This is a genomic window from Streptomyces sp. NPDC041796 (assembly GCF_055590785.1).
On the sequence record NZ_JBVJAH010000007.1, the window covers coordinates 103609 to 145130 of the forward strand.

Genomic DNA, 41522 nt, shown 5'->3' on the forward strand with positions numbered 1-41522 from the left:
CCCCACCACAACAACACCCCCACCCCTTCTTGGAGGGGGGGCGCCCCTCTCCCCCCCCCCCCCCCCCCCCCCCCCCTCCACCCCCCCCCCCCCCCCCCCCCCCCCCCCCCCCCCCGCCGCTTCTCCGGCCGGCCGGACGAGCGGATGGGCTCCGGTCCGCCCGGGCCGGGCGCCGGTCAGCCGGGCCAGGTGCCGGTCAGCCGCCGGACCCCGACCGCCCCGGAGCGGTCCACCGCCGCCTTGACGACCGCGAAGATCGCGCCCTGCACGGCGGCGGCCAGCAGGATCTCCTTCCACTCCCGGTCCTCGTCCATGGCGTCCGGGGCGTCTCCGCTGCCGATCGCGGCCCACGCCTTGGCGAACAGCGTGCTGGCGACGGCGCCGCTCGCCATGCCGAGGAGGATGCCGACGGGCCGGTAGAGCAGCTTCTGCTTGCGCTTCTTCTTGTTCTTCCGCTGCTTGTTCTGCTGCCCGTTCTTCTCCTGCTTCGCCATCCCCGTTCTCACCCCCACTTCCCGGTACGCCGCAGCTGCCACAGCACCACGCCTGCGACCATGACCGCGGCGACCGCCGCGAGAAGCGGACGTGAGTGTTCGCGTACCGGTTCCGGGGTCTTGTCGTGCATCAGGTGCGCGGCGCGGGCCTTCACGTCCGTCTTCGCCATGAGCTGGTCGATGGTCTCGCCCAGTTCTTGCCGTTTGCGTGCCGCCTGGAGGCGGAGTTCGTCAGGTCCGGGGCGGTGGTGCGTGTCCCGTGTCATCGGTGGACCCTCTCCTTGATCTCGTGGACGTCCGAACGCACACCGTCGATCGCTCGCTCCGGCTTGGGCGGCACCGCGCGTTTCAGCTGCGTGCGGCCCAGCAGCGCGAGCACACCGGCGACCACGAGGAACAGCGCGGTCGCGATGAGGACCGCGAGCCAGGCGTCGAGCACGATGTTCAGCGCGGCGGCCACGGTGGCCCACACTCCGATGAGCCCTACATAGCCGACGGCCGCGGCGGCACCCAGCATTCCGCCGCCCTTGCCCGCTCGTTTCCCCTTCTCCATCATCTCGGCCTGCGCGGTGCGCATCTCGGTTTTCACCAGGTCGGAGAGCTGTTCCGACGCCTGCTTGACCAGCTCGCCGACCGACGGTTCTCCGGCCACGCGGATCGCCTCCCATCTCGTACGGGAAGCTTCGGGTACCCCGCCGAGCCGCCCCGGAACCAGCCGATTCTTCAGCAAGGCCCACCCTTGACCCGTAGGAGAACTAAGTAGACCTACACCATCCTGGGCCGCAGACTGCGCTCATGACCCTCATCGCCCCGCCCCCTCGCCCCTTCGGCCGCGCGCTGTGCGCGATGGTCACGCCCTTCACCGCCGCCGGGGAGCTGGATCCGGACCGGGCGGGGAAGCTGGCCTGTGACCTGGTGGCCCAGGGGTGCGACGGTCTGGTGCTGAACGGCACCACCGGCGAGTCGCCGACCACCAGTGACGCGGAGAAGGCCGTGCTGGTGCGGGCGGTGCGGGCCGCGGTGGGCCCGGGCATCCCGCTCGTGGCGGGGGTCGGCACCGCGGACACGGCGCACACGGTTGAGCTGGCCCGCCAGGCCGAGCGGGCGGGCGCGGACGGCCTGCTGGTGATCCCTCCGTACTACAGCCGCCCGCCCCAGGCGGCCGTCGAGGCCCACTTCCGGCGGGTGGCGGACGCGACCGGGCTGCCCCTGGCGCTGTACGACATCCCCGGCCGCACCGGTACGCGTATCGAGCCGGAGACGGTGCTGCGGCTCGCCGAGCACCCGAGGATCGTGGCCGTCAAGGACTGCGCGTACGACCTGCTGGGCACGACGAAGGTCCTCGCCCGCACGTCACTGGGGTACTACTCGGGCTGCGAGGAGACGAACCTGCCGCTGTACGCGATCGGCGGCGCGGGTTTCATCAGTACGGTCGCCAATGTGGCGCCCCGCCAGATGCGGGCGGTACTGGACGCGTTCGACGCGGGCGACACACGGCTCGCCGCCCGGCTGAACCGGCGCACCATCGCGCTGGCGGAGCTGATGATGGCGTCCGGCCTGCCGGGCACGGTGACGGTGAAGGCGCTGCTGGACGCGGGCCCGGTGCGTGAACCACTGCAGCCCGCCGGCCGGGAGGCGGTCGACGGGCTGCGGGCGGCGTACGAGGAACTGGTTCAGGAACCGACGACCTTGTTGTGACCGAGGATGGCGACGTGCTCCAGCACGTCCTCCATGGGGTCGTCGATCTGGCCGATCGACACCAGCGACACGCGGTGGCCGTTGTCCGAACCACTGTGGGCCTCGTCGGCGTGGGCGGTGGCGGGCGCGAGCACCGCCGCCAGCGCGAGGACCCCCGGAATGATGAGCCTGCCGGTCTTCATATGAGCCGTCCCTCGCCTTGCCGATTCGTGTGACTGTGCGCAACCTGCCTATCCACCCGAGTGGCGTAAAGGTTACGCACCATCACACGAATCAGTTGTTGCTGTGGAGGATGTCGTTGAGGCCGCCCCACACCGCGTTGTTCGGCCGGGCCTCGACGGTGCCGGTGACCGAGTTGCGGCGGAAGAGGATGTTGGACGCGCCGGACAGCTCCCGGGCCTTGACGATCTGGCCGTCGGGCATCGTGATGCGCGTACCGGCGGTGATGTAGAGGCCGGCCTCGACGACGCACTCGTCGCCGAGCGCGATGCCGACGCCCGCCTCGGCGCCGATCAGGCAGCGCTCGCCGACGGAGATGATGACGTTGCCGCCGCCGGAGAGGGTGCCCATGGTGGAGGCGCCGCCGCCGATGTCGCTGCCGTCGCCGATGACGACGCCCGCCGAAATGCGGCCCTCGACCATCGAGGTGCCGAGCGTGCCCGCGTTGAAGTTCACGAAGCCCTCGTGCATGACGGTCGTCCCGGCTGCGAGGTGCGCGCCGAGCCGGACGCGGTCGGCGTCGGCGATGCGGACGCCCTTGGGCGCGACGTAGTCGGTCATGCGCGGGAACTTGTCGATGCTGGTGACCTGGAGGTGCAGGCCCTCGGCGCGGGCGTTCAGCCGGACCTTCTCGACGTCGTCGACGGCGACGGGGCCGAGGGAGGTCCAGGCGACGTTGGCGAGAAGCCCGAAGATGCCGTCCAGGTTCTGCCCGTGCGGCTTGACGAGCCGGTGGCTGAGCAGGTGCAGGCGCAGGTAGGCGTCGTGGGCGTCGAGCGGCTTCTCGTCGAGCGAGGCGATGACGGTGCGTACGGCGACGACCTCGACACCGCGTCGGGCGTCGAGGCCGAGGGCCTTGGCGGCGCCCTCGCCGAGGAGGTTCACGGCCTGGTCGGAGGTGAGCCGCTCGGTCCCCGCGGGCCCGGGCTCGGCGACGAGCTCGGGGGCCGGGAACCAGGTGTCGAGAACGGTGCCGTCGCCGGCGATGGTGGCGAGGCCGGCGGCAACGGCGCCGGTGGTACGAGGTGCAGAAGTCATGCCAGAAACCTAACCGGCGCCCCGCCGCCCGGGCGAACCGGTCTCACGTCCCGGTCGCCCGCCCCAGGCCCCGTGCCGGGGGCGGGCGACCGGAATCGGGTCAGGAGCGTGCGCCCCGGGTGTCGACGATCTTGGTGGCCACGCGCAGGCCGGTGGCCAGTACGGTGCCCTTGACCACGTACGGGTGACCGGATCCCTTGCCCCTGATGTGGTAGTTCATCCCCGCGATGAGCTGGAACCCCCTGAGCTCCTGCGTCTGCGGGTCCAGCAGCAGGCGGAAGGTGTTCCGCTCGAAGGAATAGTCCCGGTAGTTGCCCTCGACCCAGAGCGCCGTGAAGGTTTTCTTCGCTTCCGGCACGGCGGTGGCCGTCAGCCGTACCCCGTCCAGCTCCCTGGCAACCTGGAGCAGCAGCTTCCTCTTCTCCGGGGACACCGTGGTCGCCGTCGCCAGGACCTCCGCGATCTCCTCGAAGTCGCGCTGCGCCTGGGTCAGGCGCGGCGCGCTGGTCACCGCGCTCGGGATGGACCGCTTCCGGATCATGCGGAGGGCGGCGTCAGGGTCGTCCGGCAGGTCCTCGACCAGCGCGTCCGCCTGCCGGGGGGTCAGGATGTCGGTCCCGGCCCCGTTGCTCCTGGCACCGGTCGGGGTCTGCGGGGGAGGCGTCTGCTGAGCAGGAGTCCGCGAAGCCAGCCACTCGTTCCATCCGTCGTAGCGGCTCCACGCCTCGTCCGCGCGGACCGGCCCGGGCTTCAGGTCGCACGGCTCGCCCGGCATGGGTTCCAGCTTGATGGAGAGCATCTCCATGGTGAAGTCACCACCGCTCCCCACCGTGCCGCAGCGCACCAACCACCAGTCGGTCTTGCGGTAGACGAACTGGTCCGCCCGCGGCTTGACCGTGGGCGCCGCGGGCTTCGCCGGCTCCCGGCCGCCCGGCAGCAGCGTGGCGAGCGTCGCCACCGCGGTCACGGCCGCCGCCGCACCCGCCATCGCGAGCCACCACCCGCCCCGGACGCGTCGCGGGGGGCGGCCGGCCTCGTCGAGGAGGCGTTGGCGGCCGGGGGCGAGGCGGGCGCGGTCGGGTGTGGGCGCGTCCGCGCGGAAGTCCTGGAGCGTCCGCATCTCATCCATGGGTGACCTCCGTGGCGAAGTCGTGTACGAGGGTGGGGTCGCAGTCGCCGAGCGCGGCCCGTACCTTTTTCCGGGCCCGGTTGAGCCGGGAGCGGACGGTACCGACGGGGATGGAGAGCGCCTCGGCGACCTCCTGGTACGTCAGGTCCGCCCACGCCACCAGCAGCAGTACGTGCCGGTCGCCGCCCGACAGGGACGCGAGCGCGCCGGCCAGCGGGCCGTGGGCGGCCTGGGCGGTGACCCGGTCGTCGGCGTGGTCGACCCAGGACTCGGCGACGGGGTCGTGACCGGTGCGGGCCAGCGCGTTGAGGGCGCGGACCTCGGTGCGGCGCTGCTTGCCGATCAGGTTGGCGGCTATGCCGTAGAGCCAGGGGCGGGCGTTGGCGCGCCCCCTGTCGTAGCGGGTGCGGGCGCGGAACGCGGCGAGGAACGTGTCGGCCGTGATGTCGTCGGCGGCCGCGTCGCCGAGCCGCCGGGTGGCGTACCGGTGGATGTCGGCGGCGTACCGGTTGTACAGCTCGGCGAAGGCTTCGGGACGGTCAAGCGATTCGGCGATGACGGTCGAGTCGTCGCCCCCGCCTGTGGGGGCGGCGCTGCCTGGTCGGCCGGTCACCGGGTCTCCGTCTGTTACGGGTGTGGTCACACCCTCTGTTCCCCGCAGGCCCGGTTCGGGTTCACGCGAGCGGTCGCGCCGGCATCTCGGCCGCGTACTCCTCGTCGTGGAGCGCGTCGGTCAGCAGGACCGGGAGGCAGATCCCTTCCATCAGGGCGACCAGCGCCCGGGCGGTGGCCCGGTCCGTCCGGGCCGACAGGGCGGTCACCACGCCGTCCGTCCACTCGGCGGCCACCGGGGCAGCGCGGGTCGCCGGAGGGCGGCGCGCACCCATCGGGGGCGGTGGGCCTCTCAGCCCGTGAGCGACTTCTTCGGCCGCAGTACGCAGAACTCGTTGCCCTCGGGATCGGCGAGGACCACCCACGTCACGTCGTCGCCCTGCCCGACGTCCACCCGCCGGGCCCCGAGGGCGATGATCCGCTCCACCTCGGCGTCCTGGTCGTCGGGCGCCAGGTCCAGGTGCAGCCGGTTCTTGACGGTCTTCTCCTCCGGCACGGTGAGGAGGACGATACCCGGCATCGCGTTCTCGTCGGCGCCGATGACGATCTCGTCGGGGTCCTCGTACAAGACCTTCCAGTCGAGGACCTGGGTCCAGAACCGGGCGAGAGCCGGGGCGTCATGGGTGTCGATGGCGATCTGGTACAGCGAAACGGCCATGCCCGCCAGTCTGCCTGGCGGGCATGGCCGTCGCAGCCGAAAAGCCGAAGACGTCAGACGTTGAAGCCGAGCGCGCGGAGCTGCTCCCGGCCGTCGTCCGTGATCTTGTCCGGGCCCCACGGCGGCATCCAGACCCAGTTGATCTTCAGCTCGTTGACGATGCCGTCCGTCGCGGCCTTCGCCTGGTCCTCGATCACATCGGTCAGCGGGCAGGCCGCCGACGTGAGCGTCATGTCCAGGGTCGCGATGTTGGAGTCGTCGATGTGGATGCCGTAGATGAGGCCGAGGTTGACGACGTCGATGCCCAGCTCGGGGTCGACGACGTCGTACAGCGCCTCACGGACCTCTTCCTCGGACGCCGGCTTCAGCGCGACCGTCCCGCCCGCGGGCTCCGTTACGTCCGTCCCGCTCACCGTCTCCGGCTCGGCCGCGGCCGTCTCGCCGCCGGCGGCGAGCTTGCCGGCCGTGTCGTTCTCACTCATACGGTCTTCCTCTCCGCGTCGCCCATCGCCTGGGCGGTGGCGTCCTTCCAGGCCATCCAGCTCAGGAGGGCGCACTTCACCCGGGCCGGGTACTTGGAGACACCGGCGAACGCGACCGCGTCCTCCAGCACCTCCTCCATCGCGTCGTCGGGCTCGATCCTGCCCTTGGACTGCATCAGCTCCAGGAAGGTGGCCTGGATCTGCTGCGCCTCGGCGAGTTCCTTGCCGACGAGGAGTTCATTCAGGACCGAGGCGGACGCCTGGCTGATGGAGCAGCCCTGGCCCTCGTACGACACGTCGGCGATCCGCGACCCGTCGTACTTCACGCGCAGCGTGATCTCGTCGCCGCACGTCGGGTTGACGTGGTGCACCTCGGCGTCGCCGTCCCGCAAGCCCCGCCCGTGCGGATGCTTGTAGTGGTCCAGGATGACGTCCTGGTACATCGAATCCAGCTTCACACCCGCTCCTAGCCGAAGAAGTTCCGGACGTGCTCCAGACCCTCGACCAGGGCGTCGACCTCGGCCGGAGTGGAGTACAGATAGAACGACGCCCGCGTGGTCGCAGGAATTCCGTACCTCAGGCAGACGGGCCGCGCGCAGTGGTGGCCGACCCGGACGGCGATGCCCTGCTCGTCGAGGACCTGGCCCACGTCGTGCGGGTGGATGTCGCCCAGGACGAAGGAGATCGCCGCGCCGCGGTCCTCGGCCGTCACCGGGCCGATGATCCGCAGGCCCGGGACCTCCTGGAGGCGGCGGACCGCGTACTCGGTGATCGCGTGCTCGTGGCGCGCGATGTTCTCCATGCCGATCGAGGTGAGGTAGTCCACCGCCGCGCCGAGACCGACGGCCTGCGCGATCGGGGGCGTACCGGCCTCGAACTTGTGCGGCGCCGGGGCGTACGTCGACGAGCTCATCGACACGGTCTCGATCATCTCGCCGCCGCCGAGGAACGGCGGGAGGTCCTCCAGCAGCTCCTGGCGGCCCCACAGCACACCGATGCCGGTCGGGCCGCACATCTTGTGGCCGGTGAAGGCGACGAAGTCGGCCTGCAGGGCCTGCACGTCCAGCGGCATGTGCGGGGCGGCCTGCGAGGCGTCGATCAGGACCAGGGCGCCGACGTCCTGGGCGCGGCGCACTATCGCCTCGACCGGGTTGACGGTGCCCATGATGTTGGAGACCAGCGTGAAGGAGACGATCTTCGTCTTCTCGGTGATGATCTCGTCGATGTTCGACAGGTCGAGGCGGCCGTCGTCGGTCAGGCCGAACCACTTCAGCTTCGCGCCGGTGCGCTGCGAGAGCAGCTGCCACGGAACGATGTTGGAGTGGTGCTCCATCTCCGTGATGACGATCTCGGTCTCGCTGTCGACGCGGTAGGGCTCATCGGCCCAGCCCAGCATGTTGGCGACGAGGTTGAGCGACTCCGAGGCGTTCTTGGTGAAGATCACCTCGTCCCGGCTGGGCGCGTTGATGAAGGCGGCGACCTTGTCACGCGCCCCCTCGTACAGCGCCGTGGCCTCCTCGGCCAGCACGTGCACGCCGCGGTGCACATTGGCGTTGTGCCGCTCGTAGTACTCGCTGACGGCGTCGATGACCTGGCGCGGCGTCTGCGAGGTCGCCGCGTTGTCCAGGTAGACGAGCTTCTTGCCGTCGTGGAGCACCCGGTCGAGGATCGGGAAGTCCTTGCGGAGCGCCTCGGTGTCGAGGAGGCCCGGCAGCTGTGTCACGCGGATACGCCACCCTTCGTGTAGGACTCGTAGCCCTCGTTCTCGAGCTTGTCGGCGAGCTCGGGGCCACCCGACTCGACGATCCGGCCGGCGGAGAAGACGTGGACGAAGTCGGGCTTGATGTACCGCAGGATGCGCGTGTAGTGCGTGATCAGCAGGGTGCCGACCTCACCGGTCTCGCGGACCCGGTTGACGCCCTCGGAGACGATGCGCAGGGCGTCGACGTCGAGGCCGGAGTCGGTCTCGTCGAGGATGGCGACCTTCGGCTTGAGGAGCTCCAGCTGAAGGATCTCGTGGCGCTTCTTCTCACCGCCGGAGAAGCCCTCGTTGACGTTGCGCTCGGCGAAGGAGGGGTCCATGTTGAGGCGCTCCATGGCCTCCTTGACTTCCTTCACCCAGGTGCGCAGCTTGGGGGCCTCGCCGCGGACGGCGGTGGCGGAGGTGCGCAGGAAGTTGCTCACCGAGACGCCGGGGACCTCGACCGGGTACTGCATGGCGAGGAAGAGGCCGGCGCGGGCGCGCTCGTCGACGGACATCTCCAGGACGTCCTCGCCGTCGAGGGTGACGGTGCCGCCGGTGATCGTGTACTTGGGGTGACCGGCCAGCGAGTACGCGAGGGTCGACTTGCCGGAGCCGTTGGGGCCCATGATGGCGTGGGTCTCGCCCTGCTTCACGGTCAGGTCGACGCCCTTGAGGATCTCCTTCGTGGCGTTGTCGGCCTCGACGGAGACGTGCAGGTCGCGGATTTCAAGCGTTGCCATGGGTGACTCAGGACTCCTGGGTGACGGAGACGAGCACATCGTCCCCTTCGATCTTTACGGGGTATACGGGGACGGGGCGCGTCGCGGGAAGACCGGACGGCTTGCCGGTACGGAGGTCGAAGGCGGACCCGTGCAGCCAGCACTCGATCTGGCAGTCCTCGACCTCGCCCTCCGACAGCGAGACGTTCGCGTGCGAGCAGATGTCGTGGATCGCGAACACCTCGCCCTCGGTCTGGACGACGGAGATGGGCGTGCCGTCGAGTTCCACCCGCTTCGGGGTGTCCTCCTCCAGCTCGCTCAGCCCACAGGCTCGGACGAAGGGCATCAGAGGGACGCCTCCAGCTCGGCCTCGATCTTGGCGATCAGCCGCTCCTCGACGTCCGGCAGACCGATCTGCTGGACGAGCTCGGCGAAGAAGCCACGGACGACGAGGCGGCGGGCCTCGGTCTCCGGGATACCGCGAGCCATCAGGTAGAAGAGCTGTTCGTCGTCGAAGCGGCCGGTGGCCGAGGCGTGACCGGCGCCGGCGATCTCGCCGGTCTCGATCTCCAGGTTGGGCACGGAGTCGACGCGGGCGCCGTCGGTCAGAACCAGGTTGCGGTTCATCTCGTACGTGTCGGTGCCCTCGGCCGCGGCCTGGATGAGCACGTCACCGATCCACACGGCGTGGGCGTTCTCACCCTGCAACGCGCCCTTGTAGGCGACGTTCGACTTGCAGTGCGGGGTGTTGTGGTCGACCAGGAGGCGGTGCTCCTGGTGCTGGCCCTTCTCCGTGAAGTACAGGCCGAACAGCTCGGCCTCGCCGCCGGTCCCGGCGTACTTCACGCGCGGGTGGAGGCGGACGACGTCGCCGCCGAAGGTGACGACGACCGACTTGAAGGAGGCGTCGCGGCCGACCAGCGCGTTGTGCTGGCCGACGTGGACGGCCTTCTCGTCCCAGTCCTGGATGGAGACGACGGTGAGCTTGGCGCCGTCACCGAGGACGTAGTCGACATTGGCGGCGAGAACCGCGTCACCGGTGTGGTCGATGACCACGACGGCCTCGGCGAACGCGCCGAGCTCGACGACCTGGTGGCCGAAGGCGGTACCGCCCTCGCCGTGCACGGAGATCCGGATCGGCTCGGTGAGCACGGTCTCCTTGGGCACGGTGACGACCGAGGCCTTCTCGAAGGCGGAGTACGCCTGGGCGGCGACCCGGTCCACCGGGGTGCCGGCCTTGCCGAGCCGGGCGTCGTCACGGCCGACGGTCTCGACGGTGACACCCTCGGGCGCCTCCACCTCGACGCGGACGCCGTCGCCGGTGGCGACCGCGGTGCCGTCGTGCAGCCCGCGGAGCCGCTCCAGCGGCGTGAACCGCCACTCCTCCTCGCGGCCGTGCGGGACGGGGAAGTCCGCGACGTCGAAGGACGGGGGCGCGCTCATGCGGGTCGCGACGGTGGACTCGGCGGCCACCGCGATGGAGCCGGCGGTGGTGGAGCCCACCGGGATGTTCTGAGCCTCAGCCATGGCTGTCGGTCTGCTCGCTTTCTGCGTTCGGTGCGTTCGCTGCCCACGGGGCGGGTCCGGCCGGGGCCGGCCGCCCCGCGGGCGGCTCACTGGGCTCACACCGGGTGAGCCCGGGGACGTGATCGATACGGCCGGGGGCTGCTAGCCCACCGCGCCTTCCATCTGCAGCTCGATCAGCCGGTTGAGCTCGAGCGCGTACTCCATGGGCAGCTCCTTGGCGATCGGCTCGACGAAGCCGCGCACGATCATCGCCATGGCCTCGTCCTCCGACAGGCCGCGGCTCATCAGGTAGAAGAGCTGGTCCTCGGAGACCTTGGAGACGGTCGCCTCGTGGCCCATGGACACGTCGTCCTCGCGGACGTCGACGTACGGGTACGTGTCCGAGCGGGAGATCGTGTCGACGAGCAGCGCGTCGCACAGCACGTTGGACTTGGAGCCCGGGGCGCCCTCGCCGATCTCGATGAGACCGCGGTAGGAGGTGCGGCCTCCGCCTCGCGCCACCGACTTGGAGACGATGTTGGAGGAGGTGTTCGGCGCCATGTGGACCATCTTGGCGCCGGCGTCCTGGTGCTGGCCCTCGCCGGCGAAGGCGATCGACAGGGTCTCGCCCTTGGCGTGCTCACCCATCAGGTAGACGGCCGGGTACTTCATCGTCACCTTGGAGCCGATGTTGCCGTCGACCCACTCCATGGTCGCGCCCTCGTAGGCCACGGCGCGCTTGGTGACCAGGTTGTAGACGTTGTTCGACCAGTTCTGGATCGTCGTGTAGCGGCAGCGGGCGCCCTTCTTCACGATGATCTCGACCACCGCGGAGTGGAGGGAGTCCGAGGAGTAGATCGGGGCGGTGCAGCCCTCGACGTAGTGGACGTAGGCGTCCTCGTCGACGATGATCAGCGTCCGCTCGAACTGGCCCATGTTCTCGGTGTTGATCCGGAAGTAGGCCTGGAGCGGGATCTCGACGTGTACGCCCTTGGGGACGTAGATGAACGAGCCGCCGGACCACACCGCCGTGTTCAGCGACGCGAACTTGTTGTCGCCGACCGGGATGACCGTGCCGAAGTACTCCTGGAAGAGCTCCGGGTGCTCCTTCAGCGCGGTGTCGGTGTCGAGGAAGATGACGCCCTGCTCCTCCAGGTCCTCGCGGATCTGGTGGTAGACGACCTCGGACTCGTACTGGGCCGCGACACCGGCGACGAGGCGCTGCTTCTCCGCCTCGGGGATGCCGAGCTTGTCGTACGTGTTCTTGATGTCCTCGGGCAGGTCCTCCCAGGAGGCCGCCTGCTTCTCGGTGGAGCGGACGAAGTACTTGATGTTGTCGAAGTCGATGCCCGACAGGTCGGAGCCCCAGTTCGGCATGGGCTTCTTGTCGAAGAGGCGCAGACCCTTCAGCCGCAGCTTCAGCATCCACTCGGGCTCGTTCTTCTTCGCGGAGATGTCGCGGACGACGTCCTCGGAGAGACCGCGCTTGGCGGCGGCACCGGCCGCGTCCGAGTCGGCCCAGCCGTACTCGTACCGACCCAGGCCCTCAAGCTCGGGGTGGCTGATCTCGGTGGTCATGCGGGGTTCCTCCCGGCCGTGCTTGCGGATGCTGATGATGTGGTGGTCTGTGGGGCGCTGTGCGGGATGTACGTCGTGCAGACGCCGTCGCCGTGGGCGATGGTCGCCAGTCTCTGCACATGGGTTCCCAGCAGACGGCTGAAGATCTCCGTCTCAGCCTCGCACAGCTGCGGGTACTGCTCGGCGACGTGGGCGACCGGGCAGTGGTGCTGGCACAGCTGCTGTCCGACCGGCGCGTTGCGCGCCGTGGCAGCGTACCCGTCCGCACTCAGGGCCTTGGCGAGCGCCTCGGCCCGGTCCTCGGGCGCCGCCGCCTCGACCGCTTCGCGGTACGCCTCCGCCTGGGTCTCGATGCGGTCCCGGGCGAACGCGGCGACCGCCGCCTCTCCGCCCGCGTTCTGCTCGATCCAGCGCAGCGCGTCGACGGCGAGCGTGTCGTACGACTGGTCGAAGGCGTCCCGGCCGCAGTCCGTCAGGGCGAACACCTTGGCCGGGCGGCCGCGGGTGCGGGCGCCGTAGACGCGCTGTTCGCGCGGGGCGACGACGTCGTCGGCGACCAGGGCGTCGAGGTGCCGCCGGACGGCGGCCTGAGTGAGGCCGAGCCGCTTCGCGAGCTCGGCCACGGTGGACGGGCCGTGATCCAGGATGGACCGCGCGACCCGGTTGCGCGTGGAGCGCTCCCCGGTCGCGAGTTCCTCCGCTGGAGCCGCGGGAGCCTCACCGACGTTTTTCACAACGCCATTGTTGCGTAATTCCTCGGAGACTGACAAGCGACGTCCGGAGGGGCGGACGGTGCCGTACATCACTAAGGGAAACCTAACCTGACCTGGGAAAACGATCAGCGCCGAGGTCGGGCCGAGGCCATCGCACCCCTGCCTGACCTGCCCGTTTTGCCCGATCGCCGTCGTCGTCGAGGGTCTGGCCGGGCATGCTCCGGGCGGCCTCGCGCACCCCTTTCCGGCGGATTCCGGTCCCGGGGACGCCACCCGCCGAACGGGTCGCCGCGCCGCGCTCTCTAGACTTCCGCCCATGCGAAACGAGTCCGTCGTCCAGGTCCGGGGCCTGGTCAAGCGGTACGGGACCAAGACCGCGGTGGACGGCCTCGACCTCGACGTCCGGGCGGGCACCGTCACCGCCGTCCTGGGGCCCAACGGGGCCGGCAAGACCACCACCGTCGAGACGTGCGAGGGCTACCGCCGCCCCGACGCCGGCACCGTCCGCGTCCTCGGCCTCGACCCGGTCGCCGACGCCGCCCGCCTGAGGCCCCGCATCGGCGTGATGCTCCAGTCCGGCGGCGTGTACTCCGGCGCCCGGGCCGACGAGATGCTCCGCCACATGGCGAAACTGCACGCCCGCCCCCTGGACGTGGACGCCCTGATCGAGCGCCTCGGCCTCGGGTCCTGCGGCCGGACGACGTACCGGCGGCTCTCCGGCGGCCAGCAGCAGCGCCTGGCGCTCGCCATGGCCGTCGTCGGCCGCCCCGAGCTGGTCTTCCTGGACGAGCCGACCGCCGGTCTCGACCCGCAGGCACGCCGCTCCACCTGGGAGCTGATCCGCGAACTGCGCGCCGACGGAGTCACCACCGTCCTGACCACCCACTTCATGGACGAGGCCGAAGAGCTCGCCGACGACGTCGCCATCATCGACGCGGGCCGGGTCGCCGCCCAGGGCAGCCCCGAGGAACTCTGCCGCGGTGGCGCCGAGAACACCCTCCGCTTCACCGGCCGCCCCGGCCTGGACCTCGGCTCGCTGCTGAAGGCACTGCCGGACGGCACCGCGGCCGCCGAGCTGACGCCGGGCGCGTACCGCATCAGCGGCACGGTCGACCCGCAGCTCCTCGCCACGGTCACCACGTGGTGCGCACAGCACGGGGTGATGCCGGACGGCATCGCGGTCGAGCGCCACACCCTCGAAGACGTCTTCCTCGAACTGACCGGCAAGGAGCTGCGATCATGAGCGCCGGGACCTATACGCCCGAGCCCGGTGCGGCGCCGGTCGGGCGGATGATCGCCGCGCAGGCCGCCTTCGAGACCAGGATGATGCTGCGCAACGGGGAGCAGTTGCTGCTCACCGTGATCATCCCCTCCCTCCTCCTCGTCCTGTTCTCCACGGTCGACATCGTCGACACGGGGAGCGGCAGGGCCGTGGACTTCCTGGCCCCCGGCGTCCTCGCGCTCGCCGTGATGTCTACGGCCTTCACAGGACAGGCCATCGCGACCGGTTTCGAGCGGCGGTACGGGGTGCTCAAGCGCCTCGGGGCGTCACCGCTCCCCCGTTGGGCCCTGATGACGGCCAAGACCGCCTCGGTGCTGGTCACGGAGGTGCTCCAGGTCGCGCTGCTGACGGTGATCGCGCTGGCGCTCGGCTGGTCGCCGCACGGCAGCCCCCTGTCCGTCCTGCTGCTCCTGGTCCTCGGTACGGCGGCCTTCTCCGGGCTGGGGCTGCTGATGGCGGGCACGCTGCGGGCCGAGGCGACGCTGGCCGCCGCGAACCTGGTGTTCCTGCTGCTCCTGGTGGGCGGCGGGGTGATCGTGCCGCTGGAGAAGTTCCCGGACGCGGCGCGCGCCGTGCTGGAGCTGCTGCCGATCTCGGCGCTGTCGGAGGGCCTGCGGGACGTGCTCCAGGGCGGGGCACCGATGCCGTGGGGCGCGGCGGGCGTCCTCGCGGTGTGGGCCGTGCTCGGGCTGGGCGCGGCGGCGCGTTTCTTCCGCTGGGAGTAGTCACGGGGGCCTCGTGAACGCATGCACAAGCACCCGCCTACGATGGAGTCCGTGTTGACCCCCCTCGCCTATATCGCCCAGCGCTGGACACCCTCCCCCAAGACGGTCCGGCGCGCCGCACTCTCCGCCGTCGTCATGACGGTCGTCATCATCGTCACGGGCGGTGCCGTCCGGCTGACCGGTTCCGGGCTCGGCTGCGACACCTGGCCCAAGTGCACGGACGACAGCCTCTTCACCACGTCCGAGCAGGGCATCCACGGCGCGATCGAGTTCGGCAACCGGATGCTGACGTACGTGGTGTCGGCGGCGGTGGGCTGGTTCATCGTGGCGGCCCGCTGCGCGAAGCCGTGGCGGCGGGAGCTGAGCCGGCTGGGCTGGCTGCAGTTCTGGATCGTGGTGCTCAACGCCGTCATCGGCGGCATTACGGTGCGCCTGGAGCTCAACCCGTGGACGGTGGCCGTTCACTTCCTCGCCGCCAACGCGCTGCTCACGGTGACCACCGTCAGCTGGCTGCGCACCGGTGAGGGCGACGGCCCGGCCCGGCCGCGCGTGCCGGGGCCGGTGCGGAAACTGGGCTGGACGCTGGTGGTCGTCGCCGGGCTTCTGGTCGCGGCGGGCACGACGGTGACCGGCTCGGGCGAGCACGCGGGCGACAGCAGTGACGTACCGCGCATGCCGTTCGACTACGCCTCCGTCGCCCAGGTCCACGCGCTCTTCGCCTGGGCGGTGTGCGCGCTGGCGCTCGCCATGTTCTTCGTCCTGCGCGTGGTGGACGCCCCCGACGACACCCGGGCGCGCGCCCGTGACCTGCTGCTGGTGCTGCTCGCGCAGGGCGGGATCGGGTACGTGCAGTACTTCACCGGGGTGCCGGAGGTCCTGGTCGGCCTGCACATGCTGGGCTCGTCCCTGATGTGGATCGCGGTGCTGCGCCTGGCCCTGAGCCTGCGCGAGCGGCCCCTGGGGGCGCCGGACAGCGCGCTCCCGGCACAGGCGCGGGACCAGGCGCTGAGCCCCACCGCCTGACCGGGCCGGTATCCCGCCGCCCGACCCGGCCGGTACCCCGCAGCGTCTAGACCAGCCGGTACACCCGCCGGGCGTTCCCCGCCGCGATCATGTCGGCGACGCGCTGGGCGTCGCGGCGGGACCAGGAGCCGTCGCAGACCCAGTCGGCCAGCACCCGGCCGAGCGCCTCGCGGAACACCCGCGCGCCCACCACGTGCAGTTCGGGCAGCCCGCGCGCACCGCTGGAGAACAGCAGCTTGCCGAAGGGCGCGAGCTCCAGCGTCTCGGCGAGGACGGCCGCCGCCCGCGCGCCCGTCCGCGCGAGTGCGGGTCCCAGGTCGGCGTACACGTGCGGGAACACGCTCGTCAGGTGGGCGGCCTGCCGGTGGTACGGGTAGCCGTGCAGCAGCACCAGGTCGGTGCCCAGCCCGGACGTGGCCGCGGCGAAGTCGCCGAGCGTCATGGGGTCGTCCTCGCCCACGTGCAGCTGGAGCGGCCGCCCGGACGAGACGGCGATCCACAGCAGGTGCCGCAGCAGTACGGGGTCGGTGAGCGCCCCGCCGACCCCCCGCCAGGCCAGCCAGCGCCCCGCCGCGCCCCGCACCTCCCCGGGGCCCGGGGGCGCGGGCGCGAGGGCGAGCCCGTGGCGTACCGCCGCCACGGAGGTGAACGCGACGGCGGAGACGGCGGCGCCGTGCACGGCTTCGGCGAGGTTGGCGAGCAGGGAGTCGACGGTGCCGGACGTGTCGGCGACCTGCTCGGCGAGCAGTTCCAGACGGACGATCTCGTGGGCCCTGGCGTCCGCCGCGGCGGCGATCTCGACCGGGCCGGTGAGGTCGCCCGGCAGGCCGGTCTCCACCAGGTAGGTGGAGATACCGGTGGCGCGCAGCAGCCGGCGGCCCGCCTCCAGGACGCCGAGCTCACGCCGCCGGGCCAGGTAGTGGGCGGGCGGGCAGTGCGGTTCGAGGCCCAGGAGGGGCGGGCACCAGCGCCGTACGGCGAAGCCGGTCTGTGTGTCGAAGAAGGTCGTCCCGGCCGCGGGCGGGCCGGCGGACCGGCCGAGCAGGGTCTCGAAGGTGCCCAGGCCCAGCTCCGTACGGAGCACCCCGTGACAGTACTGGTCCACCAGCGTCGGGGTGTCGATCATTGCGGGGGCTCCCTGCGATGGCTGAACCGTCACAGGTCCTAACGGGTGAGCCCGCTCAAGGTGTTGCCTCAGTCGTTCGAGGGGCCGCCGAGCTGGATGCCGGCCATGCGGGTCCACTCGTACGGGCCGGTGCGGACCTTCGCCGCGAAGTCGCCGTCGAAGGACTCGTGGAGGGTGAGGCCCGCCTTCTCGGCGGCGCTCTTCGCGACCTCGTGCGTGGGTGCCACGAGGTCGCCCCAGGCGCCGTCCTCGCCGACGAGCACGATACGGATGCCCACCTGGCCGATGTGGGCGAGCTGCCCCTCGGCGCCGCCGTGCTCCTTGGAGAACGCCTGGATCTGCTTGGCGAGCTTCGCCGCCCGGTGCTCGGCCTGCTTGGTGCCGCCCTGCTTGGTGTCTGCCATGAACAGGATGCTACCCACCGGTAGTAAAACTCGCCAGAGTCTGGCCTACCGCAGGAAGGGGTCCACCGCGACCGCCACGAACAGCAGGGACACATAGGTGATCGACCAGTGGAACAGCCGCATTTCCTTGAGCTTGCCGCCGGTCTCGCCCGCCTTGGCGCGGTTCTGCAGGGCGTGCGCCTCCCACAGCCACCAGCCGCCGGTCGCGAGCGCCACCGTCGTGTAGAACCAGCCGGTGTAGCCGAGCGGCGTGAGCAGCAGGGAGACGGCCACCATCACCCAGCTGTAGAGGACGATCTGCCGGGCCACGACCCTGTTGGAGGCGATGACGGGCAGCATGGGGACGCCCACGCGCGCGTAGTCCTCCTTCACCTTCATGGACAGCGGCCAGTAGTGCGGCGGCGTCCAGAAGAAGATGACGAGGAACAGGACGACGGCGGCCCAGGACATCGAGTTGGTGACCGACGACCAGCCGATCAGGACCGGCATGCAGCCGGCGATGCCGCCCCACACGATGTTCTGCGCGGTGCGCCGCTTGAGGATCATCGTGTAGACGACGACGTAGAAGAGGAGCGCGCCCAGGGACAGCCACGCGGACAGCCAGTTGACGAGCAGCCCGAACCAGAGCGTGGAGACGACGGCGAGGGTGAGGCCGAAGACCAGCCCCTCGCGCGGCGAGACCATGCCGGTGACCAGGGGGCGCTGCGACGTACGGTCCATGAGGGCGTCGATGTCGCGGTCGATGTACATGTTCAGCGCGTTGGCGCCGCCGGCCGACAGGTAGCCGCCGAGGCAGGTGGCGAGCACCAGCCAGAGGTCGGGCACACCCTGCTCGGCCAGGAACATCACGGGGACCGTGGTGATCAGCAGAAGCTCGATGATCCGCGGCTTGGTCAGCGCCACGAAGGCCTTGACGCGGGCCCCGAATGGCCGCTTCCCCGTGCTCGTCCCGAGCACACCCGCCGGACGGGATTCGACGGCCGTCACGCACACCCCTGACAGAGACATCCCAGCGAGTCGCCTCCTGGGCGTGAAGGCCCGGTAAAGACTCGCGCGTACCACGCCACTGTAGACGTTGCCCATACCTCGCCCTCCGCGGGGGTGGGTCGTGTTGGAGAGGGCACCGCAAAGGGTGGTTTCCACGCTCGGATGAGCGATCGGATGAGCGCCTCCGTATTCACTTGCTGAAAGCCGTGGAGCCCAGTCAGGAGGCGGATCCCAGCGGATCCCGGCAGTCTGGAATGACTCGAAAAAATGCACGTTCTCACGGGGGTAGGCTCAACAACGGCCGGTGGGATCTACGCCACCGGCATTCGACATGTGGAGAGGAGCCCTGACCCAGGGTGAGCACCAAGCCGACCACCACAGACCTCGAGTGGACCGAGTTGGACCAGCGGGCCGTCGACACCGCCCGCATCCTGGCCGCCGATGCCGTACAGAAGGTCGGCAACGGCCATCCCGGTACGGCCATGAGCCTGGCCCCTGCCGCCTACACCCTCTTCCAGAAGGTGATGCGGCACGACCCGGCGGACGCCGACTGGACCGGGCGCGACCGTTTCGTGCTGTCCGCCGGACACTCGTCCCTGACGCTGTACACCCAGCTCTACCTGGCCGGCTTCGGTCTGGAGCTGGACGACCTGAAGGCCTTCCGGACCTGGGGCTCGAAGACCCCGGGCCACCCGGAGTACGGCCACACGGTCGGCGTCGAGACGACGACCGGTCCGCTGGGCCAGGGTGTCGCCAACGCCGTGGGCATGGCCATGGCCGCCCGCTACGAGCGCGGCCTGTTCGACCCGGAGGCGGCGCCCGGCACCTCGCCGTTCGACCACTTCGTCTACTGCATCGCCGGTGACGGCTGCCTCCAGGAGGGCATCTCCGCGGAGGCGTCCTCCACGGCCGGGCACCAGAAGCTCGGCAACCTGATCCTGCTGTGGGACGACAACCACATCTCGATCGAGGGCGACACCGAGACCGCCGTCTCGGAAGACACGATGCAGCGCTACGAGGCCTACGGCTGGCACGTCCAGCGCGTGGAGCCGAAGGAGAACGGCGACCTCGACCCCGAGGCCCTCTTCCGTGCCCTCCAGGCCGCCAAGGCCGAGACGTCGCGCCCGTCGTTCATCGCGATGCGCTCGATCATCGCCTGGCCGGCGCCCCACGCGCAGAACACCGAGGCCGCCCACGGCTCGGCGCTCGGCGACGAGGAGGTCGCGGCCACCAAGCGCGTCCTGGGCTTCGACCCCGAGAAGTCCTTCGAGGTGTCGGACGAGGTCATCGCCCACACCCGGCAGGCCCTCGACCGCGGCCGTGAGGCCCGCGCGAAGTGGGAGAAGCAGTTCCAGGAGTGGCGTGCCGCCAACCCGGAGCGCGCCGCCGAGTTCGACCGCATCGCCGCGGGTGAGCTGCCCACCGGCTGGGAGGAGAAGCTCCCGGTCTTCGAGCCCGGCAAGGGCGTCGCCACCCGCGCCGCCTCCGGCAAGGTGCTCCAGGCGCTGGGCGCGGTCGTCCCCGAGCTGTGGGGCGGCTCCGCCGACCTGGCCGGCTCGAACAACACGACGATCGACAAGACGTCGTCGTTCCTCCCGGTGGGCAACCCGCTGCCGGAGGCGGACCCGTACGGCCGCACGATCCACTTCGGTATCCGTGAGCACGCCATGGCCGCGGAGATGAACGGCATCGCGCTGCACGGCAACACCCGCATCTTCGGCGGCACCTTCCTGGTGTTCTCCGACTACATGCGCAACGCCGTCCGGCTCTCCGCGCTGATGCACCTGCCGGTGACGTACGTGTGGACGCACGACTCCATCGGCCTCGGCGAGGACGGCCCGACGCACCAGCCGGTCGAGCACCTGGCCTCGCTGCGCGCCATCCCGGGCCTGAACATCGTGCGCCCGGCCGACGCCAACGAGACGGCGATCGCCTGGCGCGAGATCCTCCGCCGCTGGACCAAGGAGTTCGGCAAGGGTGCTCCGCACGGTCTGGCGCTCACCCGCCAGGGCGTTCCGACGTACGAGTGGAACGACGACGCCGCCCGCGGCGGCTACGTGCTGTTCGACGCGGAGGGCGGCGAGCCGCAGGTCGTGCTGATCGCCACCGGCTCCGAGGTGCACCTGGCCGTGGAGGCCCGTGAGCAGCTCCAGGCCGCCGGCGTCCCGACCCGGGTCGTCTCGATGCCGTCCGTCGAATGGTTCGAGGAGCAGGACCAGGGGTACCGGGATGCGGTGCTGCCGCCTTCGGTGAAGGCGCGCGTCGCGGTCGAGGCCGGCGTCGGTCTGACCTGGCACCGGTACGTCGGTGACGCGGGTCGCATCGTTTCGCTGGAGCACTTCGGTGCTTCGGCCGACGGCAAGGTGCTCTTCCGGGAGTTCGGCTTCACTGCGGAGGCGATCGCCGCCGCCGCCCGGGAATCCCTCGACGCCGCAGCGCGCTGACGCCGGTATACGACTAGTAGGAGATGCAATTCTCATGACAGACGCACTCAAGCGCCTCTCCGACGAAGGCGTCGCGATCTGGCTGGACGACCTGTCCCGCAAGCGGATCACGTCCGGCAACCTCGCCGAACTGATCGACCAGCAGCACGTGGTCGGTGTCACCACCAACCCGTCGATCTTCCAGAAGGCGATCTCCGAGGGCCACGGCTACGACCAGCAGCTGTCGGACCTCGCCGCCCGGGAGGTGACCGTCGAGGAAGCCATCCGCATGATCACGACGGCGGACGTGCGGGACGCCGCCGACATCCTGCGCCCGGTCTACGACGCGACCCAGGGCCTGGACGGCCGGGTCTCGATCGAGGTGGACCCGCGCCTGGCGCACAACACCAAGGCGACCGTCGCCGAGGCGAAGCAGCTGGCGTGGCTGGTGGACCGGCCGAACACGCTGATCAAGATCCCGGCCACCAAGGCGGGTCTGCCGGCGATCACCGAGGTCATCGGCCTCGGCATCAGCGTCAACGTCACGCTGATCTTCTCGCTGGAGCGCTACCGCGCGGTGATGGACGCCTACCTGGCCGGTCTGGAGAAGGCCAAGGAGCGCGGCCTGGACCTGTCGAAGATCCACTCGGTGGCGTCCTTCTTCGTGTCCCGTGTGGACACCGAGATCGACAAGCGCCTGGACGGCATCGGCACCGACGAGGCCGTGGCGCTGCGCGGCAAGGCCGCGCTCGCGAACGCCCGCCTGGCGTACGAGGCGTACGAGGAGGTCTTCTCCTCGGACCGCTGGGCCGCGCTGGACAAGGCGCAGGCCAACAAGCAGCGCCCGCTGTGGGCGTCGACCGGCGTCAAGGACCCGGCGTACAAGGACACCCTGTACGTCGACGAGCTGGTCGCGCCGGGCACGGTGAACACCATGCCGGAGGCCACCCTGGAGGCCACCGCCGACCACGGCCGGATCACCGGCAACACCATCGCGGGCACGTACGACCAGGCGCGCGCCGATCTGGCGGCCCTCGAGAAGCTGGGCATCAGCTACGACGACGTGGTGCAGCTGCTGGAGGACGAGGGCGTCGACAAGTTCGAGGCGTCCTGGAACGACCTGCTCAAGTCGACCGAGGCGGAGCTCAAGCGCCTCGCCCCTTCGGAGGCGTAAACCTTGAACGCAGTTCATGGAGCGAATCCGCTCCGTGACGCCGCAGACCGACGGCTCCCGCGCATCGCGGGGCCGTCGGGCCTGGTGATCTTCGGCGTCACGGGCGATTTGTCCCGTAAAAAGCTGATGCCTGCCGTGTACGACCTCGCCAACCGAGGCCTGCTCCCGCCGGGTTTCTCGCTGATCGGGTTCGCCCGCCGCGAGTGGCAGGACGAGGACTTCGCGGACGAGGTGTACCAGGCCGTCAAGCAGCACGCCCGTACGCCCTTCCGTGAGGAGGTGTGGCAGCAGCTCAGCCAGGGCATGCGGTTCGTCCAGGGCAACTTCGACGACAACGAGGCGTTCGAGACCCTGAAGAAGACGATCGAGGAGCTGGACCAGGCCCAGGGCACCGGCGGCAACTTCGCGTTCTACCTCTCCGTACCGCCCAAGTTCTTCCCGGTCGTCGTCCAGCAGCTCAAGAAGCACGGGCTGGCCGACCAGAAGAACGACTCCTGGCGGCGCGCGGTCATCGAGAAGCCGTTCGGGCACGACCTGGCCTCCGCCAAGGAGCTCAACGAGATCGTCCACGAGGTCTTCTCGCCGGAGCAGGTCTTCCGGATCGACCACTACCTGGGCAAGGAGACCGTCCAGAACATCCTGGCGCTGCGGTTCGCCAACACGCTCTTCGAGCCGATCTGGAACCGGTCGTACGTCGACCACGTACAGATCACGATGGCCGAGGACATCGGCATCGGCGGCCGCGCCGGCTACTACGACGGCATCGGCGCCGCCCGTGACGTCATCCAGAACCACCTGCTCCAGCTGCTCGCGCTGACCGCGATGGAGGAGCCGGCCTCCTTCGACGCGGACGCGCTCGCGGCCGAGAAGACCAAGGTGCTGGGCGCGGTGAAGCTGCCCAAGGACCTCGGCAAGTCCACCGTGCGCGCGCAGTACGCGGCCGGGTGGCAGGGCGGCGCCAGGGCCGTCGGCTATCTGGAGGAGGACGGGATCGACCCCCGGTCGAAGACCGACACCTACGCCGCCATCAAGCTGGAGATCGACAACCGCCGCTGGGCGGGCGTCCCCTTCTACCTGCGCACCGGCAAGCGCCTCGGCCGCCGCGTCACCGAGATCGCGGTGGTCTTCCAGCGGGCGCCGCACTCCCCGTTCGACCACACGGCGACGGAGGAGCTGGGACAGAACGCCCTGGTCATCCGCGTCCAGCCGGACGAGGGCGTGACCCTGCGGTTCGGCTCGAAGGTGCCGGGCACGTCGATGGAGGTGCGGGACGTCTCGATGGACTTCGCGTACGGCGAATCCTTCACGGAGTCCAGCCCCGAGGCGTACGAGCGGCTCATCCTCGACGTCCTGCTCGGTGACGCCAACCTCTTCCCGCGCACGGAGGAGGTCGAGCTGTCCTGGAAGATCCTCGACCCGATCGAGCAGTACTGGGACCGCAACGGCAAGCCGGCCCAGTACGAGGCCGGGACGTGGGGGCCGGTCGAGGCGGACGAGATGCTCGCACGAGACGGACGGAGCTGGCGCCGGCCATGAAGACCGACCTTACGGACACCACATCCAGCAAGATCAACAAAGCGCTGGTGCTGGGGCGGCGCGCCATCGGTACGCCTGCCATCGGCATGGTGCTCACCCTGGTCATCGTCACGGACGAGGAGAACGCCTACGACGCCCTGAAGGCGGCCAACGACGCGTCCCGTGAGCACCCCTCGCGGACCCTGGTCGTCATCAAGCGCCCCTCGCGTTCCCCCCGCGACCGGGCCAACGCGCGCCTGGACGCCGAAGTGCGGCTGGGTGCGGACGCCTCCACCGGCGAGACGGTGGTGCTGCGGCTGTACGGCGAGGTCATCGACCACGCCCAGTCGGTCGTCCTGCCGCTGCTGCTGCCGGACGCCCCGGTGGTGGTCTGGTGGCCGGTGGCCGCCCCGGCCGACCCGGCCAACGACCCGCTGGGCGCCCTCGGGCAGCGCCGTGTCACCGACTCGTACGCCTCCGAGCACCCGGTACGGGAGCTGGCGGCGCGCGCCGCCGCCTACACGCCGGGTGACACGGACCTGTCCTGGACCCGGATCACGCCGTGGCGTTCGATGCTGGCGGCGGCCCTGGACCAGGTCACGTGCGAGGTCACGTCGGCCGAGGTGGAGGGCGAGGAGTTCAACCCGAGCGTCGAGCTGCTGGCCATGTGGCTGGCGGACCGGCTGAAGATCCCCGTGAAGCGCGCGACGTCGTCGGGCCCCGGTCTGACCGCCGTGCGGATGGAGACCAGCTGCGGCCCCATCGTGCTGGACCGGCCGGACGGTTCGCTCGCCACGCTGTGCATCGAGGGACAGCCCAACCGGGCGGTGGCGCTCAAGCGCCGTGAGACGTCCGAGCTGATCGCCGAGGAGCTGCGGCGCCTCGACCCGGACGACACGTACGCGTCGGCGCTGCGGTACGGGGTGGACCGGCTCGGCGAGTCGTCCCGGTCCGCCGCCGGCGGTGTGCGGGAGCCCGGCGAGCAGCCGGCCGCGGACACCGCCGGCGAGGACGCGTCCGGCGAGGACAAGCCCGCCGCGAAGAAGGCCTCGGCCAAGTCGCCGGCCAAGAAGGCAGCCGCCAAGTGAGTGCTCCGCAGCTCGTCGTGCACCGCGACAAGGAGCTGATGGCCCAGGCCACGGCGGCCCGGCTGATCACCCGGATCGTGGACGCCCAGGCCGCGCGCGGTGCCGCCTCGGTGGTGCTGACGGGTGGCCGGAACGGCAACGGGCTGCTGGCCGCGCTGAGTTCGTCCCCCGCCCGCGACGCGATCGACTGGTCGCGCCTGGACCTGTGGTGGGGCGACGAGCGGTTCCTGCCGGAGGGCGACCCCGACCGGAACGACACCCAGGCCCGCGAGGCGCTGCTCGACAGCGTCCCGTTGGACCCGGCGCGGGTGCACACCATGCCGGTGGCGGGCGGTGCGTACGGTTCGGACGCGGACGCGGCCGCCGCCGCGTACGCGGAGGAACTGGCCGCGGCGGCGGGGCCGGAGGACCATGGCCAGGTGCCGGCGTTCGACGTCCTGATGCTGGGCGTCGGCCCGGACACCCATGTCGCCTCCCTCTTCCCGGAGCTTCCGGCGGTGCGGGAGACCGAGCGCACGGTGGTGGGCGTCCACGGGGCGCCCAAGCCGCCGCCGACCCGGATCTCGATGACGCTGCCGACGATCCGCGCGGCGCGCGAGGTGTGGCTCCTGGCGGCGGGCGAGGACAAGGCGAAGGCCGCGGCGATCGCCCTGTCCGGTGCGGGCGAGACACAGGCCCCGGCAGCCGGCGCGTACGGCAGGTCGCGGACGCTGTGGCTGCTGGACCGGGCGGCGGCCGCCCGGCTCCCGCGGACCCTGTACTCCCCGGCGACCGACTGACGCGGGTTCAGCCCCGTCGGGCGGAGGCCCGGTTCACCCTTATGGGTGGGCCGGGCCTTCGGCGTCGGTGGGGCGCTCCAGGAACGGTTCGAGGAGCCCGGGAACGGCGTCCCGCGCGAAGCGGAGGCCCTCGGCCCGGTCCGCGTCGTGGACGTGGTACGCGCCCGCTCCCGCCGCGGTCGTGGCCGTCAGCGTGACGAGGCCGGCGCGGCGCTGGAAGTACGACTGACGGACCGTCCAGCCGATGACGCCGCCGCGGTGGAGCGCGACGGTGGCGCGGCGGACGGTGCCGGAGCGGGTGACCAGGTAGTCGCCGCTGAGCCCGTGGCCCAGTCCTCGGTACGCGTCGAGGGCGAGGAACACCGCGAGCGGCAGCAGCACCACGGCGCAGATCCGGCTGAGGGCGGAGCCGAGGGCGGCGAGGAGCAGGACGGGGACCAGCGCGGCTCCGACGGCCCACCGCAGCCGTCGGGCACGGGCCGCGCGGGGGTGGGCGGTGAGCGGCGCGCCGGTCGGGGAGGTGGGCTCCCGGAGTATCTGTGCGGCCACGTCGTCGGCCATGTGACGGGGCACGGCGGGCAGCAGCGTCTTGTGGTCGGCGTGCTGGTCGTCCTCGGCCGTGGCGAGGCCGGTGGCGACCGCGTCGACCCTGGCCGCGCCGGTCAGCCGGACGCCGAGCGGCTCGACCAGTTCCACGCCGCGCAGGCGTCGTTCCTCGATGGACACCGAGCGGGTGGTGAACAGGCCGCGCCGCACCCGGAGGGTGCCGCCGGGCTCACGCTCCAGCCGGTAGTTCCACCACATCTCGACCCAGAGGCCGAGCGCGCCGACGACGCCCGCGAGGAGGGCGACGGCGGCGAGGGTCAGGACGACCCATACGAGGGGCGTGTCCCGGAACCGGTCGCCCACCCAGCCGATGACCTCGTCCTGGGCGCCGAACCAGTCGCTGACCTGCATCACGCCGCCCGCCGCCGCGCCGCCCAGCAGCGGGGCGACGAACGAGAGGGGGGCGTACCGGATCCAGCGGGGGTCCAAGGCGGCCAGCTCGCCGTCCCGGAGGGCGCCCTCGGCCGGTTCGGCGGGCCGGGCGAGCAGTTCGCGGCGCAGGCGTTCGCCCTCCGCCCTGCTGACGGGGTGGAGCTCCAGCGTGGACTCGCCACCGGTCTGCTCGCCGGTCCCTATCCGGACCTTCACCAGGCCGAGGGCCCTCAGCAGCGGATGGGCCGTCAGGTCGACGCTGCGGATGCGTGTCCGGGACAGCGACCGGCGTTTGACCAGCAGCAGTCCGCTGTGGAGTTCGGCCCGCCCGGGGCCGATGCGGTAGCGGGTGCGGGTCCAGCGGACGTACTCCACCGCCGCCCCGCCGCCCACGAGCAGCACGGCGGCGGCGAGCATCAGGAGGATGCCGCCGCCCCGGCGCGGCCCGTGACCGAACCAGGCGCCACCGCCCAGGCCCAGCAGGACCGGGGCGCAGACACCGGCCGCGACCCCGGCCATGACGAGCGCGGTCACCAGCACGGCCCGCTTGTCGAGCCGCTGCCACCCGTCGGTGTCGGGACCCGGTTCGCTCATGTGGCGTCTCCGGGCGTGCCCTGAGTGATCCGGGTCAGCCGCTCGGCCAGCTCGGCGGCCAGCTCGTGGTCGAGGCCCTCGATCCGGATGGCACCCTTGGCGGACGCGGTGGTCACGGTGAGCGTGGCGAGCCCGAACGCCTGCTCCAGCGGCCCGCGTACGGTGTCCACGGTCTGGATGCGGGACATCGGCGCGATCCGCCACTCCTGCCGGAAGGCACCGGTGCGGACGTAGACGGCGTCGTCCGTGACCTCCCAGCGGTGGACCGTGAACCACCAGCGGGGGAAGAACGCGGCGCAGGCGAGCCCGGCGACGGCCAGGATGCCGGCGGGCAGCCACAGCCAGAGCCGGGCGGACTCCATCAGCGCGCCCAGCACGGCCAGGGCCACCACGGGCGCTCCGGCCAGGAGCAGCCACTGCGTCCGCCACCAGCCGATGACCCGCTCGTCCGGCGTGTGGTTCGGCGGTCGCAGCCGCACCGCGTCCTCCCCCGTCATCGGCTCACCTGCCGCGCAGTGTCCGGTACCGCTTCGCCAGCGCGGCGGTCGAGCTGTCGAGCTGTTCGCCGCCCTCGCCCCCGGTCAGTACGGGCTCGATCTTCTTGGCCAGCACCTTGCCGAGCTCGACGCCCCACTGGTCGAAGGAGTCGATGTTCCAGACGGCGCCCTGGACGAAGACCTTGTGCTCGTACAGGGCGATCAGCTGGCCCAGCACGGACGGGGTCAGTTCGTCGGCCAGGATGGTGGTGGTGGGGTGGTTGCCGCGGAAGGTCTTGTGCGGCACCAGCTCCTCCGCCACGCCCTCGGCCCGGACCTCGTCGGGCGTCTTGCCGAAGGCGAGCGCCTGGGTCTGGGCGAAGAAGTTGGCCATCAGCAGGTCGTGCTGGCCGACCAGGCCCGGCCGCAGGTCGGCGACCGGCTTGGCGAAGCCGATGAAGTCGGCCGGGATGACCTTGGTGCCCTGGTGGATCAACTGGTAGTAGGCGTGCTGCCCGTTCGTACCGGGCGTGCCCCAGACGACGGGTCCGGTCTGCCAGTCGACCGGGTTGCCGTCGCGGTCCACGGACTTGCCGTTGGACTCCATGTCGAGCTGCTGGAGGTAGGCCGTGAACTTCGACAGGTAGTGGCTGTAGGGCAGGACGGCATGGGACTGGGCGTCGAAGAACGCCCCGTACCAGATGCCCAGCAGACCGAGCAGCAGCGGCGCGTTCTCCTCGGCGGGAGCCGTGCGGAAGTGCTCGTCGACCAGGTGGAAGCCGTCGAGCATCTCCCGGAACCGGTCCGGTCCGACGGCGATCATCAGGGAGAGGCCGATGGCGGAGTCGTAGGAGTACCGCCCGCCGACCCAGTCCCAGAACTCGAACATGTTGGCCGTGTCGATGCCGAAGTCCTCCACCTTCTCGGCATTGGTCGACAGGGCGACGAAGTGCTTGGCCACGGCCTCCTGACCGGCCCTCAGTTCGGTGAGGAGCCAGTCGCGGGCGGAGGTGGCGTTGGTGATGGTCTCGATGGTGGTGAACGTCTTGGACGCGATGATGAAGAGCGTCTCGGCAGCGTCCAGGTCCTGGATCGCCTCGTGCAGGTCGGCGCCGTCCACGTTGGAGACGAAACGGAACGTCAGGTCGCGGCGCGTCCAGGAACGCAGGACCTCGTACGCCATCGCCGGACCGAGGTCGGAGCCGCCGATACCGATGTTGACGATGTTCTTGATGGGCTTGCCGGTGTGACCGGTCCACTCGCCGGAGCGGATCCGCTCGGAGAAGGCGGTCATCCTGTCGAGCACCGCGTGCACGCGCGGCACGACGTTCTCGCCGTCGACCTCGATCACGGCCTCGCGCGGGGCGCGCAGCGCCGTGTGCAGGACCGCGCGCTTCTCGGTCGTGTTGATCTTGTCTCCGCGGAACATGGCGTCGCGCAGCTCCGCCACCCCGGTCGCGGCGGCCAGCTCGCGCAGCAGCCGCAGCGTCTCATCGGTGACCAGGTGCTTGGAGTAGTCCAGATACAGGTCGCCGACCCGCAGCGTGTATGCGGTGCCGCGCGCCGGGTCGGCGGCGAACAACTCGCGCAGATGCGTCTGCCCCAGTTGCTCCCGGTGCTTGCCGAGGGCCGTCCACTCGGGCATCCGGTTGAGCCTCGTGCGGCTTTCTGCATTCATCTCGGACATCAGCCCACTTCTTCTCGTACCTGCCTGCTTGCCCCGCTGCCCCTCCAACCTAATTGATCTGGGGCACCGGGGTGGCGACGGCAAGCGCGGACCGAGCATCGACGATGCCGCGCACAACAAGTCGGGCCCTGCCGGTGGAATCCACCTACAGGGCCCTCGACCGCTCAGATCTCGCCGCGGAGTTTCGCCAGCGCCTCGGCCAGGATCGCCTCGCCGTCCGCGTCGCTGCGCCGCTCCCGCACATACGCCAGATGCGTCTTGTACGGCTCGGTGCGCGGCGGGTCCGGCGGGTTGTCCCGGTCCTGGCCGGCCGGGAACCCGCACCGCGGGCAGTCCCAGGTCTCCGGGACCTGTGCGTCACTCGCGAAGCTCGGCTGCGTCTCGTGCCCGTTCGAGCACCAGAAGGAGATGCGGAGTCGCGGCGCGGACTCGCCCCGCTCGGCCTCCCCCATCGGCCCCGCGCCGACCCGGCTTCCCCGGATCGCGTTGCCACTTGCCACGGTTGTAACTCCCTGCGTGATGGTGCTCGAAGATGCCCCAGTCTACGTAAGGCCCAACGCGCGTCCAGTGATTGGAGTTACACCCCTCCCCGGGACGCGGAACCGAGACGTCAGTTGTCCAGCTTGATCAGGAGAGCAAGTACGACAATGCACGCGAACCACAGCAGACCGACGACCACGGTGATGCGGTCCAGGTTGCGCTCGGCGACCGAGGAGCCACCGACGGACGACTGCATGCCGCCACCGAACATGTCGGAGAGGCCGCCGCCCTTCCCCTTGTGCATCAGCACCAGCAGCATCAGCAGCGCGCTGAAGACGATGAGGGCGATCGAGAACCCCATAACCACGGCTGGACCCTACTTCCTGGCAATTCTCGGATTACACGGACTGTCGGACTTCTACGGACGACGGGGGCCCAGGCTCCGATGAAGAGCCTCGGCCCCCGCAAGGGTACGACGATTCCGCCCTACCGCATACTCACTGGTCGCGGAACCGGACGATCTTTACGAACTCCTCGGCGTCCAGCGCCGCGCCGCCCACCAGGGCGCCGTCGACGTCGGGCTGCGCCATGATCGCGGCCACGTTCGAGGCCTTCACGGAGCCGCCGTACTGGATGCGGACCTTGTCGGCCAGCTCCTTGGAGTACAGCTCGGCCAGACGCCCGCGGATCGCCCCGCAGACCTCCTGCGCGTCCTCGGGAGTGGCGACCTCGCCGGTGCCGATGGCCCACACCGGCTCGTAGGCGATCACGATCGTCTCGGCCTGCTCGGCCGGGATGTCCTTCAGGCCGCCGTCGAGCTGCGCGAGGGTGTAGGAGACCTGGTCACCGGCCTTGCGGACGTCCAGGCCCTCGCCGACGCAGAGGATCGGGACCAGGCCGTTGCGGAAGGCCGCCTTCACCTTGGCGTTGCAGACCTCGTCGCTCTCGGCGTGGTACTGCCGGCGCTCGGAGTGGCCGACGGCGACGTAGGTGCACTTCAGCTTGGACAGCATCACGCCGGAGATCTCACCGGTGTAAGCGCCGGAGTCGTGCGCCGAGATGTCCTGGGCGCCGTACTTGATCTTCAGCTTGTCGCCGTCGACCAGGGTCTGGACGGACCGCAGGTCGGTGAAGGGCGCGAGGACGGCGACCTCGACGGCGTCGTAGTCCTTGTCGGTCAGGGCGAAGGCGAGCTTCTGGACGTGGGCGATGGCCTCGAGGTGGTTGAGGTTCATCTTCCAGTTGCCCGCCATCAGCGGGGTACGGGCGGTCATTGAGGGTCAGTCCTCCAGTGCGGCGAGGCCGGGAAGCGTCTTGCCTTCGAGGTACTCGAGGCTCGCGCCGCCGCCGGTCGAGATGTGGCCGAATGCGTCCTCGTCGAAGCCCAGGGTCCGGACGGCCGCGGCGGAGTCGCCACCGCCGACGACCGTGAAGGCCGGGGAGTCGACGAGCGCCTGGGCGACGGCCTTGGTGCCCTCGGCGTAGTCGGGGTGCTCGAAGACGCCCATGGGGCCGTTCCAGAAGACGGTGGCCGCGTCGGCGAGCTTCGATGCGTACAGCTTGCGGGTCTCGGGACCGATGTCCAGACCCTCCTGGTCCGCCGGAATGGCGGTCGAGGCGACCAGGCTCGGGTGGGCCGGGGCCTTGGTCTTCAGGTCGGGGAACTGGGACGAGACCAGCACGTCGACGGGGAGCACGAACTCCACGCCCTTCTTCTCGGCCCTGGCCAGGTACTCCAGGCAGGCCGGGATCTGGTCCTCCTGGAGCAGCGAGATGCCGACCTCGTGGCCCTTGGCCTTGAGGAAGGTGTACGCCATGCCGCCGCCGATGAGGATGCGGTCGGCCTTCTCCAGCAGGTGGTCGATGACGCCCAGCTTGTCGGAGACCTTGGCGCCGCCCAGCACGACGACGTAGGGGCGCTTGACGTCGTCGGTGAGCTTCTTCAGGACACCGACCTCGGTCGCGATCAGGTAGCCGGCGTACGCCGGGAGCAGGCGCGGCAGGTCGTAGACGGAGGCGTGCCCCCGGTGCACGGCGCCGAAGCCGTCACCCACGTACACGTCCGCGAGGGCGGCGAGGCGGGCGGCGAACTCGGCGCGCTCGGCGTCGTCCTTGGACGTCTCGCCGGCGTTGAAGCGGAGGTTCTCCAGGACGGCGACCTGACCGTTCTCCAGGCCGGCGACGGCCGAGTGGGCCTCGGAGCCGATGGTGTCACCGGCGAAGGCGACGGGCCGGCCGAGCAGCTCGCCGAGCCGGGAGGCGGCGAACCGCAGTGTGAAGGCGGGGTCCGGGGCGCCCTTGGGGCGGCCGAGGTGCGAGGCGACGACAACCTTGGCGCCGGCCGCGGTCAGCGCCTTGACGGTCGGCAGGACGGCGCGGATGCGGCCGTCGTCGGTGATGGTGGTGCCGTCCTGCGGCACGTTGAGGTCGGCGCGGACGAACACCCGCTTGCCCTCGACCCCTTGGCGAAGAAGCTCGTCGATCGTCTTCATCTGTCCCTGTTGCTCCGTACTCCTTGGAAGATCGACGCAAGCGACAGGGCTCGTACAGCGCGGCGTTGCGCTGCCCGAGCCCTGCGCTCACATCGAAGTGCCTGCCCTGCTACCCGGTTTCTTAGAGCTGGCCGCCGACGAAGACGGTGAGGTCGACGAGGCGGTTGGAGTAACCCCACTCGTTGTCGTACCAGCCGACGACCTTGACCTGCTTGCCCTGGACCATCGTCAGCTGCGAGTCGAAGGTGCAGGAAGCCGGCCAGTTGACGATGTCGGAGGAGACGATCGGGTCCTCGGTGTACTCGAGGATGCCCTTCAGCTGGCCCTCGGCGGCCTTCTGGAAGGCGGTGTTGATCTCGTCCTTGGTGACCTCGCGGTCAAGCTCGAGAACCAGGTCGGTGACCGAGCCGGTGGGGACCGGGACGCGCATGGCGATGCCGTCCAGCTTGCCCTTCAGCTGCGGGAGGACCAGGGCGGTGGCCTTGGCGGCGCCCGTCGAGGTCGGGATGATGTTCTCCGCGGCGGCACGGGCGCGGCGGAGGTCCTTGTGCGGGAAGTCCAGGATGCGCTGGTCGTTGGTGTACGCGTGGACGGTCGTCATCATGCCCTTGACGATGCCGAAGTTCTCGTCGAGGACCTTGGCCATCGGCGCCACGCAGTTGGTGGTGCAGGAGGCGTTGGAGATGACGTGGTGGTTGGCCGCGTCGTACTTGTCCTGGTTGACACCCATGACGATGGTGATGTCCTCGTCCGTGGCCGGAGCCGAGATGAGGACCTTCTTCGCGCCACCGGCGATGTGCTTCTCGGCGTCGGCCTTCTTCGTGAAGATGCCGGTCGACTCGATGACGATGTCGACGCCCAGCTCACCCCAGGGGATGTCGGCCGGGTTGCGCTCGGAGAGCACCTTGATGGTGTGGCCGTCGACCGTGATCGTGTCGGCGGTGTGGGTCACCTCGGCCTTGAGGCGGCCCAGGATGGTGTCGTACTTCAGCAGGTGGGCCGTGGTCGCAGTGTCACCCAGGTCGTTGACAGCCACGATCTCGATGTCTGCACCCTGCTCCAGCAGCGCGCGGAAGTAGTTACGACCGATGCGGCCAAAGCCGTTGATGCCTACGCGGATCGTCACGAACCGATCTCCTCGTTAGGTACGCCGGTTTCGACGCCGGCGAGTTTCTATTTGGGATGTCCCCGACCGCTTACGACCCTACCTCCCTCCAGGCGGCGGAGTGACATCTAGCGCACCCGGACGAGCCCGGTGGGCCGGAACCCATCTGCTACTGGGCAGTACGGTCCACCGGGGCGTTCGTCCGGCTACCGAGCGTCAGCGCGGCGCGCTCTTCGGTGCGGGAGTGCGCTCGTCAGCGCCGCAGCGCCGCGAGCGCCGAGCCCAGCAGCCGCTTGCGCTGGGACGGGCCGGGTACGTGTTCCAGCCCGAACCCGAGCAGCACGGTGTCACGCGTGGTGACGGCCGCCTGGGAGTGGAACAGCGCGGGTGATCGGGCCCAGTCGGTGGCGTTGCCCGGGCTGCCGGCCGGCGGGCCGGGGACGGTCCAGGCGCCGAGTGAGGTCTCGAAGCCCTCCCCCTCCCGTGCGTCGCCGCCGACGACGAGCCGGGTGTCGTCGGCGAAGACGCCCGTCTCACCGGTTCCGGGGTCGGTGATGTAGGAGAGGGACAGCTCGACCCGCTTGCCGGCGTAGGCGCTCAGGTCGACGGAGACCGGCTGCCAGCCGCCCGAGGTCCCGGTGAAGGCGTGCCAGGCGCCGGTGGTGCCGGTGGCGGTGCAGCCGTCCTCGCCGAGGGTCAGGTAGCGGGCGAGGAAGGGGTGCCCGGCGAGGTAGTAGCCCTCGGCGCAGTCGGCCGGGACCTCGGTGGAGGAGCGGCCCTGGGCGTCGGGCAGGGTCGTCCAGTCGTCCTGGCCGACGGTGTGGGCCTCGACGACCACGTTGTCGTACCCGGGCTCGGTGTCGTGGCTGAGCCGGAACTGGAGCGTGGGCTTCGCCGCCGCGTCCGTCGCGGTGAGGTCGACGGTGCGGGTGAGCCGCATCCAGGCGTTGTCCACGTGCCGGGCGGCGGCGAAGGTCTCGCCCTCGTACGGCTCGAAGGGGGTGCGTACGCCGGGGTAGTCGCCCGCGGCGGCGCTGCGGAACTGGGGGAACCGCTTGGGGTCGAGGGTGTCGGAGGTGACGGTATAGGCACCGGCGCTGTCGAGCGGGTTGCCGGTCGCGTCGCCGAGGGTCGCCCCCGTACCGGTGAAGCGGCCCACGCCCTGGAAGGCACCGGGTGAGGCCATCCCGGAGCGGCGGTAGGCGCCGAGGTAGTACTGGGCGAAGTCGTTGGAGTCGGCGCGGCCGATGTCGACGAGTCCGCCGGAGTGCTCGCCCGCGTTGATCAGCTTGCCGCCCTCGTTGAGGTACTCCCGTACGGCGAGGGTCGTGGGCCCGGAGGGCCGGTCGGCGCCGGTGTACCAGACGACGGTGTCGAAGTGACCGAGCACGCCCAGTGGGTGCGGGGCTCCCTGCGTGGCGACGTCCCAGACGGCGGATCGGCGCCCGTTGTCCTTCAGCGTCCTGGTGTACGTGGCCGTGTGCTTCGCGGGTGTGGTGCCGCCCTCCTCGGCGAGGACGAGCGTGTCGCCTCGCGGACGTGCCGCGATCGTGTACGTGAAGGGGGTCGAGGACACGCGCTTGCCGTCGCGGGTGCGGCCGGTGAACCAGACCTCGACGGTGTCGCCCGGTTCGCCGTCCTGGACCTCGGTGCGGTACTCCTCGTAGTAGAGGTTGTCCTCGCCGCCGTACGTCTCGCCGCCTTCCCAGGCTTCGAGCCGCTGGTCGTGCGTACGGCCGCCGTTGACGCGGTACTTGAGTTCCTTGTCCTTCAGCGACTTGCGGGCCGTGACGGCGACTTCCTGGTCGTCGCCGTCGTACGCGTAGGAGGTGGTGAAGGTGTCGGGGACGAAGGCGGGGGCGTCGGCGCCGACCGGGGAGACCGGGTTGTCGGGGCGGGCGGCGGACTCGGCGACGGCGAGCGCGAACGGGACGTTCTTGGCGAACTCCTGCTGGATCAGTCTCTCGTCGTCGGGGAAGGTGAAGACGGAGGCGCAGTCGGACGGCTCCCAGGCGTCGTTCGGGTCGACACGGGAGGCGGTGGCGCAGGTGGACATCTCCGGGGTGAACATCTGCATGCCGTTGACGTTGGCCGCGTGTCCGTCGGCCTCGCCGTTGGTGGTGTAGAGCTCGGAGGAGACCTGGGGGCGGTAACCGGGGACCGCGGGCTTGGCAGGGGTGCCCGCCAGGGCCTTGAGGGGGACGTCGTCGGGGGTGTCGGTGGCGACCTGCCAGCCGACGCCGTAGAGGATCAGCTGCGCGGCGGAGTGGTAGTTGACGCCGTACTGGAATCCGATCCGCTTCTGGAACGCGTCCAGCGCCTTGGTCTCCGGCTCGGACATCGGGCCGGTGCCGCGGTAGGTCTCGTCGGCGGGGTCGGGCGACGAACCCTCGTCGTCGTATCCCCACTTGTAGGAGAAGTTGCGGTTGAGGTCGACGCCGTCGCCGGGGGCGATCCTCCCGTCCCCGTTGTTGTCGCGGAGGTTCTTGCGCCACTGGCGGTTGGCGGGGGCGGCGTGGGTGTGGTCGTAGCCGTCGGGGTTGGCGGAGAGGACGAACCACAGCTCGGTGGTGTCCACGATCTTCGTGATCCGCGGGTCCTTGCCGTAGCCGGCGAGGTAGTGGTGGAGCAGCCGCCGGTTCATCTCGGGCGTGATCCACTCGCGGGCGTGCTGGTTGGAGAGGTAGAGGGTGGCGGGCTTGGAGCCGTCCTCGTTCTTCCTGGCGCCCTTGCTGAGCTTGAGGGCGAGGATGTCCTGCCCGTTGACGGTCTTGCCGATGCTGGTGACCTTGGTGAGGGCGGGGTGGGCCTGTGCGGTCGCCAGAAGCTCCTCCTTGAGCCCACCCTTGCCGCCGTACGGCCGGAACACGCCGTCGCCCGCGGCCGCGACGCGCTTCTCGGCGGCCTTGGTGAGGTCGTGCTCGGTGACGCCGACGCCCTTGTCGCGGAGCTCCGCGGCCTGCCGGTCGGTGAGGTACAGCTCGAGGGTGGCGGTGCCCTTTTCGGGCACCTGTTCGCTGAGCTCGTGGCCGTCGGTGCCGGCGTCGAGCAGGAGCGGGACCTGCTCCTTGGTCACCTTCGCGTGCCACACGGAGAGGTTGTCGCCACCCCCGGTGTCCCCGCTGTCCTGCTGCTGCGCCCCGGCGACGGGTGCCGCCACCAGGCCGGTCATCAGCAGTGAAGCCGCGGCAAGGATCGATCTTGCCCTGCGTCTCATGTGCCCCCCTTGCGGTTGTCTGCCACGGAAGTGGACAGGCGCCAGGCTCATGACACTTCATGATCATGTCAATACCGCCTCGGGGGCCCCGGCCGACGGCCGCCGCCGCTCCGGGCGGGGCGGCGGCGTGCACAGCGGCGGCGCCGGCGTGACCCGTCGGCCCACTCGCGGCCCACTCGTCAGGCCGTTCGTCGGCCCACTTGGCGGCCCATTCGTCAGCCGACGAGACCGTCGGCCATCTCCTCCGTGAGGTTGGACTCCGTGCCGGGGATGCCCAGGTCCTGGGCCCGCTTGTCGGCCATGGCCAGCAGACGGCGGATCCGGCCCGCGACCGCGTCCTTGGTCAGCGGCGGTTCGGCGAGGGCGCCGAGCTCCTCCAGGGACGCCTGCTTGTGCTCCATCCGCAGCCGGCCGGCCGCCGCCAGGTGCTCGGGGACCTCCTCGCCGAGGATCTCCAGGGCTCGCTGCACCCGGGCGCCGGCCGCGACCGCGGCGCGCGCCGAGCGGCGGAGGTTGGCGTCGTCGAAGTTGGCCAGCCGGTTGGCGGTGGCACGGACCTCGCGGCGCATCCGCCGCTCCTCCCAGGCCAGCACCGACTCGTGCGCCCCGAGCCGGGTCAACAGCGCGCCGATCGCGTCACCGTCACGGACCACCACACGGTCCACGCCCCGCACCTCGCGGGCCTTGGCGGCGATGGAGAGCCGCCGCGCGGCACCGACCAGCGCGAGCGCCGCCTCCGGCCCCGGGCAGGTGACCTCCAGGGACGACGAGCGCCCGGGCTCGGTCAGCGAACCGTGCGCCAGGAAGGCACCGCGCCACGCGGCCTCCGCGTCACAGGTGGCACCGGAGACGACCTGCGGCGGCAGCCCCCGGATCGGGCGGCCGCGACCGTCCACCAGCCCCGTCTGGCGGGCGAGCTGGTCGCCGCCCGCCACCACGCGCACCACGAAACGCGACCCGCGCCGCAGCCCGCCCGGCGCCATCACGATCAGCTCGGAACCGTGGCCGAAAATCTCCGCGATGTCCCGCTTCAGACGGCGGGCCGCCATCGCGGTGTCCAGCTCCGCCTCGATCACGATCCGCCCGCTGACCAGGTGCAGCCCGCCGGCGAACCGCAGGATCGACGAGACCTCCGCCTTTCTGCAGCAGGTCCGGGTGACGGGAAGCCGGGAAATCTCGTCCTTCACCGCTGCCGTCATCGCCATGGGCCGATCCTTCCATGCATCCGAAAAATACGGTCGTACGCGGCGGCCAACAGCTCCGGGTCGTGCTTCGGCGAGCCGTCCTTCCTCGCCACCGGGGCCAGCTCGACCGCGGCACCGAGCCGCTTGGCGGCGTCTGCGAGGGACTCGCGGTCGGGCACGGCGGCCTCGTCGGCCAGCACCACGTCCAGGGCGAGTTTAGGGGCGTGTCGTCCCAAAACCTCCAAATGACGCTGCGGGGAGAAGCCCTCGGTTTCTCCGGGCTGCGGCGCGAGGTTCAGCGACAGGACCCGGCGCGCCTTGGTCTCGACGAGCGCCTCCAGCAGCTCCGGCACCAGCAGGTGCGGGATGACCGAGGAGAACCACGAGCCGGGACCGAGCACCACCCAGTCCGCGTCGAGCACCGCCTCGACGGCCTCGGGCACGGCGGGCGGGTCGTTCGGCACGAGGTGCACGGACTGCACCTCGCCGGGGGTGAGCGCCACGGTCGCCTGGCCACGGACGGTGTCCACGTCCTCCGGGCGGTCGGGGTCGTGGCCCTTGACCAGCGCCTGCAGCTCCAGCGGCACGGCCGACATGGGCAGCACCCGGCCGTGCGCGCCGAGCAGCCTGCCGACCAGGTCCAGTGCCTGGACGTGGTCGCCGAGCTGCTCCCACAGGGCGACGATCAGCAGATTGCCGACCGCGTGCTCGTGGAGGTCGCCCTTGGACTGGAACCGGTGCTGGATGACGCGGGACCACGTCTGGCCCCAGTCGTCGTCGCCGCACAGCGCCGCCAGGGCCTTGCGCAGGTCCCCGGGCGGCAGCACACCGAGCTCCTCCCGGAGCCGGCCGCTGGACCCGCCGTCGTCGGCGACCGTGACCACGGCGGTCAGGTCACCGGTGATACGGCGCAGCGCGGCGAGGGACGCGGACAGGCCCATGCCGCCGCCGAGGGCGACGACCTTGGGCTGCGCGCCGCGTCTGCGGAGCGTACGAACGGACAGGGAGCTCGTACGCCGACGGTACTGCTTCACTCGCGCCCCATGTCCCGGTGGACGACCACGGTCTCGACCCCTTCCGAGGCGAGCCGGGCGGCGAGCTTCTCGGACATGGCGACGGAGCGGTGCTTGCCGCCCGTGCAGCCGACGGCGATCGTCACGTACCGCTTGCCCTCACGGCGGTAGCCGGTGGAGATCAGCTCGAGCAGCTCGGTGTACCGGTCGAGGAACTCCTTGGCACCCGGCTGGTTGAAGACGTAACCCGACACCTCCTCGTTGAGGCCGGTGAACGGGCGCAGCTCCGGCACCCAGTGCGGGTTGGGCAGGAAGCGGCAGTCCACGACCAGGTCGGCGTCGACGGGCAGGCCGTACTTGTAGCCGAACGACATGACCGTGGCGCGCAGCTCCGGCTCCTCGTCGCCGGCGAACTGGGCGTCCATCTTGGCGCGCAGCTCGTGGACGTTGAGGCTGGAGGTGTCGATCACCAGGTCGGCGTCGCCGCGCAGCTCGCGCAGCAGGTCCCGCTCGGCCGCGATGCCGTCGACGATCCGGCCGTCGCCCTGGAGGGGGTGCGGGCGGCGCACCGACTCGAAGCGGCGGACCAGGGCCTCGTCGGACGACTCCAGGAAGACGATCCGGCGGGTGACCTGCTTCGCCTCCAGCACCGCGAGCGACTCGCGGAGGCTCTCGAAGAACTGGCGGCCGCGCACGTCGACGACGACGGCGATGCGCGCCACGTTGCCCTGGGAACGGGCGCCGAGCTCCACCATGGTGGGGATCAGCGCGGGCGGCAGGTTGTCGACGACGAACCAGCCGAGGTCCTCCAGGCACTTGGCCGCGGTGCTGCGGCCGGCGCCGGACATGCCGGAGATGATCACCAGCTCGGGGATGGCCGCCTCGGCGGCCTCTCCGGCCTCGATCGTCGTGCCCGTACTCACGTGTGCTGCTCCGTCTTCTCGCGCTGTCGGCTCTGGTTGCGCCGTCGGGTGGTGCTCAGACATTTCCGGTTCCCCCGTCGTCGTCTTCCATGATCTCTCCTGTCGCCGTGTTCACGGCGGGGGCGGCCGGAGCCGCCTGGGCGAGGGCCACGGCCACGGCTTCGGCGGTCTTCCGGCCGAACCCCGGCACCTCGCAGATCTGCTCGATTGTCGCCTGCCGGAGGCGCTTCACCGAGCCGAAGTACTTGATCAGCGCCTGCTTGCGGGCGTCACCCAGCCCCGGCACCGCGTCCAGCGGGCTGGTCCGTATCCGCTTGTGGCGCTTGGTGCGCTGGTACCGGATGGCGAAGTCGTGGGCCGTGTCGCGGACCCGCTGCAGGAGGTACAGCCCCTCGCTGGAGCGGGGCAGGACGACCGGGTCGTCGTCGCCGGGCAGCCAGACCTCCTCGAGGCGCTTGGCGAGGCCGCAGACGGCGACGTCGTCGATGCCCAGCTCGTCGAGCGCCCGCTGGGCGGCGGCGACCTGGGGCTGCCCGCCGTCGACCACGACGAGCTGTGGCGGGTAGGCGAACTTCTTCGGCCGGCCGTCGTCCTCCGGCAGCTCCGCCGGGACCTCCCCGTCGGTCTCCTCCAGGGTCCACTCCCCGGTCTTCTCCTTCTCCGCGAGGTACCGCTTGAAGCGGCGGGTGATCACCTCGTGCATGGAGCGGACGTCGTCCTGGCCCTCGAAGCCCTTGATCTGGAAGCGGCGGTACTCGCTCTTGCGGGGCAGGCCGTCCTCGAAGACGACCATGGACGCCACGACGTCCTCGCCCTGGAGGTGGGAGATGTCGAAGCACTCGATGCGCAGCGGGGCCGTCTCCAGGTCCAGGGCCTCGGCGATCTCCTCCAGCGCGCGGGAGCGGGTGGTCAGGTCGCTGGCGCGCTTGGTCTTGTGCAGGACGAGGGCCTGCTGGGCGTTGCGCCCCACGGTCTCCATCAGCGCCTTCTTGTCGCCGCGCTGCGGGATGCGCAGGGACACCTGGGAGCCGCGCCGGCCGCTGAGCCACTGCGTGACGGCGTCCAGGTCCTCGGGGAGGGCCGGGACGAGGACCTCCTTGGGGACGGCGTCGCCGCTCTCCTCGCCGTACAGCTGCTGCAGCGCGTGCTCGACGAGGCCCGCCGTGTCGACGGCCTCCACCTTGTCGGTGACCCAGCCGCGCTGGCCGCGCACCCGGCCGCCGCGGACGTGGAAGATCTGCACGGCCGCCTCCAGCTCGTCCTCGGCGACGGCGATCAGGTCGGCGTCGGTGGCGTCGGCGAGGACGACGGCGCTCTTCTCCATGGCCCGCTTGAGGGCCTCTATGTCGTCGCGGAGCCGGGCGGCCTTCTCGTACTCCATGTCCTCGGCCGCCAGCATCATGTCCTTCTCCAGGCGGCGGATGTAGGTGCCGGTGCGGCCGGCCATGAAGTCGCAGAACTCCTCGGCCAGCTCCCGGTGTTCCTGCGGGTCGACCCGGCCGACGCACGGTGCCGAGCACTTGCCGATGTACCCGAGGAGGCAGGGGCGGCCGGTGCGCTCGGCGTTCTTGAACACACCGGCGGAGCAGGTGCGCACGGGGAAGACGCGCAGCAGCAGGTCGACGGTGTCGCGGATGGCCCAGGCGTGGCTGTACGGGCCGAAGTACCGGACGCCCTTCTTCTTCTGGCCGCGCATGACCTGCACGCGCGGGAAGTCCTCATTGAGGGTGACGGCCAGGTACGGATAGCTCTTGTCGTCGCGGTACTTGACGTTGAACCGCGGATCGAACTCCTTGATCCACGAGTACTCCAGCTGGAGCGCCTCGACCTCGGTGGAGACGACGGTCCACTCGACGGAGGCGGCCGTGGTGACCATGGTGCGCGTGCGCGGGTGCAGGCCCGCCAGGTCCTGGAAGTAGTTGGCGAGCCGCTGGCGCAGGGACTTCGCCTTCCCGACGTAGATCACCCGGCGGTGCTCGTCACGGAATTTGTAGACCCCCGGCGAGTCGGGGATCTGTCCCGGCTTGGGGCGGTAGCTGGAGGGGTCTGCCATGCCTCACACCCTACTGGCGTCCACTGACACCACGGGTGTCCCCGAGGTGACCGTGGAACGGCCGCGGGGGGGGGGGGGGGGGGGGGGGGGGGTGGGAGGGGGGGGGGGGGGGGGAGGGGGGGGGGGGGGGGAGGGGGGGGGGGGGTAGGGGGGGGGGGGGGGGGGTTCGACTGCCGAGAAGAGGTTAAAATCGCAGCTGACCAG

At 70.7% G+C, this 41522-nt stretch carries 41 protein-coding genes and 1 pseudogene; 9 read left to right on the forward strand and 33 right to left on the reverse strand.

The window, feature by feature from the left end; translation table 11 throughout:
• Positions 1-176: 176 nt before the first annotated feature.
• From ACZ6C1_RS16015 to ACZ6C1_RS16025, 3 genes are read right to left on the reverse strand one after another with little or no spacing between them, the layout of a single operon-like run.
• Positions 177-494, reverse strand: a complete 318-nt coding sequence (locus ACZ6C1_RS16015; RefSeq protein WP_469241431.1) for a DUF4235 domain-containing protein — start codon at positions 492-494, stop codon at positions 177-179.
• A gap of 8 nt (positions 495-502) precedes the next feature.
• Positions 503-760 carry a DUF3618 domain-containing protein gene (locus tag ACZ6C1_RS16020; protein ID WP_469241433.1) on the reverse strand — a complete coding sequence of 86 codons (258 nt, stop codon included), beginning with the start codon at positions 758-760 and terminating at the stop codon, positions 503-505.
• Positions 757-1146, reverse strand: a complete 390-nt coding sequence (locus tag ACZ6C1_RS16025; RefSeq protein ID WP_469241435.1) for a phage holin family protein — start codon at positions 1144-1146, stop codon at positions 757-759. Before ACZ6C1_RS16025 ends, ACZ6C1_RS16020 begins: the two co-directional genes overlap by 4 nt.
• Positions 1147-1289: 143 nt before the next feature.
• On the opposite strand from ACZ6C1_RS16025, the gene dapA reads away from it, so the two are divergent.
• Positions 1290-2192, forward strand: a complete 903-nt coding sequence (gene dapA / locus ACZ6C1_RS16030; protein ID WP_469241437.1) for a 4-hydroxy-tetrahydrodipicolinate synthase — start codon at positions 1290-1292, stop codon at positions 2190-2192.
• On the opposite strand, the gene ACZ6C1_RS16035 is transcribed toward dapA, so the two are convergent.
• From ACZ6C1_RS16035 to ACZ6C1_RS16100, 14 genes and pseudogenes are all read right to left on the reverse strand, one after another.
• On the reverse strand, positions 2168-2374 hold the full coding sequence (locus tag ACZ6C1_RS16035) for a hypothetical protein (protein WP_469241439.1): 207 nt from the start codon (positions 2372-2374) through the stop codon (positions 2168-2170). The two genes, dapA and ACZ6C1_RS16035, sit on opposite strands and share 25 nt — an antisense overlap.
• A 91-nt stretch (positions 2375-2465) precedes the next feature.
• Positions 2466-3449: a 2,3,4,5-tetrahydropyridine-2,6-dicarboxylate N-succinyltransferase gene (gene dapD / locus ACZ6C1_RS16040; protein WP_469241441.1), complete on the reverse strand. Its 984-nt coding sequence runs from the start codon at positions 3447-3449 to the stop codon at positions 2466-2468.
• A gap of 100 nt (positions 3450-3549) precedes the next feature.
• Positions 3550-4578 (reverse strand): hypothetical protein, encoded by a 1029-nt coding sequence (locus ACZ6C1_RS16045; RefSeq protein WP_469241443.1) that lies wholly within the window; start codon positions 4576-4578, stop codon positions 3550-3552.
• Entirely contained in the window at positions 4571-5191 is a 621-nt protein-coding gene (locus ACZ6C1_RS16050) for an RNA polymerase sigma factor (RefSeq protein ID WP_469241445.1), read from the reverse strand. The genes ACZ6C1_RS16045 and ACZ6C1_RS16050 overlap by 8 nt, the downstream gene beginning before the upstream one ends.
• A gap of 61 nt (positions 5192-5252) precedes the next feature.
• Positions 5253-5455 (reverse strand): annotated as a pseudogene (locus ACZ6C1_RS16055) (TetR family transcriptional regulator); the annotation flags it as partial.
• 27 nt (positions 5456-5482) lie between these two features.
• On the reverse strand, positions 5483-5848 hold the full coding sequence (locus ACZ6C1_RS16060) for a VOC family protein (RefSeq protein ID WP_469241447.1): 366 nt from the start codon (positions 5846-5848) through the stop codon (positions 5483-5485).
• Between the two features lie 53 nt (positions 5849-5901).
• A complete protein-coding gene (locus ACZ6C1_RS16065) occupies positions 5902-6261 on the reverse strand; it encodes a metal-sulfur cluster assembly factor (RefSeq protein WP_469241906.1) in 360 nt (119 codons plus the stop codon).
• A 65-nt stretch (positions 6262-6326) separates the two neighbouring features.
• A complete protein-coding gene (sufU, locus tag ACZ6C1_RS16070) occupies positions 6327-6788 on the reverse strand; it encodes a Fe-S cluster assembly sulfur transfer protein SufU (RefSeq protein WP_469241450.1) in 462 nt (153 codons plus the stop codon).
• 8 nt (positions 6789-6796) lie between these two features.
• A complete protein-coding gene (locus tag ACZ6C1_RS16075; RefSeq protein WP_469241452.1) occupies positions 6797-8053 on the reverse strand; it encodes a cysteine desulfurase in 1257 nt (418 codons plus the stop codon).
• Positions 8050-8814 carry a Fe-S cluster assembly ATPase SufC gene (gene sufC / locus ACZ6C1_RS16080; RefSeq protein WP_469241454.1) on the reverse strand — a complete coding sequence of 255 codons (765 nt, stop codon included), beginning with the start codon at positions 8812-8814 and terminating at the stop codon, positions 8050-8052. The genes ACZ6C1_RS16075 and sufC overlap by 4 nt, the downstream gene beginning before the upstream one ends.
• 7 nt (positions 8815-8821) lie before the next feature.
• Positions 8822-9139, reverse strand: coding sequence for a non-heme iron oxygenase ferredoxin subunit (locus tag ACZ6C1_RS16085; RefSeq protein ID WP_126883593.1), 318 nt, complete (start codon positions 9137-9139; stop codon positions 8822-8824).
• Positions 9139-10320 carry a Fe-S cluster assembly protein SufD gene (sufD, locus tag ACZ6C1_RS16090; RefSeq protein ID WP_469241456.1) on the reverse strand — a complete coding sequence of 394 codons (1182 nt, stop codon included), beginning with the start codon at positions 10318-10320 and terminating at the stop codon, positions 9139-9141. The genes ACZ6C1_RS16085 and sufD overlap by 1 nt, the downstream gene beginning before the upstream one ends.
• 141 nt (positions 10321-10461) lie before the next feature.
• Positions 10462-11877 (reverse strand): Fe-S cluster assembly protein SufB, encoded by a 1416-nt coding sequence (sufB, locus tag ACZ6C1_RS16095; protein ID WP_469241457.1) that lies wholly within the window; start codon positions 11875-11877, stop codon positions 10462-10464.
• Positions 11874-12611, reverse strand: a complete 738-nt coding sequence (locus ACZ6C1_RS16100) for a helix-turn-helix transcriptional regulator (RefSeq protein ID WP_469241458.1) — start codon at positions 12609-12611, stop codon at positions 11874-11876. The genes sufB and ACZ6C1_RS16100 overlap by 4 nt, the downstream gene beginning before the upstream one ends.
• A gap of 295 nt (positions 12612-12906) precedes the next feature.
• On the opposite strand from ACZ6C1_RS16100, the gene ACZ6C1_RS16105 reads away from it, so the two are divergent.
• Genes ACZ6C1_RS16105 through ACZ6C1_RS16115 form a run of 3 tightly spaced genes read left to right on the forward strand, consistent with a single transcriptional unit; the run spans position 12907 to position 15620 of the window.
• The gene (locus ACZ6C1_RS16105; RefSeq protein WP_469241459.1) at positions 12907-13833 is read left to right on the forward strand and encodes an ABC transporter ATP-binding protein; all 927 of its coding nucleotides are present in this window, start codon (positions 12907-12909) and stop codon (positions 13831-13833) included.
• The gene (locus ACZ6C1_RS16110; RefSeq protein ID WP_469241460.1) at positions 13830-14597 is read left to right on the forward strand and encodes an ABC transporter permease; all 768 of its coding nucleotides are present in this window, start codon (positions 13830-13832) and stop codon (positions 14595-14597) included. Before ACZ6C1_RS16105 ends, ACZ6C1_RS16110 begins: the two co-directional genes overlap by 4 nt.
• 42 nt (positions 14598-14639) lie before the next feature.
• Positions 14640-15620 (forward strand): COX15/CtaA family protein, encoded by a 981-nt coding sequence (locus ACZ6C1_RS16115; RefSeq protein WP_469241461.1) that lies wholly within the window; start codon positions 14640-14642, stop codon positions 15618-15620.
• A 46-nt stretch (positions 15621-15666) separates the two neighbouring features.
• Here ACZ6C1_RS16115 and ACZ6C1_RS16120 read toward each other — a convergent pair whose 3' ends face one another.
• The 3 genes from ACZ6C1_RS16120 to ACZ6C1_RS16130 form a co-directional block, all read right to left on the reverse strand.
• Complete coding sequence (locus ACZ6C1_RS16120) at positions 15667-16746, reverse strand: amidohydrolase family protein (RefSeq protein WP_469241462.1); 1080 nt, start codon at positions 16744-16746, stop codon at positions 15667-15669.
• Between the two features lie 68 nt (positions 16747-16814).
• Positions 16815-17150: a hypothetical protein gene (locus tag ACZ6C1_RS16125; protein ID WP_469241463.1), complete on the reverse strand. Its 336-nt coding sequence runs from the start codon at positions 17148-17150 to the stop codon at positions 16815-16817.
• A 45-nt stretch (positions 17151-17195) separates the two neighbouring features.
• Complete coding sequence (locus tag ACZ6C1_RS16130; protein ID WP_469241464.1) at positions 17196-18137, reverse strand: heme o synthase; 942 nt, start codon at positions 18135-18137, stop codon at positions 17196-17198.
• A gap of 356 nt (positions 18138-18493) precedes the next feature.
• Between ACZ6C1_RS16130 and tkt the strand changes: the two genes are divergently transcribed.
• Genes tkt through pgl form a run of 5 tightly spaced genes read left to right on the forward strand, consistent with a single transcriptional unit; the run spans position 18494 to position 25116 of the window.
• Positions 18494-20581 (forward strand): transketolase, encoded by a 2088-nt coding sequence (gene tkt / locus ACZ6C1_RS16135; protein ID WP_469241466.1) that lies wholly within the window; start codon positions 18494-18496, stop codon positions 20579-20581.
• Positions 20582-20615: 34 nt separating this feature from the next.
• Complete coding sequence (gene tal / locus ACZ6C1_RS16140; RefSeq protein WP_469241467.1) at positions 20616-21734, forward strand: transaldolase; 1119 nt, start codon at positions 20616-20618, stop codon at positions 21732-21734.
• 3 nt (positions 21735-21737) lie between these two features.
• A complete protein-coding gene (gene zwf / locus ACZ6C1_RS16145; protein ID WP_469241468.1) occupies positions 21738-23270 on the forward strand; it encodes a glucose-6-phosphate dehydrogenase in 1533 nt (510 codons plus the stop codon).
• The gene (gene opcA, locus ACZ6C1_RS16150) at positions 23267-24337 is read left to right on the forward strand and encodes a glucose-6-phosphate dehydrogenase assembly protein OpcA (protein ID WP_469241469.1); all 1071 of its coding nucleotides are present in this window, start codon (positions 23267-23269) and stop codon (positions 24335-24337) included. Before zwf ends, opcA begins: the two co-directional genes overlap by 4 nt.
• Entirely contained in the window at positions 24334-25116 is a 783-nt protein-coding gene (gene pgl, locus ACZ6C1_RS16155; RefSeq protein ID WP_469241470.1) for a 6-phosphogluconolactonase, read from the forward strand. Before opcA ends, pgl begins: the two co-directional genes overlap by 4 nt.
• Positions 25117-25155: 39 nt before the next feature.
• Here the strand turns inward: pgl and ACZ6C1_RS16160 are convergent, their stop codons facing one another.
• The 13 genes from ACZ6C1_RS16160 to uvrC all read right to left on the reverse strand — a co-directional run bounded on the left by ACZ6C1_RS16160 (position 25156) and on the right by uvrC (position 41318).
• Positions 25156-26688: a PH domain-containing protein gene (locus tag ACZ6C1_RS16160; protein WP_469241471.1), complete on the reverse strand. Its 1533-nt coding sequence runs from the start codon at positions 26686-26688 to the stop codon at positions 25156-25158.
• The gene (locus ACZ6C1_RS16165; RefSeq protein WP_469241472.1) at positions 26685-27185 is read right to left on the reverse strand and encodes a PH domain-containing protein; all 501 of its coding nucleotides are present in this window, start codon (positions 27183-27185) and stop codon (positions 26685-26687) included. Before ACZ6C1_RS16165 ends, ACZ6C1_RS16160 begins: the two co-directional genes overlap by 4 nt.
• Before the next feature lie 4 nt (positions 27186-27189).
• Complete coding sequence (gene pgi / locus ACZ6C1_RS16170; protein WP_469241908.1) at positions 27190-28842, reverse strand: glucose-6-phosphate isomerase; 1653 nt, start codon at positions 28840-28842, stop codon at positions 27190-27192.
• Between the two features lie 173 nt (positions 28843-29015).
• On the reverse strand, positions 29016-29351 hold the full coding sequence (locus ACZ6C1_RS16175; RefSeq protein WP_003976875.1) for an RNA polymerase-binding protein RbpA: 336 nt from the start codon (positions 29349-29351) through the stop codon (positions 29016-29018).
• 110 nt (positions 29352-29461) lie between these two features.
• Positions 29462-29692, reverse strand: a complete 231-nt coding sequence (gene secG / locus ACZ6C1_RS16180; protein ID WP_064073089.1) for a preprotein translocase subunit SecG — start codon at positions 29690-29692, stop codon at positions 29462-29464.
• Positions 29693-29828: 136 nt separating this feature from the next.
• Complete coding sequence (tpiA, locus tag ACZ6C1_RS16185; RefSeq protein WP_469241474.1) at positions 29829-30605, reverse strand: triose-phosphate isomerase; 777 nt, start codon at positions 30603-30605, stop codon at positions 29829-29831.
• A 6-nt stretch (positions 30606-30611) separates the two neighbouring features.
• Complete coding sequence (locus tag ACZ6C1_RS16190) at positions 30612-31823, reverse strand: phosphoglycerate kinase (protein WP_469241476.1); 1212 nt, start codon at positions 31821-31823, stop codon at positions 30612-30614.
• 121 nt (positions 31824-31944) lie between these two features.
• Complete coding sequence (gap, locus tag ACZ6C1_RS16195; RefSeq protein ID WP_469241478.1) at positions 31945-32949, reverse strand: type I glyceraldehyde-3-phosphate dehydrogenase; 1005 nt, start codon at positions 32947-32949, stop codon at positions 31945-31947.
• Positions 32950-33181: 232 nt separating this feature from the next.
• Positions 33182-36145 (reverse strand): M14 family metallopeptidase, encoded by a 2964-nt coding sequence (locus ACZ6C1_RS16200; RefSeq protein ID WP_469241480.1) that lies wholly within the window; start codon positions 36143-36145, stop codon positions 33182-33184.
• 215 nt (positions 36146-36360) lie between these two features.
• Positions 36361-37350, reverse strand: coding sequence for a DNA-binding protein WhiA (gene whiA / locus ACZ6C1_RS16205; protein WP_436989475.1), 990 nt, complete (start codon positions 37348-37350; stop codon positions 36361-36363).
• Positions 37341-38363 (reverse strand): gluconeogenesis factor YvcK family protein, encoded by a 1023-nt coding sequence (locus ACZ6C1_RS16210; protein ID WP_469241483.1) that lies wholly within the window; start codon positions 38361-38363, stop codon positions 37341-37343. The genes whiA and ACZ6C1_RS16210 overlap by 10 nt, the downstream gene beginning before the upstream one ends.
• On the reverse strand, positions 38360-39328 hold the full coding sequence (gene rapZ, locus ACZ6C1_RS16215) for an RNase adapter RapZ (protein WP_469241484.1): 969 nt from the start codon (positions 39326-39328) through the stop codon (positions 38360-38362). Before rapZ ends, ACZ6C1_RS16210 begins: the two co-directional genes overlap by 4 nt.
• Positions 39321-41318, reverse strand: a complete 1998-nt coding sequence (gene uvrC / locus ACZ6C1_RS16220) for an excinuclease ABC subunit UvrC (protein ID WP_469241486.1) — start codon at positions 41316-41318, stop codon at positions 39321-39323. The genes rapZ and uvrC overlap by 8 nt, the downstream gene beginning before the upstream one ends.
• Positions 41319-41522 lie beyond the last annotated feature (204 nt).

What these genes read in the sequence shown, in the direction of transcription:
- sufD (WP_469241456.1), bottom strand. Translation starts at nt 10,320, where the DNA reads ATGGCTGAGGCTCAGAACATCCCGGTGGGCTCCACCACCGCCGGCTCC.
- ACZ6C1_RS16020 (WP_469241433.1), bottom strand. Translation starts at nt 760, where the DNA reads ATGACACGGGACACGCACCACCGCCCCGGACCTGACGAACTCCGCCTC.
- dapA (WP_469241437.1), top strand. Translation starts at nt 1,290, where the DNA reads ATGACCCTCATCGCCCCGCCCCCTCGCCCCTTCGGCCGCGCGCTGTGC.
- ACZ6C1_RS16015 (WP_469241431.1), bottom strand. Translation starts at nt 494, where the DNA reads ATGGCGAAGCAGGAGAAGAACGGGCAGCAGAACAAGCAGCGGAAGAAC.
- dapD (WP_469241441.1), bottom strand. Translation starts at nt 3,449, where the DNA reads ATGACTTCTGCACCTCGTACCACCGGCGCCGTTGCCGCCGGCCTCGCC.
- ACZ6C1_RS16115 (WP_469241461.1), top strand. Translation starts at nt 14,640, where the DNA reads ATGGAGTCCGTGTTGACCCCCCTCGCCTATATCGCCCAGCGCTGGACA.
- secG (WP_064073089.1), bottom strand. Translation starts at nt 29,692, where the DNA reads ATGGGGTTCTCGATCGCCCTCATCGTCTTCAGCGCGCTGCTGATGCTG.
- ACZ6C1_RS16110 (WP_469241460.1), top strand. Translation starts at nt 13,830, where the DNA reads ATGAGCGCCGGGACCTATACGCCCGAGCCCGGTGCGGCGCCGGTCGGG.
- ACZ6C1_RS16045 (WP_469241443.1), bottom strand. Translation starts at nt 4,578, where the DNA reads ATGGATGAGATGCGGACGCTCCAGGACTTCCGCGCGGACGCGCCCACA.
- rapZ (WP_469241484.1), bottom strand. Translation starts at nt 39,328, where the DNA reads ATGTCTGAGCACCACCCGACGGCGCAACCAGAGCCGACAGCGCGAGAA.
- sufB (WP_469241457.1), bottom strand. Translation starts at nt 11,877, where the DNA reads ATGACCACCGAGATCAGCCACCCCGAGCTTGAGGGCCTGGGTCGGTAC.
- ACZ6C1_RS16035 (WP_469241439.1), bottom strand. Translation starts at nt 2,374, where the DNA reads ATGAAGACCGGCAGGCTCATCATTCCGGGGGTCCTCGCGCTGGCGGCG.
- ACZ6C1_RS16165 (WP_469241472.1), bottom strand. Translation starts at nt 27,185, where the DNA reads ATGACGGGGGAGGACGCGGTGCGGCTGCGACCGCCGAACCACACGCCG.
- ACZ6C1_RS16190 (WP_469241476.1), bottom strand. Translation starts at nt 31,823, where the DNA reads ATGAAGACGATCGACGAGCTTCTTCGCCAAGGGGTCGAGGGCAAGCGG.
- opcA (WP_469241469.1), top strand. Translation starts at nt 23,267, where the DNA reads ATGAAGACCGACCTTACGGACACCACATCCAGCAAGATCAACAAAGCG.
- ACZ6C1_RS16120 (WP_469241462.1), bottom strand. Translation starts at nt 16,746, where the DNA reads ATGATCGACACCCCGACGCTGGTGGACCAGTACTGTCACGGGGTGCTC.
- tpiA (WP_469241474.1), bottom strand. Translation starts at nt 30,605, where the DNA reads ATGACCGCCCGTACCCCGCTGATGGCGGGCAACTGGAAGATGAACCTC.
- uvrC (WP_469241486.1), bottom strand. Translation starts at nt 41,318, where the DNA reads ATGGCAGACCCCTCCAGCTACCGCCCCAAGCCGGGACAGATCCCCGAC.
- tal (WP_469241467.1), top strand. Translation starts at nt 20,616, where the DNA reads ATGACAGACGCACTCAAGCGCCTCTCCGACGAAGGCGTCGCGATCTGG.
- ACZ6C1_RS16200 (WP_469241480.1), bottom strand. Translation starts at nt 36,145, where the DNA reads ATGAGACGCAGGGCAAGATCGATCCTTGCCGCGGCTTCACTGCTGATG.
- ACZ6C1_RS16125 (WP_469241463.1), bottom strand. Translation starts at nt 17,150, where the DNA reads ATGGCAGACACCAAGCAGGGCGGCACCAAGCAGGCCGAGCACCGGGCG.
- whiA (WP_436989475.1), bottom strand. Translation starts at nt 37,350, where the DNA reads ATGGCGATGACGGCAGCGGTGAAGGACGAGATTTCCCGGCTTCCCGTC.
- sufC (WP_469241454.1), bottom strand. Translation starts at nt 8,814, where the DNA reads ATGGCAACGCTTGAAATCCGCGACCTGCACGTCTCCGTCGAGGCCGAC.
- ACZ6C1_RS16060 (WP_469241447.1), bottom strand. Translation starts at nt 5,848, where the DNA reads ATGGCCGTTTCGCTGTACCAGATCGCCATCGACACCCATGACGCCCCG.
- ACZ6C1_RS16160 (WP_469241471.1), bottom strand. Translation starts at nt 26,688, where the DNA reads ATGAGCGAACCGGGTCCCGACACCGACGGGTGGCAGCGGCTCGACAAG.
- pgi (WP_469241908.1), bottom strand. Translation starts at nt 28,842, where the DNA reads ATGAATGCAGAAAGCCGCACGAGGCTCAACCGGATGCCCGAGTGGACG.
- ACZ6C1_RS16085 (WP_126883593.1), bottom strand. Translation starts at nt 9,139, where the DNA reads ATGCCCTTCGTCCGAGCCTGTGGGCTGAGCGAGCTGGAGGAGGACACC.
- ACZ6C1_RS16105 (WP_469241459.1), top strand. Translation starts at nt 12,907, where the DNA reads ATGCGAAACGAGTCCGTCGTCCAGGTCCGGGGCCTGGTCAAGCGGTAC.